Source organism: Chromobacterium sp. Rain0013, from assembly GCF_015291765.1.
Lineage (GTDB): Bacteria > Pseudomonadota > Gammaproteobacteria > Burkholderiales > Chromobacteriaceae > Chromobacterium > Chromobacterium haemolyticum.
The window spans coordinates 2,773,237-2,829,514 of record NZ_CP031514.1; the positions used below are offsets into that span (position 1 = coordinate 2,773,237).

Here is a 56,278-nt window from a genome sequence, read left to right on the forward strand (position 1 = left end):
CGACGCCGTCGGCCGCCAGTTGGGCGCGCAGTTCGGCGGAAACCTTGCCTTCGCCGACGAAGAGGATGGCCTGTTGCCGGCCCAGCAGCGCATGGCTGATGAACACCGGGTTGTAGTTGACGTCGCTGCCGCGCAGATTGAAGCTCCAGGCGATGTCGTCCAGCGTGGACAGGAAGTGCCAATCGGCGCGGGCTTCGGCCATGGCGGCGCGCAAGCGCGCCAGCTTGTCCGCGCGGCTTTGCGGCGCAAACGCCGCCTCATGTTGATACACCGGCGCGTCCGGCAGCGGCGGGCGCTGCGGGTTGATGACGTCTATCAGATCCAGGTCGGTGCGCAAGCGAGCGCCAGCCTGTTCCAGCGCGGCTTGCAGCGCTTTGGCAGCGGCCAGGCCCAGCGAATCGCCGTCCACCGCCAGCGTCTGGCCGGCGCTCAGCGTCTTGGAGATCCAGCCAAGGTGGTCGGCGCTGGCTGCGCTGACGATCTTGACCAGCTGAATGCCGCTGCCGGCCAGTTCGGCCTCGGCTTGCACCCAGTACCGGCTGTCGGCCCAGACGCCTGCGAAGTTGTGGGTGACGATCAGCGTGCCCATGGAGCCGGTGAAGCCGGACAGCCATTGGCGGGCTTGCCAGCGCGCCGGCAGATACTCCGACAGGTGGGGATCGGACGAGGGCACCAGACAGGCGTCGACTCCGGCGTTCTTCATGGCGGCGCGCAGGGCGGCGATGCGTTGCGGAATGGTGTCCAGTTGAGGGGTTGCGAGGGTGTTCATGCCGGCTCCGGGGGATGTATGCCATGCATTCTGTGGCTAATGAAACCGAGGCGCAAGAGTATGAGCATAGCTGATGATTGCCATGTCATTTTAGGCGGGGGCGGGCGTGGGGCGCCCGCCTTCGCTCAAGACTCGCTGTTGTCGAATTGAACCGTGGGCACGGCTTTGCGCAGGCCGCGCGTCAGGCACAGCAAATACGCCACGCCCGCGGCGAGCCAGCCCAGGCCGATTTGCAAGGTGAGCGCGGACAGGCTGGTCCACAGCCAGAGCGTCAAGGCAAATCCAATCGCCGCGGGCGAGCCATAACGCAGCCAGGCGCTAAACGGATGCGGTTTGCCATCCAGCAGATAGGTTTTGATCACCGCCAGGTTGACCACCGAGAACGCCACCAGAGCCCCGAAACTGATCAGGGAGGCCAGGGTGGCCAAATCGATCACCAGCGCCAGCATGGAACAGAGGGATACCACGAGTATCGACCAGATCGGGGTGTTGAAGCGTTGTGACAGGCCGGCAAAGATCCGGTGCGGCAAGACACGATCCCTGCCCATGCTGTACAAAATGCGCGAGACCGAGGCTTGGGAGGCCAGTGCCGATCCAAAGGCGCCGGCCACATAGCTGGCGGTGAAAAAACTGACGAAATAGGGGCCGGCGATGCGCCGCATCACCTCATTGGCGGCTGAGTCCACATGCTGGAACCTGCTGCCGGGGAAAGCCAGCTGGCTGATGGCCGCCAGCAGGATGAACAGCAGTCCCGCTCCTATTGTCGTGATGATGATGGCCCGCGGGATGTCGCGGCGCGGTTCCCGCGCCTCTTCCGCCAAAGTGGACACCGCGTCAAAGCCTAGAAAGGACAAACACAAAATGGCCGCGCCGGCCAGCACCGGCGCCATCCCGATGGCGCTGCCGTCCCCCTGCCAGGGCGCCAGCAGATCCACGCTGGTCTGAGTCATGATCTGCCGGGCCGCCAGCCCGACAAACACCAGAACAAAGACTAGCTGCGCGGCTATCAGCACATTGCCGAAACGCGACACTGATTGAATGCCCAGCACATTCAACAGCGTGACCAGCGCGATCATCGTCACGATAAAGCCCCAGGCCGGCACTTGAGGAAAGCTTTGATGCAGGTAGATGCCGATCACCAGGTAATTGATCATGGGTAAAAACAGGTAATCGAGCAATAAAGACCAGCCTGCCAGAAAGCCCGTCACCGGACCAAAGCTTTTACGGGCATAAGAATAGGCCGAGCCTGCAACCGGGTAGCGGTCGACCATGCGGCTATAAGACAGCGCGGTGAAAAAAATGGACAGCAAGGTGAGCAGATAAGCCAAGGCGGTGCGGCTGCCGGTGACTTGAGTGACCACGCCATAGGTGGTGAATACGGTCAAGGGCACCATATAGACTAGGCCAAACAAAGTCAGCGCCGGCAGCGATAACACTCGGCGTAGCGATCCGGCGTAGGGAAGGGGCTGCGCGGGCTCCGTTACGGGGAACGGGGGATATCCTGCCATCATGATTCTCCTTTAGCGCCGCAAACAAAACCGCGCAGCGTACCTGAGCCAAGGCGCGCCGACGCAGGCAGTACCAGGCGTACGACAAGTCGGCGCAACTCAGGATCAGGGGTTTTGTCAGCGGGTCTTATTGCCGGCAAGTTCTTTGAGCCTGCAGGGAGTCTGCTGCGCGTCGTTAACAGGCTCTTGGGGCCGGCTATTGTTGTCTATGCAAGCCGCTTGATCTCCATGCGGGTTACCGTAGCAAGGCTTTCTCCGCGGCTTCGATGGCTTGCTCGAAGGTATTCGCGATGAGCTCGGCCTGCTCCATGCTCAGCGTCAAGGGCGGAGAAATGATGAAAGTGTCCGCCAGATTGCGTATCAACACCCCGTGTCGACGGCAGTAATCGGAGATATACGCGCCGAAGCCCAGGTCCAGATCAAAAGGCTGTTTGCCGACGGGGTCGGCCACCAGTTCCACGCCTATCATCAGGCCCAAGCCGCGGACATCACCCATATGGGGATGCTTGCCCTTTATGCTTTTCAGGCGCTCCAATAAATGACCGCCTACCTTGGCCGCGTTTTCCGTCAGGTTTTCCCTTTCGATGATCTCCAGATTGGCCAGCGCCGCCGCGCAGGCCAGCGGATGGCCGGCATAAGTGTTGCCGTGATAGAAGGCCGCCGGGCTGAACTGGCGGGCGTCGCTTGAGTGAAATGCCGACTCCACTCTTTGATTCATCAAGGTGGCCCCCAGCGGGATGTAGCCGCTGTTGATTCCCTTGGCGAATACCATGATGTCCGGCTTTACCCCCCAATGCCGGCTGCCGAACAGGTTTCCAATGCGGCCGAAACCGGTGACCACTTCGTCCGCGATCAGGAGCACGCGATAGCGGTCGCACACCTCGCGCACCAAGGGCCAATAATTGGGGGGCGGGACAATGACCCCGCCGGCGCCTTGCACCGGCTCGGCAATGAAGGCCGCCACGGTGCCGGGGCCCTGATGGAGGATTTCCCGCTCCAGCAATTGCGCGCATAAGCGGCCTAGGGTTTCTGAATCGTCGGTGTAGGGGTTGCGGTATAGATGGGGGGTGTCCACTTGGCTGAAGCCCGCCAGCAAGGGTTCGTAAGCCTGGCGATAAGCGGTGCTGCCGTTCGCCGACAAGGCTCCCAGGGTCACGCCGTGGTAAGCCTGCTTCAGCGAGATGATTTTATGGCGCTCAGGCTCGCCGCATTGCCGCCAGTACTGGCGGGCCAGTTTAAACGCCGCTTCATTGGCTTCCGAGCCGCCGGAAGAGAAAAAGGCGGCGCTCATGCCTTCGGGCTCGGTCATCCGGCATAAACGCTCAGCCAGCGCCATGGCCGGCTGCGTGGTGGTGCCGCCAAAAATCGAATAAAAACCCAGCTGGTTTAATTGTTGGGTGATGGCCTCCTTGATTTCTGGATGGTCGTGCCCGACGTTGACATTCCACAAGCCGCCTTGCCCATCTAGATAGCGTTTCCCGGCTTGATCGAAGACATGGCAACCCGAAGCGCGATCGATCCGCAGCGGCGGATGCGCGGCAATATGGCTGGCATTGGCGAAGGGATACAAAAGATGGCCGGTAGGATGGCGATTTGCCGTGCTGGTCATGATGTTTTCTCCTCGGTTTTACGTTGCGGCGCCGGCTTGTTCCGATGGTCGGCGTTCTGTTGTCCTATTGCTCCTGGTTCAGCGTCATCCACACCCCCTTGGTCTGGGTGTAGGCCAGCAAGGCGTCAAAGCATTTGTCGCGGCCATTGCCGGACTCTTTCCAGCCGCCGAACGGCAGTTGCATATCGCCGTCCATATAGCTGTTGACGTAGACCATGCCGGCTTCTACCTCGCGCGCGAAGCGATGCGCATGGTTGAGGTTTTGGGTCCAGATGCCCGCCGCCAGGCCAAAGGGGCTGTCATTGGCGATGGCGATGGCCTGGTCCAAGCCGGATACCGGCATCACGCAGGCCACTGGGCCGAAAATCTCTTCTCGCGCTATGCGCATGCCGTTGTTCACGCCGGCGAACACGGTGGGGTTGACGTAGGCGCCGTGGTCCAGATGGCGCGGGGTGTCGCCGCCCAGCAGGCATTGCGCACCGGCCTGCCGGCCCAGCTCAATGTAATCCAGCACGCGCCGCTGCTGGCCGCGGCTCACCAGCGGGCCCATGCTGGTGGCGGGGTCCAGCGGGTCTCCCGGGATGTGATGCGCGCGCGCGGCGTTTAGGAAGGCTTCGAGAAAATCGGGAAGAATGCTTTGTTCCACCAGCAGGCGGGAGCCGGCGCAGCAGATCTGGCCTTGATTGCCGAATACGCCCATGGCCGCCCAACGCGCGGCGGCCTCCAGGTCCTGGACATCGGCCAAAATCACATGGGGGGATTTGCCGCCGCACTCCAAGGACAGTTGCTTCATATTGGACTGGCCCGCGTAGCACAGCATCAGCTTGCCCACTTCCGCCGAACCGGTGAAGGCGATCTTGTCGACATCCTGATGCAAGGCCAACGGCCGGCCGCAGCCAGGTCCATCGCCGGTCAGCACATTGAGTACCCCGGGCGGGGCGCCCGCCTCAATGAAGAGCTTGGCCAGCCATAAAGCGCTGAGCGGAGACTCTTCCGCCGGCTTGAGCACCACGGAGTTGCCGGCCGCCAGCGCGGGCGCGATCTTCCAGCAGCTCATCAGCAAGGGGTAATTCCAGGGCACCACGCAAGCCACCACGCCCAAGGGTTGGCGCAGCACAAAGCTATGGATGTGGCTGGCGGTTGCTCCCACCGTGCCCAGTACCTTGTCGATGGATTCCGCGGTAAAGCGCAGGCATTGTACGCTCAGGGGCACGTCCACCGTCAGCATCTCGCTAATTGGCTTGCCCATGTCCAGGCAGTCCAGCAAAGCGAAAGTGCGTTGATGTTGTTCGATCAAATCGGCAAGCCGATTGAGGACGGCCATACGCTCCCGCGGCGGTCGTCTGGACCAGACGCCGGACTGAAAAGCGCGCCGAGCGGAATTGACGGCGATATCCACGTCCTGGCCATCGGCGCTGGGCAGCTCGGCCAGGGTTTCGCCATTGCTTGGATTGACGCTGGCGAAGCGCCGGCCGGAACGCGCCTGACGAAAGTCCCCGTCAATGAACAGCCCCTGTTCCAAGGGCAGTGCCTTGGCCAGGGCGCGCCAGTCGTCGGCTAGGAGAGGTTCAGCGGACATATTCGGCTCCTGAGTCTAATAAGTGGGGAAAGGCGCCCAGCGATTCAAACTGACCGGCCAGCGACAGCAATTGCCGGTCCGCCCCGCGCGCGCCGATGAATTGCAGCCCAACCGGCTTGCCTTCCGAGCTCAGGCCGCAGGGGACGACGCAGGCGGGATGCTGGCTTAGATTGAGCGGGAAGCTGAAACCCGCCCACTCTGTCCAGGCAGCGCCATCGCCGGCCGGCTGTCGCGAGGCGATGGGGAAGGCCGTCAAGGGGGTGGCCGGCGCTAGCAGCAGATCGAACCGGCTCATCGTCTGGTCCATGAAGGCGCCAAATTCGGCGCGCCGGGTTTGAGCCGCAACCAAGTCCGCCGCGCTCAGGGCCTGGCCGCGCTCGGCTATTGCGACAAAGCCAGGGTCCAGTTGCCCGCGCAGAGCCGGCTCCACCATGGACAGGCGGTTGGCCGCGCCGCTGAACCAGTGTTTTTGGAAAACATCGAGCAGATCGATATCGGGCAGTTCGAATGGCTGGATCTCCACTCCCAATGAGCGCACCAGATCCAAGGCCCGCTCTATGACCGCGGCCACTTCCGCTTGCAGTTGGCCGCAGGCCGGGGTGGACCAGTAAGCCACTCTGGCCCTGCTTAGCGCCAAGGGAGGGAAAGAGGGCTCGCCGCCGATGGGCTGATGCCAGTCACGCAAGTCGCGGCCGCTCATCGCGTCCAGCATGGCGCTGACATCGCCGACGCAGCGCGCAATTGGCCCGATATGCGCCAAGGTGCCGAAGGCGCTGCCGGGATAGGCCGGCACCCGGCCAAAGCTGGGTTTGTGTCCAACCAGACCGCAGAAGGCCGCCGGGATGCGAATGGACCCGCCGCCATCCGTCCCCAGGTGCAATACGCCCGCGCCGGCCGCGGCGGCCACGGCCGCGCCGCCGGAAGAGCCCCCCGGCGTCAGTTCAGGCCCCCACGGATTGCGCGTAATCCCGTGAAGCGGATTATCGGTGACGGCTTTCCAGCCGAATTCCGGCATGGTCGTCATGCCCAGCAAGACGGCGCCGGCGGCGCGCAAGCGAGCAACCGACGGAGCGTCGCTGCCGCAAACCGCCGTGCTGCTGCTGCGGCTGCCATAGCGCACGCTCCAGCCTTGCACTTGAACGATGTCCTTGATCGTGGCGGGCACGCCATCGATGGGAGACAAGGGACGCCCCCGCCGCCAACGCTCATCGGCCGCGGCGGCGGCGTCGAGCGCGCCGGCGCTGTCGATAAAAGCGAAGGCGTTGTATCGGTCTTGGACTGCCGACGCCCTGGCCAGCGCCGCTTCCGCGACTTCAAGCGGAGAAAGGCTTGCCGCGGCGTAGCGGCTGGTCATGTTTTGCACGTTCAGCCGGCAGAGCGGCGACGCGTCCGCCAGCGGGAGTGTGTGGATGGATGACATACTAAGCCCCCAAGGTAAGGTGCGGCGTGGCCGCTATGGCATGACTGGGCGGTGGTGTTGTTTTGCGATGATGGTAAGCAAACGAGGCGGCGCGGAAAAACGCATTTTTCGCGGCAAGTTGCGCTGTTTTTATGTGTAAGAGCCTGTTACGCCGCTGAAGCACGGCAGACTTTCAACAGGCTCCCAAATGCCAGCTTAGGGGAGGGGACATGAATATTTCGATTAGACAAATACGTTATGTCTATGAAGTGGCATTGACGGGAAGCATCGCGGCGGCGGCGGAGGCGATACCGATTTCCAAATCCGCCTTGCTGAGCGCCATCATTCATGTGGAAAACCAAATAGGGTTTCGGATTTTTGAACGCCGCCCGGCGCGTGGCGTAAAAATCACTCCGGCGGGCAAGCAGTTCATGCTGGCGGCGCAGGATATGTTGGAAGCGAAGTCGGCGTTTAATCGTTGCATCGCCAATCTGACGCGGCCGGGGACCGTTCAATTGCGGATTGGCTGTTTTGAGCCGTTTGGCGCCTTGTTCATGCCGGATGTGCTGAAACGTTATATACAGGGTCAAGGCGAAGTCGACATCCAGCTGCGGGAAGGAGACCAGTCGCAACTGCGCAGCTGGCTGGCGGCCGACGAGGTGGATTTGATCGTAACCTACGATATCGGCTTTCATTTGGACGAGGAGGTTAGCCGTATCTGCAAGGTGCCCTGTCATGCCTTGCTGTCGATACAAGACCCGCTGGCGGAGCAAGAAGCGGTCTCGTTGGCGGATTTGGCGCTTCGGCCGCTGGTGTTGCTGGATTTGCCGCAGACGGCGGCGTATTTGTTGGCCTTGTTCGAAATATCGCCTTGTCAGCCTCATGTGCGCTTCAGGACGCGTTCGTATGAAACCGTGCGCGCGGCGGTTTCCGCGGGATTTGGCTGTTCCATCCTGAATATGTGCCCGTCCGGCAGCGCCACTCGGGACGGGCCGGAGTTGATACGACGGCCGTTTGCCGATTTCAGCTCCGCGCCCACGCTGATTGTGCAGGATAAACATGGCCGGGAAAAACCTGCTTTCATCCAGGACTTTATTACCGCGACGCAGCAGCATTTTCGCCAATTGGGGCCGGAGGGTTTCGCCGTGGCGACCCCGGCTTTGGCGGCGACTCTGTTTCAGGTTTGAGTATTCATTCAACCATTTAGAGCCGCTGACAAAACCTTGCGGAGAACCTGAGCCAAAGCCTGCCGACGCTGGCATTACTTGGGTACGGCAAGCCGGCGCACCGCGGCATCAGGGGGTTTGTTAGCCGCTCTAAAAAGCGATTGGAAACCGCCGCCCATGCGCAGAGCTTGACGCCCGGATGGGTATTTTATCTCCATGGCAAGCCCGGATGAGGGCTATACTGGAGCCGGCATCGGCACCGCCGATGCATGCCAAGGAGCTGATCATGAGTAAATCAAGACACAGCAGCAAGGAAGCCAAGAAGCAGCCATTGATGACCCCCAAGGAAAAGCGGGCGGCCAAACATCAGAAGAAACACGGGCCCGACGGGGCGCCCATTATTGTCCCCCACTAAGACGAGCGCTGCGGCGATGCGGCTGGCTTGATGTGCTGAGCGCCTCGCTGGTTTTGATCCATGCGCTGTTTTCCTTCACGGTCCCTCCGACCGTCTACGCCGGCCAGCGGGCCGGCCAATCGTCCAGACCTCCTGCCATCGCGGCCAGGAGGTTTTTGTTTGGCGGGGACGGTTTCAGGGCGTGGACATGTGTCCGGGTCGGAATATGCCGTCTTGATTTTTTGCGGCGGGAACGATAGCTTTACAGGCTTTGTTCGGGTCCAGTCGCCGTGAGCGCGGACTTAGAATCTGTTTACGATCTCGCGAGCAATGGCGAGGCAAGGCGATAACGGCTGAAAAGCGGAGTGTACACACGGTACATGATCATTTTGAAGCCGCTTTCAACGCCGTATCGCCGACGCGTAGCAGATCGTAAACAGGTTCTTAGAGCATGGGAGCAAACGATGCAGCAGGCATTCGAGGTGACGGGCTATCACGCCCATGTCTATTACGACGCAAAGCAGCAGCCGGCGGCGCGGCGGCTGCGCGAGGCAGTGGCGCAGCGCTTCGAGGTGGAGTTGGGGCGCTGGCGCGAGCAGGCTTACGGGCCGCACCCGGTGGGCGCTTACCAGATCGCTTTTGCGCCGGCTTTGTTTGGCCAAATCGTGCCGTGGCTGATGTTGAACCGGGAGGGGCTGAGCGTGCTGCTGCACCCGCTGACCGGTGACGATGTAGAGGATCACAGCGATTTCGCCATGTGGCTGGGCGCGCCGCTGGAACTGAATATGGCATTCCTGCTCCAGCATGGCGACAATGCGCGCTCAGGCTGAACCTGCCCGCGAGTACAAAAAAACCCACCGGAGCCGGTGGGTTTTTTGTTTGCGCGAAACGGCTTAGCGACGTTCCACCGCCAGCGCCACGCCCATGCCGCCGCCGATGCACAGCGTGGCCAGGCCCTTCTTGGCGTCGCGGCGCTGCATTTCATGCAGCAGGGTGACCAGCACGCGGCAGCCGGAAGCGCCTATCGGATGGCCCAGCGCGATGGCGCCGCCGTTGACGTTGACCTTGTCCGGGCCCCAGCCCAGTTCGCGCGCCACGCCCAGCGCCTGAGCGGCGAAGGCCTCGTTGGCTTCCACCAGGTCCAGTTCCTCCACCTTCCAGCCGGCTTTGTCCAGCGCCTTGCGGGTGGCGGCCACCGGGCCTATGCCCATGATTTCCGGCGCGCAGCCGGTCAGCGCGTAAGCCTTGATCGCGGCCAGCGGCTTCAGGCCCAGCTGGTCGGCCTTCTGCGCCGACATCAGCAGCACCGCGGCGGCGCCGTCATTGATGCCTGAAGCGTTGCCGGCGGTGACGGTGCCTTCTTTCTTGAAGGCGGCGCGCAGTTTGGCCAAGCCTTCGGCGCTGGCGTCGTGCTTGATGAACTCGTCGTTGTCGAAAGCGACCGGATCGCCTTTGCGCTGCGGCACCAGTACCGGGGTGATCTCGTCCTTGAACTTGCCGGCTTTCTGCGCGGCGGCGGCGCGTTGTTGCGAGGCCAGCGCCAGCGCGTCCTGCTCTTCGCGGCCGATGCCGTACTTCTCCGCCACGTTTTCGGCGGTGATGCCCATGTGATAGGCGTTGTAGGCGTCGGTCAGGCCGTCGTTGACCATGGTGTCGATCAGTTGAGCGTTGCCCATGCGGAAACCATCGCGCGAGCCGGGCAGGATGTGCGGCGACAAGGACATGTTTTCCTGACCGCCGGCGATGACGATGTCGGCGTCGCCGTTGGCGATGGCTTGAGCGCCCAAGTGAACGGCGCGCAGACCGGAGCCGCAGACTACGTTGAGAGTGGTGGCCGGAGTGGTGACGGGCAGGCCGGCCTTGATCAAGGCCTGGCGAGCCGGGTTCTGGCCGCTGCCGGCGGTCAGCACTTGCCCGAGAATGACTTCGCTGACGTCTTCCGGTTTCAGGCCGGTTTGAGCCAGCAGCGATTTGATGACGGTGGCGCCCAGTTCCGGGGCCGGGATCTTGGCCAGCGCGCCGCCAAAGCTGCCGATGGCGGTGCGGGTTGCTGCGACAATCACGACTTCCATGTTTTTCTCCGTCTCTCTTCAATGTGACCGCGAAGGTCGGTGTGTCGGCCAACGCGCCGCCGGCGTTGGAAGCGGTCGGCGGCGCGTCTTTGGAATGACTGACAAAACTTGGTTTTACGGCTGTGGCAAGGCGCGTCGGCTTGGGCGGTGTTCTAGTTTCTTGACCCTATCCCGCCGACGCGTTGCCGATCGTAAACAAGCGTTTACTGCAGGCTGGCCACCACGCTGGGCATGGCCTTGGCCAGCACATAGCTGCCCGGCGCCGCTTGCAGCGGCGGGAAGTCTTTGCTGCCCAGGCTCTTGGGTGCGGCGACTTTCTTGCCGGATTGCGGAGCCAGCCAGGCGTCCCAGTCCTTCCACCAGCTGCCGGGGCGGCTTTCCGCGGTTTCCAGCCAGGCGTCCGCGTGTTCCGGCAGCTTGTCGTTGACCCAGTAATTGCGCTTGTCCTTGGTCACCGGGTTGATCGAGCCGGCGATATGGCCGGAGGCGCCCAGCACGAAGCGCCGGGACGGCGCGCCGGTCAAGTAGTGAATGCCGGAGTAGGCGGAACTCCACAGCACGATGTGGTCTTCGCGCGCGGCGAAAATGTAGACCGGGATGTCGATCTTGGAAACGTCGATGGGCACGCCGCACAAGGTGATGGAGCCTGGTTTGGTCAGCGCGTTGTTCATGTAGAACTGGCGCAGCATGAAGGTGTGCATCGGCAGCGGCAGGTCCACCGCGTCGTTGTTCCAGTATAGGAGGTCGAACGGCGCCGGCGTTTTGCCCAGCAGGTAGTTGTTGACCACGTAGTTCCACACCAGGTCGTTGGCGCGCAGGCTGGCGAAGGTGCGGCCAATTTCCTTGCCGCTGATGATGCCGCCGGCGGCGATTTTGGCTTCGCGGCTGGCCACCAGGTTCTCGTCGATGAAGTAGGAGATCTCGCCCGGCTCGGCGTGGTCTATCAGCGAAGTCATGAAGGTGGTGGAGTCGAAATACTTGAGCCCGCGGGCCTGCAGCACGCACTGGGTGGTGGTCAGGATGACGCCGCCGACACAGAAGCCCAGCGCGTTCATGCTGTCCTGCTTGCTGATCTTGCGCACGGTTTCCGCCGCGGCGATTACGCCTTTCTCGATATAGCTTTCCCAGGTGAAATGCTTCATCTCCGGTTCCGCCGAGCGCCAGCTGATCAGGAACACGCGGTAACCCTGGGCCACGAAGTGGCGCACCATGGAGTTGTCCGGCTGCAGGTCCATCAGGTAGTACTTGTTGATGCAGGGCGGCACGATCAGCAGCGGCTTTTCGTAGACTTGGCCGGTGGTGGGGGTGTACTGGATCAGTTCGATCAATTCATTGCGGAACACCACTTGGCCCGGGGTGACCACGATGTTCTTGCCGATCTCGAACTGGCTCTCGTCGGACATCGAGATGTGCCCCTTCTGGAAGTCCTCCAGCATGTTCTTCATGCCGTCGACCAGGCTTTCACCCTTGGTCTCTATCGCCCGTTTCATTACGTCCGGGTTGGTCAGCATGAAGTTGCTGGGGGAGACCGCGTCCAGGTATTGGCGGGTGGCGAAGGCCAGCTTGTCCTTGGCCTCTTCCTCCAGCTGGGCGTTGTCCACCAGCTCGGTCATCCACTTGCTGGTGAGCAGATAGCCCTGCTTGAGGAAGTGATAGAACGGGTGTTCGTCCCATTCCGGAGAGGCGAAGCGGCGGTCGCCCTTTTTCGCCGAGGCGTCGCCGTTGGCGGCGGGCGCCTGGCCCAGGAACTGAGACCACAGATTCATCTGCTGCTGATACAGGCTGCTTTGCCAGGCGAACAACTGACCGGCGTTGCTGAGCATGGCGCCCCAGGCGTTGGCCAGCGGCAATTCAGCATTTCCAGGTTGTGGGGGCAGCGGCAGGTTGTTGACGAACTGCTGCATCCATTGTTGGTTGGCCTCGGATAGGCTGGCGAAGAAACTATCCAGCGGGTTTGTACTTTCTTGGGTCAAAGCTGTCTCCTGAAACGTGCCGAAGCGTTATCGAAGCTTTCCTGCATTGGACCGTGTAACAAAGTGTGCGGTCGCAAGGTACGCCATGACTGTAACAGGGTTGCATGACATTTTCACCGGGAGGAGGACGATAAGGCGCGTCGAAAGTGGCATCTTGTTGCCGCAGTGCACAATCTGCCTAGCTGTCCTTTCGGCCTGGCATGCCGGGAGGATGGAAATTATGGGATAATCGCGAAGATTAAATTGACGTTGGACTGAACGGGAAAGGATGGTCATGTCGGCATTCAAGGCGCGCTTGGGCGAAGAGGACGTCGCGGTGGGCAACATCTTCTGCATTGGGCGCAATTACGCCGCGCACGCGGCGGAGTTGAACAACCCGCTGGAAGACGAGCCGCTGGTGTTCTTGAAACCCACTTCGGCGCTGGCCGGCGAGGGCGAGCCGTTGCGTCTGCCCGACTATTCCAGCGATGTGCACCACGAGTGCGAACTGGTGCTGCTGATAGGCAAGGGCGGCCGCGATATTGCGGAATCGGAAGCGCTGGATCATGTGGCCGGCTATGGCATCGGTCTGGACATGACGGCGCGCGATGTGCAATCGGCGGCCAAGAGCAAGGGCCATCCCTGGACCAAGGCCAAGGGCTTTCCCACCGCCGCCTGCCTGTCCCGCCTGACACCGGCGGCTCAGGTGGCCGACCCGCAGCGGCTGAGCTTCGAGTTGCGCGTTAACGGGGCGCTGCGTCAGCAAGGCGATACCGGGCTGATGTTGTTCCCTGTGGCGGCCATCATCGCCTATCTGTCGCGGATCTACGGCCTGCAAGCCGGCGATCTGATCTATACCGGCACGCCGGAAGGCGTGGCGGCGGTGCGTTCCGGCGACAAGCTTAGTTTGAAGCTGGATGGATTGGCCTCCGCCGAATGGAGCGTGCTCTAGATGGCGGCCTCGGGCGAGGACGCTGGCAAGGTCCGTCTCGACAAATGGTTGTGGGCGGCTCGTTTCTTCAAGACCCGGCAACTCGCGCACGAAGCGCTGGAATTGGGGCGGGTGCAGGTCAACGGCGACAGAGTCAAGGCGTCGCGGGTGGTCAAGGAGGGCGACCAACTGGTGATGCGCATCAATCAGCTGGAGTACCGAGTCGAGGTGCTGGCGCTGAGCACCCAGCGCCGCCCGGCGCAGGAGGCGCGGCTGCTCTACCGCGAGGACGAGGTTTCGCAACGCGCGCGCGAGGAGCAGCAGTTGCTGTTGAAAGCGGAGCGCGCCAGTTTCCCGCACGGCGATGGGCGCCCCACCAAGAAGGCGCGGCGGGAGATCGGCAAGTTCAAAGGGCAGTTCTGAGAGCCTGTTCAAAGTCCGCTGCGCTATTCCGCGCGCCGTTTTACGTTTTCAACCAGGAGTCCGCTTAAGGGCCGAGCTTCACATCATGCCGTCTTCCGCGTCACCCGCTGTATCCCTGTTGCCGTTCAGCCTGTTCTATTTCAGCTATTTCGCCTTTCAGGGCCTGTTCAGCCCGTTCTGGGGGCTGTATCTGGAGTCGCTGTCCTTCTCTGCCTGGCAGATCTCGGTGTTGATGGCCTTGTCCACGTTGGCGCGTATTGTCGCGCCGGGCTTTTGGGGCTGGTTGGCGGATCGGCGCGGACGCCGGCGCGCCATCATCTTGACGACTTCTCTGTTGTCGGCGGCGGCCTTTCTGCTGGTAGGGCTGGACCGCGCCTTCTGGTGGGTGTTCGTCAGCCTGGCCGTGTCGCATTTTTTCTGGGCGGCGGCGCTGCCCCTGGTGGAGGCCAGTACAGCCCACCTGACGCGCGCGCAGCCGGGGCGTTACAGCCGGGTGCGGGTCTGGGGCTCGATAGGTTTTGTTTGTTTGGCGATGAGCGGCGGCTTGCTGCTGGACCTCATCGGCATCGGCAATCTGCCGTGGGCGCTCTGCGCGTTGTTGGGGCTGGTGGCGGCGGCGGCCTGGCGGGTGCCGGAGGTGGCCGCTGAACGCAAGAACGGGCAGCCGACATCAATGGCCGCTACGCTGCGGCGGCCTGAGGTGATGGCCCTGTTTGGCTGTTGTTTCCTGATGGCCTTCGCTCACGGGCCTTACTACACTTTTTTTTCCATCGGCTTGAAACAGGCGGGCTACGAGCAAGGCGCGATCGGCATGCTGTGGGGCCTGGGCGTGGTCAGCGAGGTGGCGGTATTCCTGCTGATGCCCAAGATCATGGGGCGCGCGCGCCTGGAAACGCTGATGCTGTTGTCGCTAGCGGCGGCGGTGCTGCGTTTCGCGCTGATCGCCGCCGCCGCGCAGCTGGCGTGGGTGGCGATCAGCGCGCAGTTGCTGCACGCGCTGACTTTCGGCCTGCACCACGCGGCCTCGTTGGGGCTGATCCATCGTATGTTCGACCCACATCATCACGGTCGCGCTCAAGGCTTTTACATCATCGCCTCGTTTGGCGTCGGCGGCAGCGCCGGCGGTCTGATCGGCGGGCTGGTGTGGCCGCATGGCGGCATGGCGACGACGTTCGCGATGTCGGCCGTTGCCGCCGCGCTGGGCGTGTTGCTGTGCCGGCGCTGGTTGCGGCCGGCGGCGTTTCAGGCCGGCTGATCCAATATGGGCACGATCTGCTGCGCGTTGGCGATACAGTGTTGAACACGGTTTCGAATTTCTCAGCCGTTTTCGTCTTGTCTCGCCTTAGCTAGCCAGATCGCGAGCTGGCTTTAAGAGCTCAGGCGGCACGAAATAGCAGCTGTCGTCGTCAATGCCGGGCAGTTCGATCCGGCCCTGATAACGCAGGCCGATTTTCTCCAGCACGCGGATGGACGCCTGATTGTGCGGCGCGGTGATGCCGACCACCACTTCGTGCCCCAACTGCTCGCGGCCATGTTCTATGGCGGCCTGCGCGGCTTCGCTGGCGTAGCCGCTGCCCCAGAATTGTTCCAGAAAGGCGTAGCCGATGTCCGGATAGGCCAGGCCTTCGCGCTTGACCAGACCGCAGATGCCGACTGGAACGCCGTCCTCCAACCGCTCCACCAGCAACAGGCCGTGGCCGTGCTTGCGGTAGCTGGCTTGCGGGCCCTCCTCGATATAGCGCAGCGCGCCGAGCAGGTCGTGGGCGTTTTTGTCGCCGATATTGGCGATGAAGGCCGGCTCGTTCAGCAGCTTGAGCATGAAAGGGGCGTCGCTGGCGTGCAGCGGGCGCAGTTGCAGTCTGGCGGTGGCGATGTGATGCATGGCGGGTTTGTGTTTCACGGGATAAGGTCGTAAAAAAAGCCGACGGCGCGCAAGCGCCATCGGCTTTGATGCTAACAGGCCAGCGGCTCAGCACTCAACAATATTCACCGGCACTTCGATGACGTTGATGGCCAGGCCGCCGCGAGCGGTTTCCTTGTACTTGGTGCTCATGTCCATGCCGGTGTCGCGCATGGTCTTGATCACCCGGTCCAGCGACACGAAATGCTGGCCGTCGCCGCGCAGCGCCATGCGCGCCGCGTTGATGGCCTTGACCGAGGCCATCGCGTTGCGTTCGATGCAGGGCACTTGCACCAGGCCGCCCACCGGGTCGCAGGTCAGACCCAAATTGTGTTCCATGCCGATCTCGGCGGCGTTTTCCACCTGTTCCGGGGTGCCGCCCAGCACTTCGGCCAAGGCGCCGGCGGCCATCGAGCAGGCCGAGCCCACCTCGCCTTGGCAGCCTACTTCGGCGCCGGAGATGGAGGCGTTGAGTTTGAACAGCACGCCGATGGCGCCGGCGGTGAGCAGGAAACGCACGATGCCGTCGTCGCTGGCGCCGGGCACGAAGCGGGCGTAATAGTGCATTACCGCCGGGATGATGCCGGCCGCGCCGTTGGTGGGCGCGGTCACCACGCGGCCGCCGCCTGCGTTTTCCTCATTGACCGCCAGCGCGTACAGATTGACCCAGTCCATGACCGTCAGCGGGTCGCGCAGCGCTGCTTCCGGCGAGGCCAGCAGTTTGCGGTGCATGTCGGCGGCGCGGCGTTTGACTTTCATGCCGCCGGGCAGGATGCCTTCGCGCTCGCAGCCGCGCTTGACGCAGTCCTGCATCACTTGCCAGATTTTCAGCAGCTCGGCGCGCACTTGTTCCTCGCTGCGCCAGGCCAGCTCGTTCTCCAGCATGATCTGGCTGATGGATTTGCCGTGGCGCTGGCACAAGGCCAGCAATTCCGCCGCGCTCTTGAACGGGTGCTTGAGCTCGGTGACCCCCGGCGGGGTAAAGCCGGCGTCGATGGCGGCCTCGTCGACCACGAAGCCGCCGCCCACAGAATAATAAGCGCGCTTGGACAGGCTGGCGCCGGCGGCGTCGAAGGCTTCGAAAATCATGCCGTTGGGGTGGTAAGGCAGGGTTTTCTTCTTGTGCAGGATCAGGTGCTCGCCCTCGACGAAGGGCACGGTGTGCTTGCCCAGCAGCGCGATGGCCTTGCTTGCGCGAATGGCGGCCAGCATGCCGTCCACCGCGTCGGTGTCTACCAGGTCGGGTTGCTCGCCCTGCAGGCCCAGCAACACCGCAACGTCGGTGCCGTGGCCCTTGCCGGTCGCGCCCAGCGAGCCGAACATTTCGGCGCGCACACTGGCGGTTTGCGTGAGCAACTCGTCTTTTTCCAGCCGGGCGATGAATTGGCGCGCGGCGCGCATCGGTCCAACTGTGTGGGAGCTGGATGGGCCGATGCCTATCTTGAACAAATCAAAAACACTGATGGCCATAATGCTTCTCTTTAAGGGCTGTGTCCCGGTAACCGGGTTGTTGTGAGGATGGCCTGGGCCGTCCTTATTATTGTCGTTGTCATGGTTTCACATGGCTGGGGCGCCGGGCATGCCAGCGCACCGCCATCTTGCGGCAGCCGGGCAATCTAGACAAGCTGGAGGCCGCTGTCAATTTAGAATTATAGAGTCAGGACTAAGTTGCGTTGGGGGGTCGGCGAGTTGAAACCGCTTCGCATTCGGACGGCATGGGCCGGGCGGGCGGGAGGCCCTTTGCGCAAGGCGAGGAGGGGGCAGGGCATGAAAAAGCCCGGGCGAGCCGGGCTTGGGGTTTAGACTGCGGCGGCGGTGAAGCGGCGGCGCAGATGCTGTGGTTTTTCCAGCTCGTCGACGATGGCCACGGCCAGGTCTTCCACGCTGATGTCAGCCGGCTTGTCGCCGTTGAACAGCAATTGATCGCCGCCCAGCCGGTATTTGCCGGTGCGCTCGCCGGGATGGAGGAAGGCCGGCGGTGAGACGAAGGTCCAGTCCAGCGTGCTTTCCTCGCGCAGGCGACGCAATGCTTCGCGCACGCCCAGCGCGCCTTCTTTCCATTCCGCCGGAAATTCCGGAGTGTCCACCAGTTGCACGCCGGGCGCCACTTCCAGGCTGCCGGCGCCGCCCACTTCCAGGAAGCGCTTGACGCCGGCTTGCTTGACGCCGGCGACGATGGCGTCGTGGCCCTTCACCGCCAGCGCCTGGATATCGGCCTTGTCCCAGCCGGGGTTGAAGGCGCTGACCACGGCGTCGTGGCCGGCTACGGCGGCGGCGATCTGGCCGGCTTGGTAGGCGTCGGCGGCGACGCCGCTCAACTGCGGGTGTTGCGGCAGTTTGGACAGATTGCTGACGATGGCGCTGACTTGATGGTTGCGGGACAGCAGTTCTTGCAGGATGGCCGAGCCGACAAAGCCGCTGGCGCCGATCAGTGCGATTTTCATGGGATTCCTTTTCGCGATAAACAGGGGGCCGAAAACCCTGACGTAATGGTTTTACGAGGGCCCCAAACATAATGAAGTTTGATGGCGTTCAGAATAGCAGCTTGATTATAGGGCGATAATCCAGCAAAAATGGCATTGATAGTTTAGTTGGGCTTAATAAATGGATGCATTACGACGCATGGCGGTTTTCGCCATGGTGGTGGATAAGGGGTCGATGAACGGCGCGGCCCGCGAGCTGGGCATGACGCCATCGGCGGTGAGCCAGCATATCAGCAAGCTGGAGCAGCAGCATGGCGTCAGTCTGCTGCACCGGACTACCCGCAAGTTGACGTTGACCGAGGCGGGCAGCCTGTTCTATCAGGGCTGCGCCGACATGCTGGCGGCGGCGCAGCTGGCCGAGCAGCGGCTGCTGGAGCTGCGAGACGCGCCGGTGGGCGAGCTGCGCATCGCCGCGCCCACAGGCTTTGCCGGCGCCTTATTGAGCGAGGCGCTGACGCCTTTATTGAGCGCGCACTCGGGTCTGAAGCTGCGGCTGTTTTTCCACGATGAGATGATAGACCTAGTGGACAACCGCATCGATCTGGCGCTGCGCGCCGGGGTGCTCAAGGACTCCAGCCTGGTGGCGCGCCATCTGGCGGACTGGCCCAATGTGCTGTGCGCGTCGCCGGCTTATCTCGCCCGCCAGCCGGCGATCACGCGGCCTGAGCAATTGTCCTCGTTGCAATGGGTGGCTTTATCGGATCGCAAACTGGGTTGGTTGGCGTTCGAGCATGCGGATGGAAGCCGCTTTACCCTCGAGCCGGACGCGAGACTGGTCAGCAACAACATCGTCGCCGCACGCCAGTTCGTGCTGGCCGGCATGGGCGTGGCGGTGCAGCCGGAACCCGAGATACGGCAAGAGTTGGCCGACGGTCGTCTGCTGCGGGTATTGCCGGAGTGGGGCCTGCCGCCGCTGGCGATCTACGCAGTGACGCCGCGCCGCGACATCCAGCCTGCGAAAGTACGCTATGCGATTGAGGCGTTGCGCGCCAGCCTGTGCAAATGAAAAACGCCGCCGGCAAGGCCGGCGGCGTGATTGGAACGCAAGTTGTTCAGGATCAGAAAGCGATCTTGAAGCCCACGCCGAAGGCTTGCGGGTCGTTGCCGGCGGTCAGAGCCGCATCGCTGGTGCCCAAACCGGTATCGTATACCGGGTTGTTGGCGAAGTTGGCCTTGGCTTTGGCGTTGTTGCTGATCTTGGTGTAGTAAGCCAGCACTTGGGTGGTTTTGGACAGATTGTAAGTGCCGCCCAGAGTCCATTGCTTGGCCTTGAAATCGTCGCCGTTGACGCCGGCGCCTACATTTTTCAAGGTGCCCAGCTGGCCGTAGGACAGCTTGAGCGAAGCTGCGCCAAAGTCCTGGCCCAACGCGATCAGCCAGTTGTCCTGCTTCAGCTGACCACCGCCGACTTGGTCGAAGGTGCCCCATTCGTAGTTGCCGCCGACGAAGGTGCCGAAGTCGAACTTGTAGCTGGCTGCCAGGCTGTAGAAGGTGACGTTCTTGCCGGAGTTCAGCGACAACACCGCCGGGCTGTTGCTGCTGGAGGTGTTGTAGGAGTTGGTGTTGGCTTTCACCGCCGTATCGTACTGGCGATCCCAGCCAGCGGCCAGGTTCAGGCCTTGCCAGGTGTAGCCCAAGCCCAGGGAGATGCGCTTGGAGTCGTTGCCGGACACGCGGTTTTCATCCACGCCCCAGGACGCGCCCAGCTTGAAGCCGGCCCAGCTCGGGGAGAAGTAGTGAACCGAGTTGGCCAAGCGGGCTTCGCCGCGGCTGTTGACCGAGCTGCTGCCGAAGTTGTCGGCGGTGGTGTTGACCAGCAGGTCGGTACCCAGCGCGCTGTTGCCGCTGCCGGTGAACATCTTGTAAGCGGAGTCGTGTTGGCCCAGCAGTACGCGGCCGAAGTCGCCGTTGTCGATGCCGATGAAGGAGTTGCGGGTGGCGAAGGACGCGGTTTGTCCCTTGTCGTTGGTGCCGCCTTGTTCGAAGTTGCGCAGGCTGTTTTCCACCTGCCAGATTGCCTTGGTGCCGCCGCCGATGTCTTCAAAACCCTTGAAGCCGATGCGGGAGTTGTGGTCGACGATGCGGGTGCGGCTGCTGTACTCGGAACCGCCGGAGCCGGTGGCTTTGGACGATTCGATGCCGCCGCTCAGGAAACCGTAGATGGTCACGTCAGCGTGGGCGACAACGGGCAAGGCGAACATCGCGGCAACCAGAGCTGCCAGATTTTTCTTTTGCATCATGAATACTCCAAGTCTGTTTTGCTTTAATTAATCCGGGTGTCGGCTCCATGTCGCGCAAGGTTTCTTAACAAACCAAACTGCGGTGTCGCCACAACACTTGTCTTAGTTTAGCCACAAAATATGACGTGGATGTTGCTAATCTGTTGCTTAAAGATAAATCGGACAGGTGTGGTGTTGTAATTACGCCAAGAATTGGTTCGGGTAGACCTCGTCCAGCAGGGTGCGGCAATCGACGATGCGCAGGTCGTTGTCCTTGGCGAAATCCATTAGAAAGCAAAACACCTGGGGGCTGATTTTTTCCAGTTTCTTATCCACCGCCACACAGCGCACGCCATCCAGCATCATCGGGCGGACATGGGCGTGGTAGTGCAGCTTTTGATCGTCGAAGGAGGCTAGGATGCCGGCCAGGCGTTCGGCCCAGTCGCTGGGGCGAAAGGTGCGCCCTTCGGAAGTGATGCCCTGGATGACTATTTCGTATGGATTGCAGATCATGGCGGTGGACCGGAGTGTTTGCTTTTGGTTTAGCCTGTTTTTTATCGTCTGCTAAGCGATTTGCGCTTGGCGTTTTATGTTCAGGCGTTTTGTTTGTTGCTGAATATTTAGTATTTTACCCGAAAATCAGATGCGCTTGAATGGCGGCAGCGAGGCGAGCAGCCGCTTGCCGTAGCTTTGTTTTTGCAGCCGGTTGTCCAAAATGGTGACGCGGCCGTAATCGCGCTCGGTGCGAATCAGGCGGCCGACGGCCTGCACCAGCTTGATCGAGGCTTCCGGCACCGTCAGTTCGATGAAGGGGTTGCCGCCGCGTTTCTCTATCCAGCGAGACAGGGTTTTGCCCACCGGGTCGTCCGGCATGGCGAACGGCAGCTTGGCAATAATCACGTGCACGCAGCTTTCGCCGGGCAGGTCCAGCCCTTCGGAGAAGGAGTCCAGGCCGAAAATCACGCTGGGCTCGCTCTGTTTCAGTCGTTGATGGTGTTGTTCGATCAGCAGGCTCTTGGGGATTTCGCCCTGAATCAGCAGCCGCTCGCGCAGCGCGGCCGGCAGGCCGGCGGCGACGTCTTGCATTTGTTTGCGGGAAGAGAACAGCACCAGGGTGCCGACCGGCTCCTTGAGGTCGATCAGTTTGGGCAGCCATTCGACGATTTCGCGGGTATGACCGCCGGCGTCCTTGGGGCTGGCCAGCATGGGGGGCAGATAAAGCTCGCCCTGTTCGCCGAAGTTGAACGGGGAATCCAGCGCCACACAGCTGACTTCCGGCATCCACTTGAGGCCGGTTTGCGACAGCAGCAGTTCGAATTCGCCTAGCGAACGCAGCGTGGCCGAAGTCAGGATGGCGCCGGCGGCGCGGCGCCACAGGTTGGCGGCCAGGCTGGCGGCGGCACTGACAGGCGATGCGGAGAACAGGTAGTCCCCCTTGCCTTCGGCGCGGCGGGTGATCCATTTGGCGATGGGCGGGCTGGTGGGCTCGGTTTCCTTCTCGAACAACTCCCACACCGCCAGCAACTGCTCGGCGCGCGCGGTGAGAAAGCCGAGGTCGGAAGCGGTCTTGTCGACTTGCGCCGCCTCGCCGCCCTTGTCCTTGCGCGCTTCGCCCAGCGCGTCGGTGAGCTGGCTCAGTTGCTTGAACAGGGAGCGCGCCGAGGTGGCCATATTGGCGGTGGGGCCCTGGAAGCGTTCCGGGAGCACGCCGTCTTCTATCAGCCAGGTGGGTTCCAGATTGTCGCTGGAGGCGGCCAGCGCGTCTTCGCCTTCCAGCAGCCACAGCCATTCGGTCAAGGTTTCGCTGCAAGCGCTGGCGGCTTCAATCGCCTGACTCACGATGTCCACCTTATTGGTCAGCGCTTCCACGCGGATGGCGGCGGCGGCCACTTTGTCCAGCCAGGACATGGCTTGAGCCAAGGAGTGTTCGGCGGAAAACTGGTTGACCGCCTTTTTGGCCAGGTGGTGCGCCTCGTCGATACAGTAGTAACTTTCTTCCGGCGCCGGCAGGATCACGCCGCCGCCCATGGACACGTCGGCCAACATCAGGTCGTGATTGGCCACCACCACGTCCACGTTTTCCAGCACGTCGCGCGCCAGGTAGAACGGGCATTCCGGCCGGTTCGGACAGGCGGCCTTGAGGCAGCCGTGGCGGTCGTTGGTGACGCGGGACCACAAACCGTCGTCTATCACGCTGTCCCAGGCGTCGCGGTCGCCGTTCCAGCGGCGGTAGTAGAAGGCGTCGGCCAGCTGGCGCAGGGTTTCGATTTCGCCGGCCTCCGGCTTGCGGTCCCACAGCGCCAGCGTCGGGTCCAGGTCCAACAGCTGGCCCTGGGCGTTTTCAGCGGTTAGCGCGTAGATGCGTTGCGGGCACAGGTAGCGGCCGCGGCCCTTGGCCAGCGCGAAGGTGAGCGGCAGGCCGCTGTTCTCGACGACGAAGGGCAGGTCGCGGTTGACCAGCTGTTCCTGCAAGGCGACGGTGGCGCTGGTGACCACCAGTTTTTTGGCGCGGGATTTGGCCATCACGCCCCCGGCCAGCAGATAGGCCAGGCTTTTGCCAACCCCGGTGGGGCCTTCGATTACGGTGATGCTTTCGCCGGCGCGTTCCGGCCAGTCGTCGCCTTCCTTATCCTTGCTGCGCGACAGGGCGTTGGCGATTTCCGCCAGCATGCGGCGTTGCGCGGCGCGCGGGCGAAAGCCCGGCAGGTTGTCGGCTATGGTCCGGTAATGGTCGCGAATGGCGTCTTTTTCAGCAGGGGTCAGCATGGCGGCGATTGTACCGCAAGGGGGGCTGCCTTGTCTGGCCGCGCCGAGCTTGCGTTGAATATGGGGAAACCCTGATGTGCGACTGCAAAATGACGCCGACGCACGGATGTGGATAGGATAGGCAAATATAAAAACAAGCGAAATTGCGCGAGCGACTTAGGCAGACAAATCCATTAATAACAGCGCAAAGCAACATCAACAGGAGAAACCCAATCATGACACCCGTTAGCCGAGTGCTGGTGGTCAGCGACGACGCCAAATGGCAGGCCGATGTGCTGGCCGGACTGGGCGCCGCCGCGGTCCGGCTGGAAAACCCTTACGGTCTGACCTTCGTCGGCGTTGCGCGCAGTCAGGACGCGCTGGATTTGATCGCCCGCGATGGCGACGTTCAGGTCGTGCTGGTGGACAAGCAGTTGCAGGAAAAGGGCGTCAGCCAGCCGGCGGCCCAATTGGCCAACCGCATCAGCGCCTTCCGTCCGGAAATTTCACTCTACGTTTTGTTGTTCGACGATGACGAGCGCGCGTTGGTGGAGGACCTGGCCAGCCACGCGGTGGACGGTTACTTCTATCGCGACGAGCTGGATTTTCACGGCTGGTTCCGCATTCTGTCCGCGGAGTTGGCGGAGAAGTCGGCGACGCCGTTCTACGACAAACTCAAGCAATACGTGCGCATGGCCAAGGATTCCTGGCACACGCCCGGGCATTCCGGCGGCGATTCCTTGAAAGGCAGCCCCTGGGTGGGCGATTTTCATGATTTCGTCGGTGAAAGCATGCTGCGCGCCGATCTGTCGGTGTCGGTGCCGATGCTGGATTCGCTGCTGCACCCGACCGGCGTGATCGAGGAGGCGCAGATGCTGGCGGCCAAGGCCTTCGGCGCCAAGCGCACTTACTTCGCCACTAACGGCACCTCCACCTCCAACAAGGTGATCTTTCAGACCCTGCTGGCGCCCGGCGACAAGTTGCTGTTGGACCGAAACTGTCACAAATCGGTGCACCACGGCGTGATCCTGTCCGGCGCGCTGCCGGTGTATCTGGATTCCTCCATCAACAAGCAGTTCGGCATTTTCGGCCCGGTGCCCAAGGAAACCATCTTCGCCGCCATCGACGCCAATCCCGACGCGCGGGTGCTGATTCTGACTTCCTGCACCTACGACGGCCTGCGCTACGACCTGAAGCCCATCATCGAGGCCGCGCACGAGCAGGGCATCAAGGTCATCGTCGACGAAGCCTGGTACGGCTTCGCCCGCTTTCATCCGGCGTTTCGGCCTACGGCGCTGGAATCCGGAGCCGACTATGTGACTCAGAGCACGCACAAGGTGCTGTCCGCGTTCTCCCAGGCCAGCATGATTCACGTCAACGATCCCGGCTTCGACGCCCACCTGTTCCGGGAAAACTTCAATATGCATGCGTCGACCAGCCCGCAGTACAACCTGATCGCCAGCCTGGACGTGGCACGCAAGCAGGCGGTGATGGAAGGTTACCGGCTGCTGGATCGCACGCTGAAGCTGGCGCAGGAGTTGCGCGACAAGATCAACTCCACCGGCGCCTTCCGGGTGCTGGAGCTGTCGGATTTGCTGCCGGAGGAGGTACGCGAGGACGGCATCCAACTGGACCCCACCAAGCTGACCGTGGACATCACTCAGTCCGGCTTCACGGCGGACGAGCTGCAGCAGGCGCTGTTCGAGCGCTACAACATCCAAGTGGAGAAATCCACGTTCAGCACCATCACGCTGCTGCTGACCCTGGGCACCACCCGCAGCAAGGTATCGCGGCTATATGACGCGATGCTGCGCCTGGCCAAGGAAAAGCGCCCGCCGCGGCCGCTGGGGCGGATGCCGGAGATACCGCGGTTTTCCCGGCTGGCCAGCTTGCCGCGCGACGCTTTCTACGAGGCCGGCGAGCGACTGCCGCTGCTGGACGACGACGGCCGTCCCAACGCGGCGCTGGTTGGGCGCGTCTGCTGCGACCAGATTGTGCCGTATCCTCCCGGCATTCCGGTGTTGGTGCCCGGTCAGGTGATAGACGACACCATCCTCGCCTATTTGGCGCGACTGCAAAAAACCCAGAAATCCATAGAAATGCACGGTTTGGCCGAGGACGGCGGGGAGTTTTTGCTGCGGGTGCTCAAAGAAGGGGAGCTGGCGCAACTGCCGGGACGCGCCTTGTTCAAATGAATGCTTGTCAGACAGGCTGATTTCCGATAAATATAACTCTTGTCGCAATTATGTAAATCATGCGCTTTGCGTAGACGTGTTTGCGACGCCTGTGAATGACTTGAGACCAGCGTGTAGTAATGTGCCATCGCGCATGAAGGACACTGAAATGGTGTCGAACGCGCGGTGGCTTTTTTTTTGAAATGGAGCACCATGACGTCCCCTAGGCATTACCTGCAATTCAGCGACCTGACCCACGAGGAATATCGCCACCTCTTTGAGCGCAGCAAGGTCCTGAAGCGACGACGTAGCGACGGCCAGTTGTACCAGCCGCTCGTCGGCAAGGTGATGTCCATGGTGTTCGAGAAGAATTCCACCCGTACCCGCGTGTCTTTCGAAGCGGGCATGGCGCAACTGGGCGGCCACGCGATGTTCCTGGATTCGCAAAGCTCGCAGATGGGCCGCGGCGAGCCCATCGAGGATACCGCCCGCGTGCTGTCCCGGATGAGCGACATCATCATGATCCGCACCTACGAGCAGGCGCTGGTGCAGCGTCTGGCCGCGCACTCCAAGGTGCCGGTGATCAATGGCCTGACCAACGAGTACCACCCGTGCCAGATCCTGGCTGACATTTTTACCTTCATCGAGCAGCGCGGCTCGATAAAGGGAAAAACCGTGGCCTGGATAGGCGACGGCAACAATGTCTGCCGCACCTGGCTGCAGGCGGCCAAAATCCTGGGTTTCAAACTCAAGGTGGCCACGCCGGTGGGCTTCGAACTCAAGGCTTTGGATGGTCAGCACTACGGCCCCGAGCATTTCGAACCCAGCCATAGCGCCATCCACGCGGCGTCCGGCGCGGATTTGGTGACCACCGATGTGTTCACCAGCATGGGTTTCGAGGCGGAGAAAGAGGCGCGCCTGGAGGCCTTCCGCGACTATCAGGTGACGCCGGAGCTGATGAAGCTGGCCAAGCCGGACGCGTTGTTCATGCACTGTTTGCCGGCGCATCGCGGCGAGGAAGTGGCCGCGGCGGTGATAGACGGGCCGCAGAGCGTGGTTTGGGACGAGGCGGAAAACCGCATGCACGTGCAGAAGGCGCTCATCGAGTTCCTGCTGCTGGGCCAGCGTTACGACTGAACTCACGATGCGGGCGAGCGCCCGCCGTTCGAACGATTCGGCGAGACCGCGCAGCGCGGGCCGAATCCGGTAATCAATGGATTTGAAAGAATACAAAATGTCTGACATCAAGAAAGTGGTATTGGCGTACTCCGGCGGTCTGGATACTTCAGTGATTCTCAAGTGGCTGCAAGACACCTATCAGTGCGAGGTGGTGACTTTCACCGCCGACATCGGTCAGGGCGAAGAGGTGGAGCCGGCGCGCAAAAAGGCGGTGTCGCTGGGCATCAAGCCGGAAAACATCTTCATCGACGATCTGCGCGAGGAGTTCGTCCGCGACTTCGTGTTCCCGATGTTCCGCGCCAACGCCATCTACGAAGGCGAATACCTGCTGGGCACCTCGATTGCGCGGCCGCTGATCGCCAAGCGCCAGATTGAGATCGCCAATCAGGTGGGCGCCGATGCGGTGTCGCACGGCGCCACCGGCAAGGGCAACGACCAAGTGCGTTTCGAACTGGGTTATTACGCGCTGAAGCCGGACGTCAAGGTGATCGCGCCGTGGCGCGAATGGGACTTGCTCTCGCGCGAGAAACTGCTGACTTACGCCGAAACCCACGGCATCGACATCAGCAAGAAGAAGGGCGGCGGCAGCCCGTACTCGATGGACGCCAACCTGCTGCACATCTCCTACGAAGGCACGGTGCTGGAAGATCCGGCGGCGGAGCCGGAAGAAGATATGTGGCTGTGGACGGTGAGCCCGGAGAACGCTCCGGATCAGGCCGAATACATCGAGCTCAGCTATGAAAAGGGCGACATCACCGCCATCAACGGAGTGGCGATGAGCCCGGCCCAGGTGCTGACCGAGCTGAACCGCCTGGGCGGCAAGCACGGCATCGGCCGGCTCGACATCGTGGAAAATCGTTACGTGGGCATGAAGTCACGCGGTTGCTACGAAACTCCGGGCGGCAGCATCATGCTCAAGGCGCACCGCGCGATCGAGTCCATCACTCTGGACCGCGAAGTGGCGCATCTGAAGGACGAACTGATGCCCAAGTACGCCCAGCTGGTCTACACCGGCTACTGGTGGAGCCCGGAACGTCAGATGCTGCAAGGCATGATCGACGCCTCCCAGGCCACGGTCAACGGCTGGGTGCGGCTGAAACTATATAAGGGCAATGTGATCGTGGTGGGCCGCGAATCCAAGACCGATTCCTTGTTCGATCCCACCATCGCCACCTTCGATGAAGACGGCGGCGCCTACAACCACGCGGATGCGGCAGGCTTCATCCGCCTGAACGCGCTGCGGATGCGGATTGCCGGCAACGCCAAACTGAAACGCGGCTAAAGCTCCGCGCTTGGTCCGAAAAGCCCCCGCTGGGGGCTTTTTTTAATGAAAACTCGATATGGAAACCAATAGTCGATCCAACGCCTGGATTCCCTGGGCCTTTGTGCTGTTGTGGAGCACCGGCTTCATCGGCGCCAAGTTAGGCCTGCCTTTCATCGGCCCGTTCACCTTTTTGGCGATACGGATGGGGCTGACCCTGCTGTGCTTCGGCGCGCTGATCGCCTACTTCCGTCCCGCCTGGCCCGGTCTGGCTGCGGCCAAGCACCAATGGGCATGTGGCGCCATGCTGCACGGCCTCTATCTGGGTGCCAGCTTCGCCGGCATCAAGCTGGCGGTGCCGGCCGGCATCACCGCGCTCATCGTCGGCCTGCAACCAATACTGACCGCGGTGTTGAGCTGGTTGATGGGCGAGCAGAGGCTGAGCCGGATGCAGTGGCTTGGTCTGGCGATAGGCTTTGGCGGCGCGCTGCTGGTGGTGTTGGGAGGCAAAGGCTTGCAGCTAGGCGCCAATCCGGGTCTGTGGCTGACAGCGCTGGCCTTGTGCGCAATCACCGCAGGCACCCTTTACCAGAAGCGTTTTGGCCAGGGCGTGCATCCGCTGACCGGCGCCTTCCATCAATACCTGGCGGCCTTCCTGATCACCGGCGCGTTGGCCCTGAGCCTGGAACGCGGCGCGGCCATCCATTGGAACGCGCAGCTAGCGCTGGCCTTGGGCTGGAGCGTGTTGGCGCTGTCTGTGCTGGCCATCCTGCTACTGATGCGGATGCTGAAGGACGGCGAAGTCAGCAAGGTGGCCAGTTACTTTTATCTGACGCCGGGCCTGGCTGCGGTGCAGGCATGGTGGCTGTTTGATGAACAGCTGAGCGCGTTGGCGGTGGGCGGCATGTTGTTGGCCGCGCTGGGCGTCGCCCTGGTGTTGCAGCGGCTGCGCTGGCGTCGATAACCGTGCGCGGGCATTGAGCCAGCGGGCGATGGCGAGTATCTTATTACGGTTAGGCGGAGCTGAGATTCAAAGCCTCCGCCGGCTCGTTATCGGCTGTGGACGCAAAGGAAAACAAGTGTCGGAAGAACAATTCACCAATATCTCGATGATCGTGTGCTTGGGCGGCCTGATCATTTTCATGGGCTTCATCATCTGGGACCTGGGCAAGAAGGCTCAGGCCGGCAAGATGGGCATGTTCATCCTGTTTCTGGTGCTGGGTTTCGGCGTGTCCGGCTTCCTGTTCAAGAACGTGCTGGTGGAGTTCCTGATCCAGAAGTAAGAACCTGTTCACGATCTGCTGCGCTTCGTGAAACTTGGCACGGTGAGTACCACTTCGAAATGCTCATGTACCATCTATGCATTCCGCTTTCTCAGCCGTTTTCGCCTTGTCTCGCCCTTGCTCGCGAGATCGTAAACACGTTCTAAGGCTCGCGATACCGCGAACAGCCGGCAAGCTTGCTTGCCGGCTTTTTTATGGCATCCGGAGAACCCCTGGCTTCTAGTGGCCGCGGCCCAGAATCAGCTTCAAGCCCAGCAGAATGAATACGCTGCCGGCGGCGCGGTCCAGCCACTGACTGGCGCGGCGGCTCTTGGCCAGCCATTGGCCGATGGCGCCGGAGAAATAGCCGAGGCAGCCGAAAATCAACGCGCCTTGCAGCGTGAAGACCAGGCCGAGCACGGCGATTTGCAGCCCGGCAGGGCCTTGAGCCGGGTTGACGAATTGCGGCAGGAAGGCGAGGAAGAACAACACCACCTTGGGGTTGATCGCATTGGCGATCAGGCCTTTGCGGAAGGTGGCGGTCAAGGGTGTGGCGTTCTGATTGGCGGAGGCCCGGAAGTGGGCGCCGGGGCTGCGCAGGGCCTGCCAGCCCAGATAGATCAAGTAGCCGCCGCCGGCAAACTTCAGCAGGGTGAAGGCCAGCGGCGAGGCGGCGATCAGCGCGCTGACGCCAAGCGCGGCCAGCACCGTGTGGTTCAGGCAGCCCAGCGCGCAGCCCAGGCCGAAAGCCACGCCTTGGCGGCGGCCGCGGGCAATGCCCTGGCTCAGCACCATCAGATTGTCCGGACCGGGCGACAGCGTGATCAGCATGGCGGCGGCGGTGAAGGCGAGCAATTGTTCCGGGGTGACGAGCATGGGCTTCTCTGGCGGTGGTTCGTGTCCGGATGATTCCGTATTTGCCGTCGGGAGACAAGCGCTTTGTCCTGCCGCGCCGGTCTCCCGCTTGGACTTGGCGTTCAGCCGGCCTCGTCCAGCGCGCTTTCGATTTCGCGGATATGCGCCTGATGGCCTTGGATGCGCTGGCCGGTGGGCGGCCCCTTGAATTGTTTGCGCACGCCCAGCGCGAACCAGAACAACGCCAGCATCAGCAGCAGCGCGATGGTCAGGTAGAGCACTTTCTCGTTGGGCGGCTGCATGCCGACGAAGACCAGCACCGCGCCGCCCAGCGTGGCCAGCGCGGCGATGGGTTTGGAGGCTCTGCCCAGATTGAACGGTCCCTTATGGGTCCAACTGCGGCCTTCGGCGAATAGCCCGGCGGCGGAGGGCAGGATGTAGGAGATGTACAGGAACACCGCCGCGCCGGTGGACAATACCAGGAAGGCGTCGCCGTACAGGGTGACGGCGATGGCCAGCACGGCGCTGACCCAGATCGCCGGGCCCGGAGTGCGGTGCTGCGGGTGCACCTGGCGCAGCCAACGCGAGGCCGGCAGGCCGCCGTCGCGAGCGAAGGCGTACATCATGCGCGAGGTTGAGGTCAGGCAGGCCAGGCCGCACAGATAGTTGACCAGGAAGATGCCTATGCCCAGCGCCGCTTTCAAGGCCGGCGGCAGCGCGTTCAGCAGCAAGTCGAAAAAGCCCATTCCGGCTTTGACCCCGGCGCTCAGGTCCGGCAGCACCAGCACGAAGGCGCAGATCATCAGATAGCCGAATACGCCGGACCACAGCACGGAGCGCAAAATGCCCTTGGGCACGTTGCGCGCCGCCTCGCGGGTTTCCTCCGAGGTGTGAGCGGAGGCGTCGTAGCCGGTCAGGGTATAGACGGTGAGCAACAAGCCGGCCAGGAATACCATCACGGTGTTGTCCATCCGTGGCCAGGCGCCGCCGTCGGCGCCGCTGAAGTTGTGGAAGGTCCACAGTCGGGAGAAGTCCAGCGGCCCGGGCGCATAGATCAGCAGCGAGACTACCAGCGCCAGGGTGACGATGAAAATCAGATAGCCGGACAGATCGGTCAGCCTGGTGGTGAGCTTGATGCCCAGGTGATTGAGCCAGGCCTGGCTCAGCGCCACCACGGCGAGGAATGCGGTCTGATGGCCCCAGCCCAGGTGTTCCGGATTGAGGCCCAGCAGCGGCGCGACCAGAGTTTTGAAGAAGGGATCGTAAACGCCGAAGTTGACTGCGGCGGTGACGAAGATCAGCCCCAGCAGATTGATCCAGGCGGTGGTCCAGCCCAGGCCCTTGCCGCCCAGGATGGACGCCCAGTGGTAGAGCCCGCCGGCGGTAGGGTAGGCGGAGGCGATCTGAGCCATCGCCGCGGCGACGATGGCGGCGAACAAGGTACCCACCGGCCAGCCTATGCCGATGGCCGCGCCGCCGCCGGCGCTAAGCCCGGCCGGGAAGGCGGTAATGCCGCCGGCCAGCACGCAGATGATGGAAAAGGAGATGGCGAAGTTGGAAAAGCCGCTCATGCGTCGGGACAACTCCTGAGCGTAACCCATGCTGTGCAACAGTTTTTCGTCCTCGCCGACGGGCGCGGACTCATGCCGGACTGGTTCCATGATGTTCCTCTCTCATTGTGTATGTCTGTGGTTTTCCGCCTGGGCGCGCGTACGCGCCGGCGCCCGAACGGCGGCGGAGGCCGGCCGGGTCCTGGCCCGGTGATCCGGGCTTCGTGTCTATGTCTGGGGCGAGGTGCGGCTACGCTCAGCCGGGCGGCGGACCGCCGCTCATGGTGACTAGCGCGTCGAACAGTCTTTGCTGACCGTCGTCGCGCTCGGCGGAGAGTTCGGGGTGCCATTGCACCGCGATCAACTGGGGGAAACCGGCGATTTCTATCGCCTCGATCACGCCGTCAGGCGCCCAGGCCACCGGCACCACTCCCTTGCCGGGGCGGTCTATCGCCTGGTGGTGCCAGGACTGGGTGAGGACTTCGGTGCCGATCAGGCCAGCCAGGCAGGAGCCGGCGGCGACGCGCACCGGGTGAGGGGTTGGCGCGCGCGGCGGCGCGCGATGGGGCACGGCCTCGCCCACCACGTCCGGCAGGTGCAGGTGCAGGCTGCCGCCCAGCACGGTGTTGAGGATTTGCAGGCCGCGGCAGATTGCCAGCGTTGGCAGTTTGCGTTGCAGCAGCGCGCGCGCCAGCGCGGTTTCAGTGGCGTCGCGTTCCGGGCTGAGGTTGTAAATGGTGGGATGGCCGCCGCCGTCGAAGCGGGCGGGGTCGATGTCGCCGCCGCCGATCAGCACCACGCCGTCCAGCTTGTCCAGCCAGCTGTCCACCATGTCGGGGCCCAGCGCCGGCAACTGCACCGGCGCGCCGCCGGCGCGCGCCACCGCCACCACGTATTCCAGGGGCGTGTGGTAGCCGTGCTCGGGCGCCGCCGGATAGGTGGTCAGGCCGATCAGCGGGCGCCTCATCACAGCCTGCCTTGCTGCGCGGCGAGGAAGATCGCGCGGTAGTCGTCGGCGGACAGCGGAAGCGGGTTGCCGCCGTCGCTGGGGTCGGCCTTGGCCATGCGGCCGATGTCGGCGGCGGCGTCCGCGCCGATGCCGATCTCCGCCAGGGTGTGGGGAATGCCCAGGCTGGCGCGCAATTGCAGCACCCAAGCCAGGAAACCGTCGAAGCCGGCGTCGGCCAGGCCCAGGTAGCGGGCGGCGGCGGCTAGCCGTTCGGCTATCGCCGGCCGGTTGCGCACCAGCACATAGGGCAGCAGCACGGCGTTGGCCAGGCCGTGATGGGTATCGAACACCGCGCCTATGGGGTGCGCCAGCGCGTGCACGCCTCCCAGGCCTTTCTGGAAGGCGGTGGCGCCCATGATGGAACAGGACAGCATTTGAGCGCGTGCCTCCAGATTGCCGCCATCGGCGTGGGCCGCCGGCAGCCAGTCGTGCGCCAGCCGCATCCCTTCCAGCGCCACGCCCTGGGCGATGGGGTGGTAGAACGGGGAGCAGAAGGCTTCCAGATTGTGCACCAGCGCGTCGACGCCGGTGGCGGCGGTCAGGGCCGGCGGCAGGCCGGCGGTCAGTTCCGGGTCCGCCAGCACCAGCTTGGGCAGCATGGCCGGGTGGAAGATGATGACCTTGCGGTGCGCGGCCTCGTCGATGATCAGGGACGCGCGGCCCACCTCGGAGCCTGTGCCGGCGGTTGTGGGCACCGCCAGCGTGGGCGCGACGCCGGCGGGGTCCACGCGCAGCCAGTTGTCGCCCACGTCCTCGAAGTCCCACAGCGGGCGTTTTTGTCCGGACATCAGCGCGATGGCTTTGCCCACGTCCAGCGCGCTGCCGCCGCCGACGGCGACCACCCCGTCGTGGCGGCCGTCGCGGAAGGCGGCGACGCCGGCGTCTACGTCGCGGCCCACCGGGTTGGGGCGCATATCGCTGAACAAGGCCGTCTCCAGGCCGGCGCCGCTCAGCAGGGACTGCAGCCGCGCCAGCATCGGCAGCCTGGCGAGGCCGGGGTCGGTGACCAGCAGCGGGCGGCGCATGCCCAGTTCGCGGCACAACGCCGGCAGTTCGGCGGCGCGGCCTGCGCCGAAGCGGATGCTGGTCGGATAGTTCCAGTTGCCTTGCAGTTGCATCGCCTTACCCCTTGAGATGGAAAGATTTGACCCGGGTCAGTTGCTGGTAGCCCAGCGTGGACAGGGACACGCCGCGGCCGGTGTCTTTGACTCCGGTCCAGGCCAGCGCCGGGTCAAGGTAGTCGCAGCGGTTCATGAACACGGTGCCGGTTTCCAGTTGTTGACCGAGATGGACGGCGGCGTCGCGGTCCGCGGTCCAGATCGAGGCGGTCAGGCCGTAGGCGCTGTCGTTCATCAGCCGCAGCGCCTCCTCGTCGGAGTCCACCGCCATGATGCCGATGACCGGGCCGAAGCTCTCCTCGCGCATCACGCTCATGGAGTGGTCCACGTCCACCAGCACCTGCGGGGCCAGATAGGCGCTGCCGGGCGCGTCGGCGGCGAAATGGCCGGCCGGAATCAAGGCGCGCGCGCCGGCGGCCAGCGCCGCCTGGATCTGTCCGCGGACGAAGTCGGCGGCGCCGGCGCGCACCATCGGTCCCAGATTGGTGTCCGGGTCCAGCGGATGGCCGAAGCGATAGGTGCGGGTCAGTTCGACGAAGCCATCGACGAAGTCGCGGTAGCGCCCGCGTTGCACATAGATGCGTTCGATGCCGCAGCAGGACTGGCCGGAGTTGAAAAAGGCGCCGTCCACCAGATTTTCTATCGCCGCCGGCAGGTCGGCGTCGGCGCGCACATAGGCCGGATCCTTCCCGCCCAGTTCCAGGCCGACGCCGATGAAGCGCTCGGCGGCCGCCCGCTGCACCGCGCGGCCGCCGCTCACCGAACCGGTAAAGGCGACGAAGTCGATTTCGGGCGCCGCGGTTAGTTTCAAGGTGGCGGCATGGTCCAGCTCCAGGGTCTGGAACACGCCGATGGGCAGACCGGCGGCGGAGCAGGCCTGGCGGAATAGGTCGGCGATCAGCGGGGTTTGCGAGGAGTGCTTGAGCAGCACGCAGTTGCCGGCGGCCAGCGCCGGCGCGATGGTGTTGACGGCGGTGAGGAAGGGGTAGTTCCATGGCGCCAGCACCAGCACGGTGCCCAGCGGTTCGCGGCGCAGCCAACGCTCAAAGCCGGGCTTGGGCGCGGGGTGGAGATCGGCCAACGCCTCCTCGGCGATATCCAGCATATGGCGGGCGCGCTCGGTCAGGCCGCCGATTTCGCCAGGGGACTGGCGGATGGGGCGGCCGATCTGGCGGGTGATGGCGTCGGCGCAGTCGCTCTTGTGGGCGATCAGCCAGTCCACCGCCCGGTTGATCAAGGCCTTGCGTTCGGCTAGCGGGGTGGCGCGCCAGCCCGCCTGGGCGGCGCGGGCGGCGTCCAGCGCGGCCTGGGTCTGGACCGGGCTGGTATAGCTGCGCTGTAACAGCACGGAGCCGTCCAGCGGGGTGATGACGGAGTAGTTTGCGCTCATTTAAATGATCTCGAAGTAGCGTTTCAATTCCCAGTCGGTGACGTGGCGCTGGAACTCGCGTTCTTCCCACTCGCGGGTGGCGGCGAAGTGGTCGACGAAATCGTCGCCGAACCAGTCGCGGGCCGCGGCGGAGGCGCGCAGCGCCTGAGCGGCTTCCCACAAGGTGCGGTGCAGTTTCAGGTGGGGCGGGGCATCCAGCAGATAGCCGTTGGCGCTGACAGGTTCTTCAGGCTCAATACGGTGTTCGATGCCGTAGAGGCCGGCGGCCAGGCCGCTGGCCAGCGCCAGATAGGGGTTGCTGTCGGCGCCCGGCAGCCGGTATTCGACGCGTTGCGACTTGGCGCTGCCGGGAATCGCCCGGATGGCCACAGTGCGGTTGTCCACGCCCCACAGCGAGCTGGTGGGCGCCCAGTAACCGGGCACCAGCCGGCGGAAACTATTGACCGTGGGCGCGGCCAGACTCATGAACTCCGGCATCAGCCGCTGGATGCCGCCGATGAAATGACGCATCGCGTCGCTGATCGCGTGTTCGCGTCCCGGCTGGTGGAAGGCGCTGTCGCCGCCGTCGCGGCGGCGCAGCGAGATGTGGATGTGGCCGCCCTGGCCGGATTGCTCCTGGTGCCACTTGGCCATATAGCAGAGCATGCGGCCCTGTTTTTCCGCCAGCACCTTGGAGAAGGTCTTGAAACAGACGGCGTTGTCGGCGGCGCGCAGAGCGTTGTCCACGCACAGCGCGGCTTCCAGCGCGCCGGGGCCGGTTTCCTCGTGCAGGCCTTCGATGGGCATCTGCATCCGCTCGCACAGATCCAGCAAGGCGCGGTAGAAGTCGGTGTTCACCGAGCTGCGCAGGATGGAGTAGCCGAAGGCGCCGCTGCCCAGCGGCTTGGGGTGTTGATAGAGGCGCTGCTGCAACGCATCGTTGTCTTCGTCCACCGCCAAAAACTCGTACTCGAAACCGGCCAGCACATCGAAACCCATGCCGCGGGCGCGCTCCAGCACCCGGCGCAGCAGGCCGCGCGGACAGAGGCTTTCCAGCCGGCCCACCACCTCGCCCTGGACGAAGATCATATCGCCTTCCAGCGGCAGGTCGCGGCAGGATTCGGGGATCAGCCGCACCTCGGCGTCGCCGTAGCCGCGGCCCCAGCCGGTGAGCAGGGTGTTGTCGTACAGCTTGTCGCCCACGTCCCAGCCGAACACCACGTCGCAGAAACCGAAGCCGCCTTCCAGCGCGCACAGGAATTTGTCGCGCGACATGTATTTGCCGCACATCACCCCGTCCATGTCCACCAGGCCCACCTTGATCTGACTCAGGCGGCGTTCTTCGATCAAAACCTTCAAATCCGCGATTGTCTTTACGTCGCGTGCTTCCATCGCTGTCTCTCCCTGATTGCCGCGGTCTAATGTCCCCGATACCGGCCGAGCGTTCATCGTCTGGCTTGCAACTATCTGTTTTGATAGCGGTTTGTGGCTGACTTTTGGGCCATCCCTGGTCGCCGTCATGTTGTTTGGGTAGTATTATTCGTTAAAAAAAAATGAATCAAGCCAAATTTGTAATAAATATTAGAATCTGGGGCGCAGTGTGGGCGCAATGACACAATGCCGTTTTTACACTGGCGCTGTTATGCTGCGCGGCACGATGTCAGTCGTGCATTGCCAAAGGGGCAACAGAATGAGCCAAAGCCGCTCGATCGCGGAACAAGTCCGCGCGCTGTTCGAAGCGCTGACCCCCACCGAACGCAAGGTGGGACGGGCGCTGCTGGCCAATTATCCGGTGGCCGGCTTGGAAACCATCGCGCAATGGGCGCAGCGCGCCGATGTCAGCGGGCCGACGGTGCTGCGCCTGATCGGCAAGCTGGGCTTCGACAATTACGCCGCTTTTCAGGGGGCCTTGCGCGCCGAACTGGAGCTGCGGCTGCAATCGCCGTTAATGCGGCACGACCCGGGGCAACTGCAGGGCGATCACGATTTTCTGGCCAGTCACGCGGAGCGCATCGCCGATTTGATGCGCCAGACCGCGGCTCAAGTGCCGCGCGCCGAGTTCGACGGCGCGGTGGACTTGCTGGGCGAACGCAAGCACCGAATCTGGCTGCTGGGCGGGCGGCTGACCGACCCACTGGCGGCTTATCTTTGTCACCATCTGAAAGTGGTGCGGCCGGACGTGGTGCATTTGCGCGGCGTGCCGGCGAGTTGGGCGGATTCGCTGGTGGACATGGGGCGACAGGACGTACTGGTGATCTTCGACATCCGCCGTTATTGGGACGACGCGCTGCGCATCGCGGAAATGGCGGCGCAGCGCAAGACCAGCGTGCTGCTGTTCACCGACCAATGGCTGTCGCCGGTGGCGCGGGTGGCGCGCTACACCCTGGCGGCGCACACGGCCGGCCCGGCCGGCTGGGACAGCAACACACCGTTGATGATGTTGGTGGATGCGGTGATCGCCGCCTTGAACGCGCGGCATTGGGACCGCATCAGCGGCCGGCTCAAGGAGGTGGAAGCGATGCGGGCGCGGCTGGGCGAAGGCGAGGAGGGGGCGGTCGAGTGACAAGGGCGGGGCCAGCCTCTAAAATGGCGGCATCAAGCATTATTAGGAATATTTCATGCCGTCTTTCGATATCGTGTCCGAAGTGAACAAGGTGGAAGTGCGCAACGCCGTGGAGCAAGCCAATAAAGAAGTGTCCACGCGTTACGACTTCAAGGGCAGCGACGCCCGTATAGAGATCGGCGACAAGGAGTTGACCTTGTACGCCGACGCCGAATTCCAACTGGATCAGGTCAACGATATTCTGGTCAACAAGCTGTCCAAGCGCGGCGTGGATGTGCGCTGCATGGAGTACGGCAAGCTGGAAAAGGTCAGCGGCAACAAGGTGAAGAAAGTGCTGACGGTGAAGGAAGGGCTGGAGTCCGATCTGGCCAAGAAAATCGTCAAGCTGATCAAGGACGCCAAGCTCAAGGTGCAGGCCAGCATCCAGGGCGAGGCGGTGCGGGTGTCCGGCGCCAAGCGAGACGTGCTGCAGGAGTGCATCGCGCTGATGCGCAAGGAAATCGCCGACGACAAGGAAAACGGCTTTCCGCTGCAATTCAACAACTTCCGCGACTGAACGCCGTTGTTAGATGTGAAAAAGGAGCCTGTCGGCTCCTTTTTTCATGGGCTGCGCTTAATAGGCGGCGGCGCGACGCAATTGCAGCCGCTCCCATACCAGCCGCGCCTGTTCCTCCTCGGCGGCGCCGGTGGGCGGCAACGGCAGCCGGCATTGCCCTACCGGCAGGCCCTGCACCCGCAGCATGGCTTTCACCGACATCGAAAACACCGAGGCGTCGGTGTTGGAGAAGGCGAAGGACTCCTGCAGGCCGGCGTTGACGCGCCGCGCCAGCGCCGTGTCGCCCTGTTCAAAAGCGGCGATCATGCGCGTGAACTCCGGCCCGGTCCAGTGGGTGGAGGTGCCGACCACACCCACAGCGCCCACGGCCAGCAAGGGCAGGGTCAGGGCGTCGTCGCCGGAATAGAGCGTGAAATGCTCGCCGGCCGTGGCCACCAGCGCGGCGGCCGCAGCCGGGTCGCCGGTGGCGTCCTTGAAGGCGACGATATTGTCCACTTCGCGGAACAGCCGCAGCAGCACGTCGGCGGCGATGCGGCGGCCGGTGCGGCCCGGCACGTCGTAGACCATCAGCGGCAGCCGGGTGGCCGCGGCCACCGCGCGGAAATGAGCCTCGATGCCGGCTTGCGGCGGGCGGTTGTAATAGGGGCCGACCACGAAGACGCCGGCGGCGCCGAGGTCGGAGGCTTCGCGCGTCAGCGCGATCGCGTGTTCGGTATGGCTGCTGCCGGTGCCGGCCAGCACGGGGATGGTCACGGCTTCGCTGACCGCGCGAACCAAGTCGCGCCGTTCCTGGTCGCTCAGCGTCGGCGCTTCGCCGGTCGTGGCCGCCACCACCAGGCCGTCGCTGCCGTTGGCCGCCAGATGTCTGGCCAGTTGCCGCGCCGCGTCCAGATTTAGCCGGCCGGCCTCGTCGAAGGGCGTGACCATGGCGGTCAGCACCTTGCCCCAATGTTCTGTCATTTTGCTTCCTTTGTTCTTCTTGGCCGCCTTGACGGCGGCTGAGGCCGATTCTACTCCTTCTCGCGCAGCCTTTCCCGAGGTTTCAGCCCAGGCAGGCGTTGAGCGCCGCCTCCAACTCCAGGCGCAAGGCCGGCAGGTCGGCGGCGGACCCCTGGCTCAGCAAGGCTTGGGAGATTGCGCCGTAGCAGAGGCAGTGGGCCATGCGCGCCGCGGCCTCCAGACGCGGAGGCGGCTCCACGGCGCCGGCCAACGCGGCGCGCCAGATGTCCACGTATTGCTGGTAGTGGCGGCGGTAGGCTTCCAGCGAGGACACTCTCCGCTCCAACTGGAACAAAGCGCTCCAGGCCGCCGCCTGACGTTGCACCGTGTCCAGTTGCAAGGCCAGCAGCGCGGCGGCGATCTCGCGGCGGTCCGTGCCGCGGCAGGCGGCGGCTTTGCGACGCAAAGCATCGGCCAGGGCATGCACATGCTGGTGGATGCTCAGCGCGGCCAGGCCGTCCATATTGCGCACGTACTGATAAAAGGTGCCGACCGCCACGCCGGCGACGGCGGCCACTTCGCGCACCGTGGTCTTGGCGTAGCCGCGTTCCAGCAAAACCTGAACAAAGGCTTGTTGCAGCGCGATCAGGCTGGCGCGCGAGCGCGACTGGCGCGGCCGCCGGCGCGTGGCCGGCGGGGCCTGCTCGGCTTGCTGCGCCGCGGTAAGGGAAACCCGAACATGTCGCATCGCCGCTTTCCTTATACTTTCGTCATGGCCGCTGTGCGGCGCGAGGGAGACGGAACGATGATCTGGCAAACCCATGAAGTGAGCAACCAGTACGAAGAACTGGCGGATTACTCGCTGTACGACAGCGATCCGGCCTTGCGCGAGGTTCTGCTGCGCGCCGACGCCGGCTGGGCCGAGGCCGGGCTGCGCGCTTACGGCGAGCGCCTGGGGAGGCCGGATAGTTTCGAACTGGCGGAGCAGGCCAACCGCCATGTGCCGGAGCTGCGCGCTTTCGACCGCCGCGGCCGCCGCGTCGACCAAGTGGACTCCCACCCGGCCTGGCACCAGTTGTTGACGCTGTATCGCGAGCAGGGCCTGGTGAGCATGCCTTTCGACAGCGAACGGACAGGCCGCTGGAGCGCGACGATGGCCGGAATCTATCTGCATGGCCAGGTGGAGGCCGGCAGTCTGTGCCCGGCCACGATGACCCAGGCCGGCATCCCCTTGCTGCGGCGCGAGCCGGGGTTATGGGCGTCGTTGGGCGACAAGCTGTTCAGCCGCGTTCACGACAGCCGCGATTTGCCGCTGGAACGCAAGGCGTCGGCGTGGATAGGCATGGGCATGACCGAGAAGCAGGGCGGCTCCGACGTGCGCGCCAACACCACGCAGGCGACGCCGCTGGGGGCCGGAGGCCGAGGCGGCGAATACCTGCTGCGCGGCCACAAATGGTTCTGGTCCGCGCCCATGTGCGATGCTCATCTGGTGGTGGCCAAAACCGTCGACGGCGCGCCGTGCTGCTTTTACGTGCCGCGCTGGCGGCCCGACGGCGAGCGCAACGCGGTGCGGATCCAGCGTCTGAAGGACAAGGTGGGCAACCGCAGCAACGCCGGCTGCGAGGTGGAGTTTCAGGACGCCTGGGGCGTGTTGATTGGCGAGGAGGGGCGCGGTATTCCCACCATCATCGAGATGGCCGGCTACACCCGGCTCAACTGCGTGATCGGCAGCGCCGCGCTGTTGCGCCAGGGCGTGGTGCAGTCCTTGGCCTACGCGCGGCGGCGCATGGCCTTCGGCAAGCGCTTGGCCGAGCAGCCGCTGATGCGCGCGGTGCTGGCGGATTTGGCCTTGGAGAGCGAGGCGGCGCTGCAGGTGGCGGCGCGTCTGTCTGAAGCCTTCGAGCGCGATGACGCGCCGGCGCAGCGGGGGTGGAAACGCATCGTCACGCCTGCGGCCAAGTTCTGGGTGTGCAAGCGGGCGGTGGAGTTCAGCGGCGAGGCGATGGAGGTGTTTGGCGGCAACGGCTATGTCGATGGGCCGATGGCGCGCGCGTATCGCGAAGCGCCGCTGAATTCGATCTGGGAGGGCTCGGGCAATGTGATGTGTCTGGATGTGATCCGGGCGCTGCAGCGCGAGCCACAAGCCTGGCAGGCTTTATTGGAGGATTTGGCGGTTCTGTCCGGCGGCGATCCGGCGCTGGCCGCGGCGCTGGCGCAATTGCGAGAGCTGGCCGCCAGGCCGGCCGAGCTGGAGCCCCTGGGCCGGCGCTTTGCACAATTGCTGGCGCTGACCGCGCAGGGCTGCCTGCTGACGCGTTATGCGCCGGCGGCCTTGGCGCAGGGTTTCGTCGTCAGCCGTTTGAGCGATGGGCAGTGGGGGCGGGTGGCCGGCGCGCTGGATGCGAATCGCTTGCAGGTCGACGCGATCTTGCAGCGCGCCTTGCCGGCCTGAGCCGGTCTCAGAACGTGTTTGCGATCCGCGAGCAATGGCGACGCAATCTCAGAGCGCGTCGCCCGGCACCCGCACCCAGCCTTCCATCAACACCCGAGCGCTGCGGCTCATGACTGCCTTGGTTACCGTCCAGGCCCCGTCTGCCTGGCGGGCTTCTGCGCCGACGCGCAAGGTGCCGGACGGGTGGCCAAAGCGCACCATCCGACGTTTGCCGCCGCCGGCGGCCAGATTGACCAGGGTGCCGGGAATCGCCGCCGCGGTGCCGATGGCCACCGCGGCGGTGCCCATCATTGCGTGGTGCAGTTTGCCCATGGACATTGCCCGCGCCAGGAGGTCGATGTCGGCGGCGCGCACCGGTTTGCCGCTGGAGGAGAGGTAGTCGGCCGGAGGCGCGACGAAGGCGATCTTGGGCGTGTGCTGGCGGCTGGCGATGTCGTCCAGCGTCTTGATCAGGCCCATCTTCAGCGCGCCGTGGGCGCGTATGGTTTCGAAGCGCGCCAGCGCCGCCGGATCGGCATTGATCGCGTCCTGTAGTTCAGTGCCGCTGTAGCCGATGTCGGCGGCGTTGACGAAGATGGTGGGAATGCCGGCATTGATCAATGTGGCCGGGAAAACGCCGACGCCGGGCACGTCCAGCGTGTCCACCAGGTGTCCGGTGGGGAACATCGCGCCGCCGTCGCCGTCGCCGTCGCCCTCATCGGCCGGATCCAGGAACTCCAACGGCACCTCGGCGGCGGGGAAGGTGACGCCGTCCAGTTCGAAGCCGCCGGTCTCCTGCACTTGACCGTTGACGATGGGGACATGGGCGACGATGGTCTTGCCGATATTGGCCTGCCAGATACGCACCGCGCACACGCCGTCGGCGGGAATGCGCGCCGGATCGATCAGGCCGCCGGCAATGGCGAAGGGGCCGACCGCGGCGGACAGATTGCCGCAGTTGCCACTCCAGTCTACGAAGGCCTTGTCTATGCCGACCTGGCCGAACAGGTAGTCGACGTCGTGGCCGGGACGCGAGGAGGAGGACACGATCACGGTCTTGCTGGTGCTGGACGTGGCGCCGCCCATGCCGTCTATCTGCTTGCCGTAAGGGTCCGGACTGCCAATCACTCGCAGCAGCAGCGCGTCGCGCGCCGCGCCCGGCTGGCGCGCGGCCTCCGGCAGGTCCTGCAGCCGGAAGAACACGCCCTTGCTGGTGCCGCCGCGCATATAGGTGGCGGGGATGCGGATCTGGGCTGGGTGGTTCATGTGCTTGTTTTCCTGTGTTTGTGGCGGCTCTGTTATCGGTGCGCCGCTGTGTTCATTGTGTCCGGGCGCTTAGAACCTGTTCAAAGTCTGCGGCGCTTCGTGAAGCCTTGTACGGTGAGTACAAGCTCAAAATGCTCATGTACCCCTCGCACATTCCGCTTTTTCGCTAGTTTTCGCCTTGTCTCGCTCTTGCTCGCGAGACTTTGAATCGGCGCTTAGCGCTTGCCAGGTCGCTTCTAGGACGGCGTCCTGGTTATACAGAATATCGTTGTTCCAGAAACGCATGACTCTGAAGCCTTGCGCCTGCAGCCAAGCGTCGCGCGCGGCGTCGCTGCGGCTTTCGTGATGCTGGCTGCCGTCCGCCTCTATGATCAGCCGCGAGCCGAAGTGGACGAAATCGACGATGTAGGGGCCGATCGGCTGTTGGCGGCGGAATTTCTCGCCGTTCAGCCGGTGGGCGCGGAGCTGCTTCCAGAGTCGCTGTTCGGCGTGGGTCATATTGCGCCGTAAGGACTTGGCGAAATCGAGCTGGCGCATACCCCTCTTCCCTTGAGGGAGAGGGGCCGGGGGAGAGGGGTTCAGCCTCCCGCGCCTTCCAAAAAGTCCTGAGCGAAACGCTGCAACACGCCGCCGGCTTCGTAGATCGACACTTCTTCCGCAGTGTCCAGCCTACAGGTCACCGGTACTTGCGTGGTATCGCCGTTCCGGCGGTGGATCAGCAGCGTCAGTTCGGCGAGCGGCTGGCGTCGGCCTACCACGTCGTAGGTCTCGGTGCCGTCCAGCGCGAGCGTCTTGCGGTTGACGCCGGGCTTGAATTCCAGCGGCAGCACGCCCATGCCGATCAGGTTGGTGCGGTGGATGCGCTCGAAGCCCTCTGCGACGATGGCCTCGACGCCGGCCAGCCGCACGCCCTTGGCCGCCCAGTCGCGCGAGCTGCCCTGGCCGTAGTCGGCGCCGGCGACGATGATCAGCGGCTGCTTGCGCTCCATATAGGTTTCTATCGCCTCCCACATCCGCATGGTCTTGCCTTCCGGCTCGACGCGGGCCAGTGAGCCCTGTCTCACCGAGCCGTCTTCGTTCAACACCATTTCATTGAACAGCTTGGGGTTGGCGAAGGTGGCGCGCTGCGCGGTCAGGTGGTCGCCGCGGTGGGTGGCGTAGGAATTGAAGTCTTCCTCCGGCAGGCCCATCTTCGCCAGATATTCGCCGGCGGCAGAGTCCGGCAGGATGGCGTTGGACGGCGACAAGTGGTCGGTGGTGATGTTGTCGGGCAGCAGGGCCAGAGGGCGCATGCCGCGCAGCGTGCGCTCGCCGGCCAGCGCGCCCTCCCAGTAAGGCGGGCGACGGATATAGGTGGACTGCGGCCGCCAGGCGTACAGCGGGCTGGCCTTGGCGGCGGTGTCGCGGCGGATGGCGAACATCGGTTCGTACACCTGTCGGAAATGCTCGGGCTTGACCGCCTGGCGCAGCACCGCGTCTATCTCCGCGTCGTCCGGCCAGATGTCCTTGAGCCGGATCTCCTTGCCGTCGGCGACGCCGAGCACGTCTTTTTCGATGTCGAAGCGCATGGTGCCGGCGATGGCGTAGGCGATCACCAGCGGCGGCGAAGCCAGGAAGGCTTGCTTGGCGTAGGGGTGGATGCGGCCGTCGAAGTTGCGGTTGCCGGACAGTACCGCCGTCGTGTACAGGTCGCGCTCCACGATTTCCTGCTGGATCTTGGGTTCCAGCGCGCCCGACATGCCGTTGCAGGTGGTGCAGGCGAAGGCGACGATGCCGAAGCCCAATTGCTCCAGCTCGGACAACAGGCCGGCTTCCTTCAAATAGAGTTCGACTGCCTTGGAACCCGGCGCCAGCGAGGACTTCACCCACGGTTTGCGAATCAGGCCCAGGCGGTTGGCATTGCGCGCCAGCAGGCCGGCGGCGATCACATTGCGGGGGTTGGAGGTATTGGTGCAACTGGTGATGGCGGCGATGATCACCGCGCCGTCCGGCATCAGGCCCTGGGCCTCTTCTGCGCGCGCCTGCGCCAGGTTCACGGCGATGCCGCGTTCGGCGAGAGCCGATACCGGCAGCCGCTTGTGCGGATTGGACGGGCCGGCCAGATTGCGGCTCACGCTGGACAGGTCGAAGCGCAGCACCCGTTCATACGCGACGTTTTGCAGCGTGTCGGCCCATAGCCCGGCGGTCTTGGCGTAGGTTTCCACTAAGCGCACCTGCTCGTCGCTGCGGCCAGTCAGCTTCAGATAGGCGATGGTCTGTTCGTCGATGAAGAATAGCGCCGCGGTGGCGCCGTACTCCGGGGCCATATTGGAAATGGTGGCGCGGTCGCCCAAGGTCAGCGCCGCCGCGCCCGCGCCGTAGAATTCCAGGTATGCGCCCACCACCTTTTGCTGGCGCAAAAATTCGGTCAGCGCCAGCACCACGTCGGTGGCGGTAATGCCCGGGCCGGGTTTGCCGGACAGTTCCACGCCGACGATGTCCGGCAGCCGCATCCACGATGCGCGGCCCAGCATCACGTTTTCGGCTTCCAGGCCGCCGACGCCGACGGCGATCACACCCAGCGCATCCACGTGGGGGGTGTGGCTGTCGGTGCCGACGCAGGTGTCCGGGTAGGCCACGCCGTTGTCGGCGTGGATGACCGGCGACATCTTCTCCAGATTGATCTGATGCATGATGCCGTTGCCGGCCGGGATCACGTCGACATTGTCGAATGCGTTCTTGGTCCATTCGATGAAATGGAAGCGGTCCTCGTTGCGCCGGTCTTCGATCGCTCGGTTCTTTTCGAAAGCCTGCGGGTCGAAGCCGCCGCATTCCACCGCCAGCGAGTGGTCGACGATCAATTGCACCGGCACCACCGGGTTGACCTGGGCCGGATCGCCGCCCTGGTCTGCGATGGCGTCGCGCAGGCCGGCAAGATCCACCAGCGCGGTCTGGCCCAGGATGTCGTGGCAGACCACGCGCGCCGGAAACCAGGGGAAGTCGCGCTCGCGCTTGCGATGGGCGATCTGCTCCAGGCATTCGCCCAGCAGCGCCGGTTCGCAGCGGCGCACCAGGTTTTCGGCGTGGATGCGGCCGGTATAGGGCAATTGCTCCCAGGCGCCGGGTAGGATGGCGTTAACGGCGGCGCGGGCATCGAAGTAGTCGAGGCCCGTGCCGGTCAGAGCGATGCGGTAAGCGGTATTCATAAGGCCTCTTTTGCTAGCTTTTGTTTGGAAGTGCTGGTGTTTTGAGCGAGGGTTTTGCTTGGGCTGAATATCTCTATTTCGCTTTGCGAAAGGGCTGCCAGGGCGTTGAAAAATAATGCGGCAATATAAAATATAAATGCATTGTCTGGAGAGGATATGCCTAAAGATATGCCCGTCCAAATCGCAAGTACATCGGCTACTAGGCTAAAGTAAATTTCTGATAATTTTCGCGGTGTCTCGTATTTGAAGCAAAGGGCTGGTATGAAAATTGGGAATATATAAAAAATAAATTGTAGTATTGTCCCTGAGGTGAAGCTGTTTATTGCAATTTCAATTGAGTGTCTGATTTGTATGTTTTTGCATTGTTCATATTGAGATATTTGTCTGATTAGTCCGAATATTATGTACCCCGCAAGAACATATTTTAATTTTAAATAAGTAAATTTTATGGAGCCTAGTGCAATTTTTGAAGGGGTCATAGTTTTGTTTGCTTGAGTTTGCTCTTCGGAGAGAAGGGTGTAATGCAGAGCTTCCCATTCATGAAACCCTGCATCGACTCGCTCTGGCGTTGGGCCGTTAGCGTTTGTCCAGCGGCACGAATATCTGGTCTTCAGGGCCAATGTAATTGGCGCTGGGTCGGATGATTTTGCCGTCCTGACGTTGCTCGATCACGTGCGCGCTCCAGCCGCTGGTGCGGGCGATCACGAACAAGGGGGTGAACATGGCGGTGGGCACGCCCATCATGTGGTAGCTGACCGCGGAAAACCAGTCCAGATTGGGGAACATTTTCTTGATGCCCCACATCACGGTTTCCAGCCGTTCGGCGATGTCGAACATCTTGCTGTTGCCGGCGGACTTGGACAGTTCGCGCGCCACATCCTTGATCACCTTGTTGCGCGGATCGGAAAGGGTGTAGACCGGGTGGCCGAAGCCAATGACCACTTCCTTGCGTTCCACGCGCGCGCGGATGTCCGCCTCGGCTTCGGCCGGGGTTTCGTAGCGCTGCTGAATGTCGAAGGCCACTTCATTGGCTCCGCCGTGTTTGGGGCCGCGCAGCGCGCCGATGGCGCCGGTGACGGCGCTGTATAGGTCCGAGCCGGTGCCGGCGATGACGCGGGCGGCGAAGGTGGAGGCGTTGAACTCATGTTCGGCGTACAGATTGAGCGAGGTGTGCATTGCGCGCACCCATTCCTGCGGCGGCTTTTCGCCGTGCAGCAGGTGCAGGAAGTGCCCGCCTATGCTGTCGTCGTCGGTTTCCACCTCGATGCGCTTGCCGTTGTGGCTGAAGTGGTGCCAGTACAACAGCATGGAGCCCAGGCTGGCCATCAGCCGGTCGGCGATATCGCGCGCGCCGGCCTGGTTGTGGTCGTCTTTCTCCGGCAGCGCGCAGCCCAAGGCGGACACGCCGCTGCGCATCACATCCATCGGGTGGGCGCTGGCCGGAATCGCTTCCAGCACCGCCTTCACCGCCGCCGGCAGGCCGCGCAGCGATTTCAGCTTTTTCTTGTAGCCGACTAGCTCGGCCTTGTTCGGCAGCTTGCCGTGCACCAGCAGATGGGCTACTTCTTCGAACTCGCAGCGTCCGGCGAGGTCGAGGATATCGTAGCCGCGATAGTGCAGATCATTGCCGCTGCGGCCTACTGTGCACAGCGCGGTGTTGCCGGCGGCCACGCCGGACAGAGCCACGGATTTCTTGGGTTTGATGCCAACAACGGTTTCGCTCATGCTTTTCTCCTTATCGCAGACCTGCGGAATAATTATTTTTCGTAGAAAACAGCCAGCCAGACGCTGTCCTGCCCCGGCGCGGTCCAGGCCACGCGGTGGCGGCGGCGCGCCGCGATGGACACGCAATCGCCCGGCGTCAGCCTGAGACGCTGGGGCGGGTCCTGGCATTCCAGTTCGGCCGCTCCGGACAGCAACAGCACCCATTCTTCTTCGTCCTGCTCATACCAGAACCCGTCCGGCGAATAATGGCCGCGCGAGACGATGCGTTCGACGCGGAATCCTTTCACGCCGCTGAATAAAGTCTGCAGCAACTCTTCCGGCAACTGGGCCGGAATGTCGTCGAACAGATTATTCGGCACCATGGCCTTCCTGGCGGAACAGCGCGTCCAGCTTTTGTTCGTAGGCGTGATAATCCAGGTGGCGGTAAAGCTCGGCTCGCGTTTGCATTGCGTCCAGCACCGCTTGCTGGCCGCCGTCGCGGCGAATCGCGCCGTAGACGCCGAGCGCGGCTTGGCTCATCGCGCGGAAAGCGGACAAGGGATAGAGCACCAGCCCGACGCCGTGTTCGCCCAGCTCGCGGGTGTTGAACAGCGGGGTGGCGCCGAACTCGGTGATATTGGCCAATACGGGCACCTTCACCGCTTCGGCGAAGCGACGGTACATCGCCAGCTCGGTCATCGCCTCCGGAAAGATCATGTCTGCGCCGGCCTCGACGCAGGCGACGGCGCGCTCGATGGCGGCGTCCAGCCCCTCGACCGCCAGCGCGTCGGTGCGCGCCATGATCACGAAGTCGTCGTCGCGACGCGCATCCACTGCGGCCTTGACGCGGTCCACCATCTCCGCCTGGCTGACGATGGCTTTGTTGGGGCGGTGGCCGCAGCGCTTCTGCTGTACCTGGTCCTCTATGTGCACCGCGGCGGCGCCGGCTTTTTCCAGGCTGCGGACCGCGCGGGCGATGTTGAAGGCGCCGCCCCAGCCGGTATCAATGTCCACCAGGAGCGGCAGTTCGGTCACGTCGGTGATGCGGCGCGCGTCGATCAGCACGTCTTCCAGCGTGGTGATGCCCAGGTCCGGAATGCCGCAGGAGCAAGCGGCCACGCCGCCTCCGGACAGATACAGGGCTTTGAAGCCGGAGTGCTCGGCCAGCCGGGCGGCGTAGGCGTTGACCGCGCCCACTACCTGCAAGGGCTGTTCTTGTGCTACCGCCTGACGGAAGCGTTGGCCGGGTGTGCTCATCGCGTTGGATTCCTTTATTGCGGGCAAAGCCAAGGCCCGGAAGGGCTTGCGCCGGAAGCGAGAAAACGATTCCGGGAACTATTGGCTTTGATTGTTATCTCTATGTCATTCAAGCAAGTGCTTGGTAGGAGTGTAAGGGCTGGTTTGCGCGCTGGCAATACGGTTAAAACAAATGTTCAAGTTTTGTTCGAGGTCTGTTATGTTTCGCAGCTGAATCGCGTGGGGGAACTCATCGCAAGCGCGGTGGTCTAGTCACAGTCCACATAAACGACCACAAACACGACCAGTGGGCAAATCAGGGAGCATAACAACGACATGAGTGATCGGGATCTCGATCAACAGTTGGTGGAGCGTGCCCAGCGAGGTGAAAAAAGAGCTTTCGATCTGCTTGTTGCCAAGTATCAGCGACGTCTCGCCAGGTTGTTGTCGCGGTTTATCCGCGACGGCGCTGACATCGAGGATGTGACGCAAGAAGCGTTTGTCAAAGCGTATCGTGCCTTGCCGTCGTTTCGTGGCGAGAGCGCGTTTTACACATGGCTGTACAGAATCGGCATCAATACTGCCAAGAATTTCCTTAGCGCCTCCGGACGTCGTCCGGTGGTCAACAGCGAGATAGAGGACGAGGACGGTGAAAGCTTCGACATGGCGTCGCAGCTGCCTGACCTGAACACGCCCGAAACCGAGCTGATGAACAAGGAGATTCTGGCAACGGTCAATGCCGCCGTGGAGGCTTTGCCGGAGGAACTAAGAACCGCAATTTCGCTCAGGGAAATGGACGGTCTATCCTACGATGAAATCGCCAAGGTGATGGATTGCCCGATAGGCACCGTGCGCTCGCGGATTTTCCGGGCGCGCGAGGCGATTGCTGCCGAGCTCAGGCCTTTGCTGGATACGGCCAAGAACAGAAGGTGGTAGGTATGAAAGAAACGATATCCGCGATGATGGATGGCGAACTGGACGACACTGACATAGCCAGAGCCATCGCTTCCATTTCATCTGACAAGCAACTGGATGCCGCCTGGGGCGAGTATCACTTGATTGGCGACGCGATGCGCGCCAACCGCATGGTTGCGCTCAATGTGCGAGAGCAGGTCGCCAGCCGGCTGGCGGACGAGCCCACGGTGCTTGCGCCGCGGCGCTGGTTGCGCCCGGCTCGCGCCCGCACCGCCGGCGCGGTGGCGCTGGCCGCCAGCGTCAGCTTTGCCGCCGTGGTGGGCTGGCAGCAGCTGACGCATCGCGGCGAGCCGGCCTCGTTGGTGGCGGACAAGGGCGTTCCGGTGCAAGTGGTCCAACCGGCGCAAGCCAGCCAGCCCGAGCGCGACGACCCCTATCTGCTGGCTCATCAGGAAGTCACCTCCGATCAAGGCAATATGAAAGTATCCTACGGAAACGGAGCTCGCCGTTAAATGCGTGTAATTCCTCTGATCAGCTTGATGGTTGTGGCGGCGGCGCCTGCCGCCCATGCAGAGGATGACTGGCAGCTGCTGCGCAATGTGGCGGCTGCCGGACGCCAGCAGGCGCTGAACGGCACCTATCTGCACCAGATGAACGGCACGCTGGAAACCTTCCATATCGTCAGGGAAGGGCAAGGCGACGCCATGCGGGAAAAGCGGACCTCGTTGGACGGGCCTTCCCGCGAAATTGTCCGCAAAGGCAATGAGTTGGCCTGTTTCGCGCCGGACAAGAAAGCCTTGAACGCGGCCAAAATCAGCGCGATGCGCTTGTTTCCGGCCTTGCTGCCGGAAGACATGAGCGAGATCAATCAGTCGTATTCGCTCAAGCACGTCGGCAGCGACCGTGTGGCTCAGCGCGATTGCAATCTGCTGGAACTGCGGCCCAAGGACAGGCAGCGTTACAGCCTGCGCATGTGCGTGGAGCCGCTGACCTCCTTGCCGTTGAAAATGGTGACCCTGTCGCCCAAGGGCGAAGCGGTGGAGCAGTTTACTTTCACCGACTTAGACCTGACCGGCCCCAAGGATAAGCGCGCCTATCGGCCCAAGTTCGCGCAGAAATTCCTGTTGCGTTCGGGCGGCGCCTCCATGCCGCAGGCCGGCGCGCAGGTGGACAACGATGTGTCCGGCCTGCCCAATGGCTTCCACCTGCTGCGTTCGGTACAGCGCAGCTTGCCGGGTCAGGCGGGCAAGTCCGTGCGCCACATGGTGTATTCCGACGGCCTGGTGATGTTGTCGCTGTTTGTCGAGACGCAGCCGGAAGGCGCGCGTCTGGAGCGCAGCAGCAACCTGCACGGCGCCATCAATATGGCTACCGGCCCGCAGGGCAGCTATCAGCTGACCGCGGTGGGCGACATGCCCGAGCCGGCGATGATGGGGCTGTTGAAAGGGTTGAAGGTCAGCCTTAAGCCATGATGGCCAACCCCGTCGACGTTTCCGCAAGCCCGTCCGGAGGTCTGGTCTCCGGCGGCGTGCTTGCGCGGAGCGGCCCGGACGGGGCTCGAGCCGGCGTCTTGTCGCCGGCTCGCCTGTTTTTTCTGGCGGCGAATCTCGCGGCTGCGCGCCTGGCGCGCGGTCGATTCGACGCCGAAATCCGTCAGCCGGCATTCGCCGGCACGTCTTAAACCACAACACATCAAGATGGAGCGCTCATGCCGGTTAAAAAACTGATTGTTTCCGCCATGCTGGCGGCCTCTATTATGGCGGGCTCGGCGCCCGCTGCAATGGCCGCGGAACTGCCTGACTTCAGTCAGATCGTCTCTAACGAGGGCAAGGCGGTGGTCAATATCAGCACCAAGTCCACGGTGCGAGAGGTCAGCAACGATTTGCCCGAGGGCATGAGCGGCGACCCGTTCTTTGAGTTTTTCCGCCGTTTCGCGCCGCCGCGCGCCCAGGAGCGGCAAGAGTCGTCGCTGGGTTCCGGCTTCATTATTTCCGCCGACGGCTACGTGTTGACCAATGCCCATGTGGTGGCCCGCGCCGATGAAATTACCGTCAAGCTGACGGATAAGCGAGAGTACAAGGCCAAGGTGATAGGCTCCGACGCCCGCACCGACGTGGCATTGTTGAAAATTGAAGCCGACAAGCTGCCGGTGGTGCGCCGCGGCGACGCCAATACGCTGAAAGTGGGCGAGTGGGTGCTGGCCATCGGCTCGCCGTTCGGTTTCGAGAATACCGCTACTTCCGGCATCGTCTCCGGCAAGAATCGCATGTTGCCGGATGAGACTTTCGTGCCCTTCATTCAGACCGATGCCGCGATTAATCCCGGCAACTCCGGCGGCCCGCTGTTCAACGCCAGGGGCGAGGTGGTGGGCATCAATTCCCAGATATTCAGCCGTTCCGGCGGCTTCATGGGTATTTCCTTCGCCATCCCCATCGACGTGGCGATGGATGTGGTTGGCCAGCTGAAAGCCAAGGGCCATGTCAGCCGCGGCAAGATCGGCGTGGTGATTCAGGAGCTGAGCCAGGACTTGGCCGCCTCCTTTGGCCTGGCCAAACCGGCCGGCGCCTTGATCAACGCGGTGGAACCCAACGGTCCGGCGGCCAAGGCCGGCGTCAAGCCGGGCGACATCATCCAGCAGGTGGACGGAAAGCCGGTGGAGTCCGGTTCCGATCTGCAGCGGCTGATCGGCAGCATCCCTCCCGGCAAGCCGGTGACCTTGGGGCTGTGGCGTACTCGCGCGGCCCTCTCCGTCAAGGTGGTGCCGGTGGAGCAGCAGGACCAGGATCCGAGGCTGGCGCAGCGTGAATACCGCGGTTCGCAGCAGGAGCGGCCGGCCGAGCAGAGTTTCTCCCAGATCGGCCTGCGGCTGCAGGTATTGAACCCGGCTCAGTTGCAGCGCGCCGGCATCAAGTACGGCTTGTTGGTGCGCGGCGCCAATAATGTGGCGATGCGCGCCGGCATTCAACCGGGCGACGTGATCGTGGGCATCGGCAGCGAACCGCTGGCCAATGTCGAGCAGCTGAAGTCCGCGTTGTCCGCGGCCAAGAAGGGGTCGTCGATCGCGTTGCAAGTGCTGCGTCAGGGGGTTACCCAGTTCATCCCGTTGCCGGTGGGCGACGGTAAGTGAAGCTGACGCTGTATTTTCGCGAGTACTGCAGCTTGTGCCATCAGATGCTGGCCGAGCTGCAGCCTTGGCGCGAACGTTATGGCTTTGAGCTGGATGTGGTCGATGTCGACGCCGACCCGGAGCTTGAGCGGCGCTTTAACGAGCTGGTGCCAGTGCTGATGGAGGATGAGACCGAAATCTGCCATTGGCGTCTGGATCAAGCCGCATTGGCTGCACATTTGGGCGAAATCGGCTAAAATCCGCGCCAGTGTGAGTTTATGTCGGGGGCACTTGGGTGCCCCCGCTTGCTGGATGGGCTGTTAACGGCTTTAGAGGTCGCAATCCTGATGATGAGCCGCTTTCATCAGGCCCGCGGCTTCCATCGGCAGTTCCGGGCACGCTAGCGTGCCCTTATCTTTTGCTGGATATCATGAAAAACATTCGAAATTTCTCGATCATTGCCCATATCGACCATGGCAAATCGACCCTGGCCGACCGCTTCATTCAATTCTGTGGCGGCCTGGAAATGCGCGAAATGAGCGCACAGGTGCTGGACTCGATGGACATCGAGAAAGAGCGCGGCATCACCATCAAGGCGCAGACCGCGGCCTTGAGCTATAAGGCTCGCGACGGCCAGGTCTACAACCTGAACCTGATCGACACCCCGGGGCACGTGGACTTTTCCTATGAAGTGTCGCGCTCGCTGTCCGCCTGCGAGGGCGCCCTGTTGGTGGTGGACGCCTCGCAAGGCGTGGAAGCCCAAACCGTGGCCAACTGCTACACCGCCATTGATCTGGGCGTGGAAGTGGTGCCGGTGCTGAACAAGATCGACCTGCCGGCGGCCGAGCCGGAGCGCGTCAGCCAGGAAATCGAAGACATTATCGGCATCGAGGCGGCGGACGCGGTGCGCGCTTCGGCCAAGTCCGGCATCGGCATCGAGGACATTCTGGAAACCATCGTGACCAAGGTGCCGCCCCCGGTGGGCAAGGCCGAAGGTCCGCTCAAGGCGCTGATCATCGACTCCTGGTTCGACAACTACGTCGGCGTGGTGATGCTGGTGCGCGTGATCGACGGCTCGCTGAAGCCCAAGGACAAGATCAAGTTCATGGCCACCGGCGCTGAACATTTGTGCGAGCAGGTGGGTGTGTTCACGCCTAAATCCGTTCAGCGTCAGAGTCTGAACGCGGGCGAGGTGGGCTTCGTCATCGCCGGCATCAAGGAATTGAAATCGGCCAAGGTCGGCGACACCATCACCCTGGTGTCCAAGCCGGCCACCGAGGCGCTGCCGGGCTTCAAGGAAGTGCAGTCCCAGGTGTTCGCCGGGCTGTATCCGGTGGAAAGTCATGACTACGAATCGCTGCGCGACGCGCTGGAAAAGCTGCAACTGAACGATGCTTCGTTGAAGTACGAGCCGGAAGTGTCGCAGGCGTTGGGCTTTGGCTTCCGCTGCGGCTTCCTCGGCCTCCTGCATCTGGAGATCGTGCAGGAGCGTCTGGAGCGCGAGTTCGACATGGACCTGATCACCACCGCGCCCACGGTGAACTACGAAGTGGTGATGAAGGACGGCACGGTGGAAGTGGTGTCCAACCCGTCGCGGATGCCGGAAGCCGGCAAGTACGACGAGTTGCGCGAACCCATCATCACCTCCACCATCCTGGTGCCTCAAGATTATGTCGGCGCGGTGATGACGCTGTGCAACCAGAAGCGCGGCGTGCAGCGTAATATGCAGTACATGGGCCGCCAGGTGATGCTCACCTACGATCTGCCGATGAACGAAGTGGTGATGGACTTCTTCGACAAACTGAAGTCCACCAGCCGCGGCTACGCCTCGCTGGATTACGAGTTCAAGGAATTCCAGAGCGCTGATCTGGTCAAGCTGGACGTGCTGGTCAATGGCGAGAAGGTCGACGCGCTGTCGCTGATCGTGCACCGCGCCTCCAGCGTTTACCGCGGCCGCGAACTGGTGTCCAAGATGCGCGAACTGATTCCGCGCCAGATGTTCGACATTGCGGTGCAGGCGGCCATCGGCGGCCACATTATCGCCCGCGAGACGGTCAAGGCCTTGCGCAAGAACGTGTTGGCCAAGTGCTACGGCGGCGACATCACCCGTAAGAAAAAGCTGCTGGAGAAGCAGAAAGCGGGCAAGAAGCGCATGAAGCAGGTGGGCAACGTGGAAATTCCGCAGGAAGCATTCCTGGCAATTCTTCAAGTAGGGGACAAATAAGTGGGCGGAAATCTGTTCTGGGTGTTTGTCGTGGCGGTGGCGATCGGCGGCATGCTGATCGCTTTTGGCGGCAAGAAGCAAGAGGGCGCCAAGGATTGGCCGCAGGCGGTGCAGTGGGGCTACCTGGCGGTGCTGATCGGCGGTTTTGGCTTGCTGTCCAACTACATGAGCTTCACCGCGGTGATGCTGGTCTTTGTGCTGATCACCGGCGCGGTATGGCTGGCGGACAAGCTGGTGTTGGCCAAGCGCCGAGCCGCCGAGACCCCGGCCGGTCATTTCGTCGATTATTCGCGCGGTTTCTTTCCCGTGATTCTGGTGGTGTTCCTGCTGCGCTCTTTCATTGCCGAGCCGTTCCAGATCCCCAGTAGTTCGATGCGTCCGGGCCTGGTGGTGGGCGATTTCATTCTGGTGAACAAATTCACCTACGGCCTGCGCGTGCCGGTGTTGAACACGGTGTTCGCGTCGGTAAACAAGGTGGAGCGCGGCGACGTGGTCGTGTTCAATTTCCCGCCCAATCCCAAGGTCAACTACATCAAGCGCGCCATCGGCCTGCCGGGCGACGTGGTCGAGTATCGCGACAAGCGTCTGACCGTCAACGGCAAGCCGCTGCCGGACGCAGACGACGGCAACTACGAGTATCTGGAGCAGGGCCTGATGATGGTCAACGCCAAGCGCTACAAGGAAACCATGGGTCAGCGCACTTACTCGGTGCTGAACAACGAAGGTTCGCCTACAGTAGCCTTGAGCCAAGTGCAGGACTTCCCGTTCCGCGACAACTGCCGCTATGATGACAATGGTTTTGTCTGCAAGGTGCCGGCCGGCCATTACTTCATGCTGGGCGACAACCGCGACAACAGCCTGGACGGCCGCTACTGGGGCTTTGTCGACGACAAGCTGATGGTGGGCAAGGCCTTCATGATCTGGATGAACTTTGGCGACCTGTCGCGCATTGGCAAAACCATTCACTGATAAACGCAAGATCGCAAGCTCGGAGCGCATTATGCATTTCAGCCGTGAGAAGGGCCTGTCGCTGTTTTCCGTGTTGCTGGTGATGATCGTGCTGGGCGCGGTCCTCGTACTGGGCATGAAGGTGATGCCGGTGTACTCGGAGTATGCCGAGGTGCGCCAGGCTATCACCGCCTTGTCCGCACAGAGCAATGTCGGCGAGTCTTCGATTCGCCGGGATTTCAACCAGCGGGCCGGCGTGGCCGGCATCGCCTCGATCAA

General features: G+C 63.1%; 50 protein-coding genes and 1 pseudogene (2 of these 51 running past the window's edge). 23 read left to right on the forward strand and 28 right to left on the reverse strand.

The genetic code is table 11. The features are described from left to right. The 5 genes from DXT74_RS12890 to DXT74_RS12910 all read right to left on the reverse strand — a co-directional run. Nucleotides 1-745, reverse strand: the start of a protein-coding gene (locus tag DXT74_RS12890) for an aminopeptidase P family protein (protein WP_196783903.1). The gene continues 1,043 nt to the left of window position 1, outside the view; 745 of the gene's 1,788 nt are visible here — the first part of the coding sequence; its start codon is at nt 743-745; its stop codon lies off the left edge, out of view. A 149-nt stretch (nt 746-894) separates the two neighbouring features. Further along, nucleotides 895-2,277, reverse strand: a complete 1,383-nt coding sequence (locus tag DXT74_RS12895) for an APC family permease (protein WP_196783757.1) — start codon at nt 2,275-2,277, stop codon at nt 895-897. Between the two features lie 235 nt (nt 2,278-2,512). Then, on the reverse strand, nt 2,513-3,886 hold the full coding sequence (locus DXT74_RS12900; RefSeq protein WP_194426155.1) for an aminotransferase class III-fold pyridoxal phosphate-dependent enzyme: 1,374 nt from the start codon (nt 3,884-3,886) through the stop codon (nt 2,513-2,515). Between the two features lie 64 nt (nt 3,887-3,950). Then, complete coding sequence (locus tag DXT74_RS12905; protein ID WP_194426156.1) at nt 3,951-5,465, reverse strand: aldehyde dehydrogenase; 1,515 nt, start codon at nt 5,463-5,465, stop codon at nt 3,951-3,953. Next, the gene (locus tag DXT74_RS12910) at nt 5,455-6,885 is read right to left on the reverse strand and encodes an amidase family protein (protein ID WP_114152583.1); all 1,431 of its coding nucleotides are present in this window, start codon (nt 6,883-6,885) and stop codon (nt 5,455-5,457) included. Before DXT74_RS12910 ends, DXT74_RS12905 begins: the two co-directional genes overlap by 11 nt. Nucleotides 6,886-7,094: 209 nt before the next feature. On the opposite strand from DXT74_RS12910, the gene DXT74_RS12915 reads away from it, so the two are divergent. The 3 genes from DXT74_RS12915 to DXT74_RS12920 all read left to right on the forward strand — a co-directional run bounded on the left by DXT74_RS12915 (nt 7,095) and on the right by DXT74_RS12920 (nt 9,254). Beyond that, nucleotides 7,095-8,051 carry a LysR substrate-binding domain-containing protein gene (locus tag DXT74_RS12915; protein ID WP_043641551.1) on the forward strand — a complete coding sequence of 319 codons (957 nt, stop codon included), beginning with the start codon at nt 7,095-7,097 and terminating at the stop codon, nt 8,049-8,051. A gap of 265 nt (nt 8,052-8,316) precedes the next feature. After that, complete coding sequence (locus DXT74_RS23035; protein WP_254894653.1) at nt 8,317-8,445, forward strand: hypothetical protein; 129 nt, start codon at nt 8,317-8,319, stop codon at nt 8,443-8,445. A 443-nt stretch (nt 8,446-8,888) separates the two neighbouring features. Beyond that, nucleotides 8,889-9,254: a DOPA 4,5-dioxygenase family protein gene (locus DXT74_RS12920; protein ID WP_043641553.1), complete on the forward strand. Its 366-nt coding sequence runs from the start codon at nt 8,889-8,891 to the stop codon at nt 9,252-9,254. A 63-nt stretch (nt 9,255-9,317) separates the two neighbouring features. Here DXT74_RS12920 and DXT74_RS12925 read toward each other — a convergent pair whose 3' ends face one another. Further along, the gene (locus DXT74_RS12925; protein WP_081556193.1) at nt 9,318-10,496 is read right to left on the reverse strand and encodes an acetyl-CoA C-acetyltransferase; all 1,179 of its coding nucleotides are present in this window, start codon (nt 10,494-10,496) and stop codon (nt 9,318-9,320) included. A 203-nt stretch (nt 10,497-10,699) separates the two neighbouring features. Then, on the reverse strand, nt 10,700-12,400 hold the full coding sequence (locus DXT74_RS12930) for a PHA/PHB synthase family protein (protein ID WP_370551762.1): 1,701 nt from the start codon (nt 12,398-12,400) through the stop codon (nt 10,700-10,702). Between the two features lie 343 nt (nt 12,401-12,743). Between DXT74_RS12930 and DXT74_RS12935 the strand changes: the two genes are divergently transcribed. The 3 genes from DXT74_RS12935 to DXT74_RS12945 all read left to right on the forward strand — a co-directional run bounded on the left by DXT74_RS12935 (nt 12,744) and on the right by DXT74_RS12945 (nt 15,057). Next, nucleotides 12,744-13,400, forward strand: a complete 657-nt coding sequence (locus tag DXT74_RS12935) for a fumarylacetoacetate hydrolase family protein (RefSeq protein WP_194426157.1) — start codon at nt 12,744-12,746, stop codon at nt 13,398-13,400. Beyond that, nucleotides 13,401-13,802 (forward strand): RNA-binding S4 domain-containing protein, encoded by a 402-nt coding sequence (locus DXT74_RS12940; RefSeq protein WP_194426158.1) that lies wholly within the window; start codon nt 13,401-13,403, stop codon nt 13,800-13,802. A gap of 85 nt (nt 13,803-13,887) precedes the next feature. Beyond that, nucleotides 13,888-15,057: an MFS transporter gene (locus tag DXT74_RS12945; RefSeq protein ID WP_194426159.1), complete on the forward strand. Its 1,170-nt coding sequence runs from the start codon at nt 13,888-13,890 to the stop codon at nt 15,055-15,057. A gap of 87 nt (nt 15,058-15,144) precedes the next feature. Here the strand turns inward: DXT74_RS12945 and DXT74_RS12950 are convergent, their stop codons facing one another. From DXT74_RS12950 to DXT74_RS12960, 3 genes are all read right to left on the reverse strand, one after another. Beyond that, nucleotides 15,145-15,702: a GNAT family N-acetyltransferase gene (locus DXT74_RS12950; RefSeq protein ID WP_231138178.1), complete on the reverse strand. Its 558-nt coding sequence runs from the start codon at nt 15,700-15,702 to the stop codon at nt 15,145-15,147. Between the two features lie 69 nt (nt 15,703-15,771). Next, a complete protein-coding gene (locus DXT74_RS12955; protein ID WP_081556189.1) occupies nt 15,772-17,172 on the reverse strand; it encodes an L-serine ammonia-lyase in 1,401 nt (466 codons plus the stop codon). A 329-nt stretch (nt 17,173-17,501) separates the two neighbouring features. Continuing rightward, a complete protein-coding gene (locus tag DXT74_RS12960; protein ID WP_043641560.1) occupies nt 17,502-18,146 on the reverse strand; it encodes an NAD(P)-dependent oxidoreductase in 645 nt (214 codons plus the stop codon). A gap of 178 nt (nt 18,147-18,324) precedes the next feature. Here DXT74_RS12960 and DXT74_RS12965 point away from each other — a divergent pair, with 178 nt between their 5' ends. Continuing rightward, nucleotides 18,325-19,191: a LysR family transcriptional regulator gene (locus tag DXT74_RS12965; protein ID WP_196783758.1), complete on the forward strand. Its 867-nt coding sequence runs from the start codon at nt 18,325-18,327 to the stop codon at nt 19,189-19,191. Between the two features lie 52 nt (nt 19,192-19,243). On the opposite strand, the gene DXT74_RS12970 is transcribed toward DXT74_RS12965, so the two are convergent. The 3 genes and pseudogenes from DXT74_RS12970 to dinG form a co-directional block, all read right to left on the reverse strand. After that, nucleotides 19,244-20,425 carry a porin gene (locus tag DXT74_RS12970; protein WP_231138179.1) on the reverse strand — a complete coding sequence of 394 codons (1,182 nt, stop codon included), beginning with the start codon at nt 20,423-20,425 and terminating at the stop codon, nt 19,244-19,246. Nucleotides 20,426-20,632: 207 nt separating this feature from the next. Beyond that, nucleotides 20,633-20,917 (reverse strand): annotated as a pseudogene (locus tag DXT74_RS12975) (DUF3579 domain-containing protein); the annotation flags it as partial. Between the two features lie 126 nt (nt 20,918-21,043). Further along, nucleotides 21,044-23,170, reverse strand: a complete 2,127-nt coding sequence (gene dinG / locus DXT74_RS12980; protein ID WP_019102916.1) for an ATP-dependent DNA helicase DinG — start codon at nt 23,168-23,170, stop codon at nt 21,044-21,046. 215 nt (nt 23,171-23,385) lie between these two features. On the opposite strand from dinG, the gene DXT74_RS12985 reads away from it, so the two are divergent. From DXT74_RS12985 to DXT74_RS13005, 5 genes are all read left to right on the forward strand, one after another. Beyond that, nucleotides 23,386-25,344: an aminotransferase class I/II-fold pyridoxal phosphate-dependent enzyme gene (locus tag DXT74_RS12985; protein WP_039755757.1), complete on the forward strand. Its 1,959-nt coding sequence runs from the start codon at nt 23,386-23,388 to the stop codon at nt 25,342-25,344. Between the two features lie 192 nt (nt 25,345-25,536). Further along, nucleotides 25,537-26,460, forward strand: coding sequence for an ornithine carbamoyltransferase (argF, locus tag DXT74_RS12990; RefSeq protein WP_194426161.1), 924 nt, complete (start codon nt 25,537-25,539; stop codon nt 26,458-26,460). Nucleotides 26,461-26,557: 97 nt separating this feature from the next. Beyond that, a complete protein-coding gene (locus tag DXT74_RS12995) occupies nt 26,558-27,784 on the forward strand; it encodes an argininosuccinate synthase (RefSeq protein ID WP_081556203.1) in 1,227 nt (408 codons plus the stop codon). Nucleotides 27,785-27,842: 58 nt separating this feature from the next. Then, nucleotides 27,843-28,727 (forward strand): DMT family transporter, encoded by an 885-nt coding sequence (locus DXT74_RS13000; protein ID WP_194426162.1) that lies wholly within the window; start codon nt 27,843-27,845, stop codon nt 28,725-28,727. Nucleotides 28,728-28,842: 115 nt separating this feature from the next. Next, nucleotides 28,843-29,046: a DUF2788 domain-containing protein gene (locus DXT74_RS13005; protein WP_019099892.1), complete on the forward strand. Its 204-nt coding sequence runs from the start codon at nt 28,843-28,845 to the stop codon at nt 29,044-29,046. Between the two features lie 219 nt (nt 29,047-29,265). On the opposite strand, the gene DXT74_RS13010 is transcribed toward DXT74_RS13005, so the two are convergent. The 6 genes from DXT74_RS13010 to DXT74_RS13035 all read right to left on the reverse strand — a co-directional run bounded on the left by DXT74_RS13010 (nt 29,266) and on the right by DXT74_RS13035 (nt 36,318). Next, nucleotides 29,266-29,901 (reverse strand): LysE family translocator, encoded by a 636-nt coding sequence (locus DXT74_RS13010; protein ID WP_194426163.1) that lies wholly within the window; start codon nt 29,899-29,901, stop codon nt 29,266-29,268. Nucleotides 29,902-30,002: 101 nt separating this feature from the next. Next, nucleotides 30,003-31,541, reverse strand: coding sequence for an amino acid permease (locus DXT74_RS13015; protein ID WP_043641566.1), 1,539 nt, complete (start codon nt 31,539-31,541; stop codon nt 30,003-30,005). Between the two features lie 145 nt (nt 31,542-31,686). After that, on the reverse strand, nt 31,687-32,397 hold the full coding sequence (locus DXT74_RS13020; RefSeq protein ID WP_194426164.1) for a gamma-glutamyl-gamma-aminobutyrate hydrolase family protein: 711 nt from the start codon (nt 32,395-32,397) through the stop codon (nt 31,687-31,689). Then, nucleotides 32,397-33,557 carry an iron-containing alcohol dehydrogenase gene (locus DXT74_RS13025; RefSeq protein ID WP_194426165.1) on the reverse strand — a complete coding sequence of 387 codons (1,161 nt, stop codon included), beginning with the start codon at nt 33,555-33,557 and terminating at the stop codon, nt 32,397-32,399. Before DXT74_RS13025 ends, DXT74_RS13020 begins: the two co-directional genes overlap by 1 nt. Nucleotides 33,558-33,561: 4 nt before the next feature. After that, nucleotides 33,562-34,947: an aldehyde dehydrogenase family protein gene (locus DXT74_RS13030; protein ID WP_194426166.1), complete on the reverse strand. Its 1,386-nt coding sequence runs from the start codon at nt 34,945-34,947 to the stop codon at nt 33,562-33,564. Then, nucleotides 34,948-36,318, reverse strand: a complete 1,371-nt coding sequence (locus tag DXT74_RS13035; protein WP_043641573.1) for a glutamine synthetase family protein — start codon at nt 36,316-36,318, stop codon at nt 34,948-34,950. A 298-nt stretch (nt 36,319-36,616) separates the two neighbouring features. Here DXT74_RS13035 and DXT74_RS13040 point away from each other — a divergent pair, with 298 nt between their 5' ends. Both DXT74_RS13040 and DXT74_RS13045 read left to right on the forward strand, forming a co-directional pair. Next, complete coding sequence (locus DXT74_RS13040) at nt 36,617-37,489, forward strand: MurR/RpiR family transcriptional regulator (RefSeq protein ID WP_043641574.1); 873 nt, start codon at nt 36,617-36,619, stop codon at nt 37,487-37,489. A 55-nt stretch (nt 37,490-37,544) separates the two neighbouring features. Then, nucleotides 37,545-38,045 carry a YajQ family cyclic di-GMP-binding protein gene (locus DXT74_RS13045; RefSeq protein WP_043641576.1) on the forward strand — a complete coding sequence of 167 codons (501 nt, stop codon included), beginning with the start codon at nt 37,545-37,547 and terminating at the stop codon, nt 38,043-38,045. 57 nt (nt 38,046-38,102) lie between these two features. Here the strand turns inward: DXT74_RS13045 and dapA are convergent, their stop codons facing one another. Both dapA and DXT74_RS13055 read right to left on the reverse strand, forming a co-directional pair. Further along, complete coding sequence (dapA, locus tag DXT74_RS13050; protein ID WP_194426167.1) at nt 38,103-39,005, reverse strand: 4-hydroxy-tetrahydrodipicolinate synthase; 903 nt, start codon at nt 39,003-39,005, stop codon at nt 38,103-38,105. An 82-nt stretch (nt 39,006-39,087) separates the two neighbouring features. Continuing rightward, the gene (locus DXT74_RS13055; protein WP_081556179.1) at nt 39,088-39,732 is read right to left on the reverse strand and encodes a TetR family transcriptional regulator; all 645 of its coding nucleotides are present in this window, start codon (nt 39,730-39,732) and stop codon (nt 39,088-39,090) included. Nucleotides 39,733-39,789: 57 nt separating this feature from the next. Between DXT74_RS13055 and DXT74_RS13060 the strand changes: the two genes are divergently transcribed. Continuing rightward, on the forward strand, nt 39,790-41,436 hold the full coding sequence (locus tag DXT74_RS13060) for an acyl-CoA dehydrogenase family protein (RefSeq protein WP_194426168.1): 1,647 nt from the start codon (nt 39,790-39,792) through the stop codon (nt 41,434-41,436). A 48-nt stretch (nt 41,437-41,484) separates the two neighbouring features. Here the strand turns inward: DXT74_RS13060 and prpF are convergent, their stop codons facing one another. From prpF to prpB, 7 genes are all read right to left on the reverse strand, one after another. Continuing rightward, a complete protein-coding gene (gene prpF, locus DXT74_RS13065; RefSeq protein ID WP_194426169.1) occupies nt 41,485-42,681 on the reverse strand; it encodes a 2-methylaconitate cis-trans isomerase PrpF in 1,197 nt (398 codons plus the stop codon). A gap of 135 nt (nt 42,682-42,816) precedes the next feature. Next, entirely contained in the window at nt 42,817-43,263 is a 447-nt protein-coding gene (locus tag DXT74_RS13070; RefSeq protein WP_370551763.1) for an endonuclease domain-containing protein, read from the reverse strand. Next, a complete protein-coding gene (acnD, locus tag DXT74_RS13075; RefSeq protein ID WP_194426171.1) occupies nt 43,260-45,866 on the reverse strand; it encodes a Fe/S-dependent 2-methylisocitrate dehydratase AcnD in 2,607 nt (868 codons plus the stop codon). Before acnD ends, DXT74_RS13070 begins: the two co-directional genes overlap by 4 nt. Then, nucleotides 45,863-46,486, reverse strand: a complete 624-nt coding sequence (locus DXT74_RS13080; RefSeq protein WP_194428146.1) for a hypothetical protein — start codon at nt 46,484-46,486, stop codon at nt 45,863-45,865. Before DXT74_RS13080 ends, acnD begins: the two co-directional genes overlap by 4 nt. Then, nucleotides 46,443-47,591: a 2-methylcitrate synthase gene (prpC, locus tag DXT74_RS13085; protein WP_194426172.1), complete on the reverse strand. Its 1,149-nt coding sequence runs from the start codon at nt 47,589-47,591 to the stop codon at nt 46,443-46,445. Before prpC ends, DXT74_RS13080 begins: the two co-directional genes overlap by 44 nt. Nucleotides 47,592-47,623: 32 nt before the next feature. After that, nucleotides 47,624-47,953: a cupin domain-containing protein gene (locus tag DXT74_RS13090; protein WP_194426173.1), complete on the reverse strand. Its 330-nt coding sequence runs from the start codon at nt 47,951-47,953 to the stop codon at nt 47,624-47,626. Further along, entirely contained in the window at nt 47,940-48,827 is an 888-nt protein-coding gene (gene prpB, locus DXT74_RS13095; RefSeq protein ID WP_194426174.1) for a methylisocitrate lyase, read from the reverse strand. The genes DXT74_RS13090 and prpB overlap by 14 nt, the downstream gene beginning before the upstream one ends. A gap of 315 nt (nt 48,828-49,142) precedes the next feature. On the opposite strand from prpB, the gene rpoE reads away from it, so the two are divergent. The 8 genes from rpoE to DXT74_RS13135 all read left to right on the forward strand — a co-directional run. Next, a complete protein-coding gene (rpoE, locus tag DXT74_RS13100) occupies nt 49,143-49,742 on the forward strand; it encodes an RNA polymerase sigma factor RpoE (protein WP_043641588.1) in 600 nt (199 codons plus the stop codon). 2 nt (nt 49,743-49,744) lie between these two features. After that, nucleotides 49,745-50,233, forward strand: a complete 489-nt coding sequence (locus DXT74_RS13105) for a sigma-E factor negative regulatory protein (RefSeq protein WP_043641589.1) — start codon at nt 49,745-49,747, stop codon at nt 50,231-50,233. Then, nucleotides 50,234-51,193 (forward strand): MucB/RseB C-terminal domain-containing protein, encoded by a 960-nt coding sequence (locus DXT74_RS13110; RefSeq protein WP_043641591.1) that lies wholly within the window; start codon nt 50,234-50,236, stop codon nt 51,191-51,193. It abuts the gene before it with no gap. A gap of 236 nt (nt 51,194-51,429) precedes the next feature. Next, nucleotides 51,430-52,848, forward strand: a complete 1,419-nt coding sequence (locus DXT74_RS13115) for a DegQ family serine endoprotease (RefSeq protein ID WP_043641594.1) — start codon at nt 51,430-51,432, stop codon at nt 52,846-52,848. Then, a complete protein-coding gene (locus DXT74_RS13120) occupies nt 52,845-53,084 on the forward strand; it encodes a glutaredoxin family protein (protein WP_043641595.1) in 240 nt (79 codons plus the stop codon). The genes DXT74_RS13115 and DXT74_RS13120 overlap by 4 nt, the downstream gene beginning before the upstream one ends. 173 nt (nt 53,085-53,257) lie before the next feature. Further along, a complete protein-coding gene (gene lepA, locus DXT74_RS13125; protein WP_043641596.1) occupies nt 53,258-55,051 on the forward strand; it encodes a translation elongation factor 4 in 1,794 nt (597 codons plus the stop codon). Further along, on the forward strand, nt 55,052-56,020 hold the full coding sequence (gene lepB, locus DXT74_RS13130; protein ID WP_043641598.1) for a signal peptidase I: 969 nt from the start codon (nt 55,052-55,054) through the stop codon (nt 56,018-56,020). It abuts the gene before it with no gap. A 31-nt stretch (nt 56,021-56,051) separates the two neighbouring features. After that, nucleotides 56,052-56,278: the 5' portion of a DUF4845 domain-containing protein gene (locus DXT74_RS13135; protein WP_019103643.1), read on the forward strand. It continues 136 nt past the right edge of the window; the window shows 227 of its 363 coding nt (coding positions 1-227); the start codon lies at nt 56,052-56,054; the stop codon falls past the right edge of the window.

What these genes read in the sequence shown, in the direction of transcription:
- DXT74_RS13015 (WP_043641566.1), bottom strand. Translation starts at nt 31,541, where the DNA reads ATGGAACCAGTCCGGCATGAGTCCGCGCCCGTCGGCGAGGACGAAAAA.
- DXT74_RS13040 (WP_043641574.1), top strand. Translation starts at nt 36,617, where the DNA reads ATGAGCCAAAGCCGCTCGATCGCGGAACAAGTCCGCGCGCTGTTCGAA.
- DXT74_RS12925 (WP_081556193.1), bottom strand. Translation starts at nt 10,496, where the DNA reads ATGGAAGTCGTGATTGTCGCAGCAACCCGCACCGCCATCGGCAGCTTT.
- DXT74_RS13030 (WP_194426166.1), bottom strand. Translation starts at nt 34,947, where the DNA reads ATGAGCGCAAACTACTCCGTCATCACCCCGCTGGACGGCTCCGTGCTG.
- DXT74_RS12970 (WP_231138179.1), bottom strand. Translation starts at nt 20,425, where the DNA reads ATGATGCAAAAGAAAAATCTGGCAGCTCTGGTTGCCGCGATGTTCGCC.
- DXT74_RS13060 (WP_194426168.1), top strand. Translation starts at nt 39,790, where the DNA reads ATGATCTGGCAAACCCATGAAGTGAGCAACCAGTACGAAGAACTGGCG.
- DXT74_RS23035 (WP_254894653.1), top strand. Translation starts at nt 8,317, where the DNA reads ATGAGTAAATCAAGACACAGCAGCAAGGAAGCCAAGAAGCAGCCATTG.
- DXT74_RS12940 (WP_194426158.1), top strand. Translation starts at nt 13,401, where the DNA reads ATGGCGGCCTCGGGCGAGGACGCTGGCAAGGTCCGTCTCGACAAATGG.
- DXT74_RS12955 (WP_081556189.1), bottom strand. Translation starts at nt 17,172, where the DNA reads ATGGCCATCAGTGTTTTTGATTTGTTCAAGATAGGCATCGGCCCATCC.
- DXT74_RS12965 (WP_196783758.1), top strand. Translation starts at nt 18,325, where the DNA reads ATGGCGGTTTTCGCCATGGTGGTGGATAAGGGGTCGATGAACGGCGCG.
- DXT74_RS13000 (WP_194426162.1), top strand. Translation starts at nt 27,843, where the DNA reads ATGGAAACCAATAGTCGATCCAACGCCTGGATTCCCTGGGCCTTTGTG.
- prpC (WP_194426172.1), bottom strand. Translation starts at nt 47,591, where the DNA reads ATGAGCGAAACCGTTGTTGGCATCAAACCCAAGAAATCCGTGGCTCTG.
- rpoE (WP_043641588.1), top strand. Translation starts at nt 49,143, where the DNA reads ATGAGTGATCGGGATCTCGATCAACAGTTGGTGGAGCGTGCCCAGCGA.
- prpF (WP_194426169.1), bottom strand. Translation starts at nt 42,681, where the DNA reads ATGAACCACCCAGCCCAGATCCGCATCCCCGCCACCTATATGCGCGGC.
- DXT74_RS13110 (WP_043641591.1), top strand. Translation starts at nt 50,234, where the DNA reads ATGCGTGTAATTCCTCTGATCAGCTTGATGGTTGTGGCGGCGGCGCCT.
- DXT74_RS12895 (WP_196783757.1), bottom strand. Translation starts at nt 2,277, where the DNA reads ATGGCAGGATATCCCCCGTTCCCCGTAACGGAGCCCGCGCAGCCCCTT.
- DXT74_RS13035 (WP_043641573.1), bottom strand. Translation starts at nt 36,318, where the DNA reads ATGGAAGCACGCGACGTAAAGACAATCGCGGATTTGAAGGTTTTGATC.
- DXT74_RS13010 (WP_194426163.1), bottom strand. Translation starts at nt 29,901, where the DNA reads ATGCTCGTCACCCCGGAACAATTGCTCGCCTTCACCGCCGCCGCCATG.
- DXT74_RS13025 (WP_194426165.1), bottom strand. Translation starts at nt 33,557, where the DNA reads ATGCAACTGCAAGGCAACTGGAACTATCCGACCAGCATCCGCTTCGGC.
- DXT74_RS12995 (WP_081556203.1), top strand. Translation starts at nt 26,558, where the DNA reads ATGTCTGACATCAAGAAAGTGGTATTGGCGTACTCCGGCGGTCTGGAT.
- DXT74_RS12945 (WP_194426159.1), top strand. Translation starts at nt 13,888, where the DNA reads ATGCCGTCTTCCGCGTCACCCGCTGTATCCCTGTTGCCGTTCAGCCTG.
- argF (WP_194426161.1), top strand. Translation starts at nt 25,537, where the DNA reads ATGACGTCCCCTAGGCATTACCTGCAATTCAGCGACCTGACCCACGAG.
- DXT74_RS13105 (WP_043641589.1), top strand. Translation starts at nt 49,745, where the DNA reads ATGAAAGAAACGATATCCGCGATGATGGATGGCGAACTGGACGACACT.
- dinG (WP_019102916.1), bottom strand. Translation starts at nt 23,170, where the DNA reads ATGCTGACCCCTGCTGAAAAAGACGCCATTCGCGACCATTACCGGACC.
- prpB (WP_194426174.1), bottom strand. Translation starts at nt 48,827, where the DNA reads ATGAGCACACCCGGCCAACGCTTCCGTCAGGCGGTAGCACAAGAACAG.
- DXT74_RS12960 (WP_043641560.1), bottom strand. Translation starts at nt 18,146, where the DNA reads ATGAAAATCGCACTGATCGGCGCCAGCGGCTTTGTCGGCTCGGCCATC.
- lepA (WP_043641596.1), top strand. Translation starts at nt 53,258, where the DNA reads ATGAAAAACATTCGAAATTTCTCGATCATTGCCCATATCGACCATGGC.
- dapA (WP_194426167.1), bottom strand. Translation starts at nt 39,005, where the DNA reads ATGACAGAACATTGGGGCAAGGTGCTGACCGCCATGGTCACGCCCTTC.
- DXT74_RS13115 (WP_043641594.1), top strand. Translation starts at nt 51,430, where the DNA reads ATGCCGGTTAAAAAACTGATTGTTTCCGCCATGCTGGCGGCCTCTATT.
- DXT74_RS12915 (WP_043641551.1), top strand. Translation starts at nt 7,095, where the DNA reads ATGAATATTTCGATTAGACAAATACGTTATGTCTATGAAGTGGCATTG.
- DXT74_RS13055 (WP_081556179.1), bottom strand. Translation starts at nt 39,732, where the DNA reads ATGCGACATGTTCGGGTTTCCCTTACCGCGGCGCAGCAAGCCGAGCAG.
- DXT74_RS12935 (WP_194426157.1), top strand. Translation starts at nt 12,744, where the DNA reads ATGTCGGCATTCAAGGCGCGCTTGGGCGAAGAGGACGTCGCGGTGGGC.
- DXT74_RS13045 (WP_043641576.1), top strand. Translation starts at nt 37,545, where the DNA reads ATGCCGTCTTTCGATATCGTGTCCGAAGTGAACAAGGTGGAAGTGCGC.
- DXT74_RS12910 (WP_114152583.1), bottom strand. Translation starts at nt 6,885, where the DNA reads ATGTCATCCATCCACACACTCCCGCTGGCGGACGCGTCGCCGCTCTGC.
- DXT74_RS12920 (WP_043641553.1), top strand. Translation starts at nt 8,889, where the DNA reads ATGCAGCAGGCATTCGAGGTGACGGGCTATCACGCCCATGTCTATTAC.
- DXT74_RS12930 (WP_370551762.1), bottom strand. Translation starts at nt 12,400, where the DNA reads ATGCAGCAGTTCGTCAACAACCTGCCGCTGCCCCCACAACCTGGAAAT.
- DXT74_RS12985 (WP_039755757.1), top strand. Translation starts at nt 23,386, where the DNA reads ATGACACCCGTTAGCCGAGTGCTGGTGGTCAGCGACGACGCCAAATGG.
- DXT74_RS13020 (WP_194426164.1), bottom strand. Translation starts at nt 32,397, where the DNA reads ATGAGGCGCCCGCTGATCGGCCTGACCACCTATCCGGCGGCGCCCGAG.
- DXT74_RS12900 (WP_194426155.1), bottom strand. Translation starts at nt 3,886, where the DNA reads ATGACCAGCACGGCAAATCGCCATCCTACCGGCCATCTTTTGTATCCC.
- acnD (WP_194426171.1), bottom strand. Translation starts at nt 45,866, where the DNA reads ATGAATACCGCTTACCGCATCGCTCTGACCGGCACGGGCCTCGACTAC.
- DXT74_RS12905 (WP_194426156.1), bottom strand. Translation starts at nt 5,465, where the DNA reads ATGTCCGCTGAACCTCTCCTAGCCGACGACTGGCGCGCCCTGGCCAAG.
- DXT74_RS13090 (WP_194426173.1), bottom strand. Translation starts at nt 47,953, where the DNA reads ATGGTGCCGAATAATCTGTTCGACGACATTCCGGCCCAGTTGCCGGAA.